This window comes from Isoptericola sp. Y581 (genome assembly GCF_059445475.1).
The window spans coordinates 286517-341155 of the sequence record NZ_JCAIUK010000006.1 but is presented as its reverse complement, the minus strand read 5'-3'; the positions used below and the strand labels follow the sequence as shown (position 1 = coordinate 341155).

General features: G+C 73.3%; 60 protein-coding genes and 2 tRNA genes (2 of these 62 only partly in view). 35 read left to right on the top strand and 27 right to left on the bottom strand.

Features of this window, described 5'->3' with window-relative positions:
* Both AC1C2W_RS13805 and AC1C2W_RS13800 read left to right on the top strand, forming a co-directional pair.
* Window positions 1–807, top strand: partial view of a branched-chain amino acid aminotransferase gene (locus tag AC1C2W_RS13805; protein WP_495389799.1) — the 3' portion only. It extends 357 nt beyond the left edge of the window; the window shows 807 of its 1164 coding nt (coding positions 358–1164); its start codon lies beyond the left edge, outside the window; its stop codon occupies window positions 805–807.
* Window positions 808–873: 66 nt separating this feature from the next.
* Window positions 874–2019 (top strand): winged helix DNA-binding domain-containing protein, encoded by a 1146-nt coding sequence (locus AC1C2W_RS13800; protein WP_495413398.1) that lies wholly within the window; start codon window positions 874–876, stop codon window positions 2017–2019.
* Window position 2020: 1 nt separating this feature from the next.
* Here AC1C2W_RS13800 and AC1C2W_RS13795 read toward each other — a convergent pair whose 3' ends face one another.
* The gene (locus AC1C2W_RS13795) at window positions 2021–2554 is read right to left on the bottom strand and encodes a DUF6069 family protein (RefSeq protein WP_495389797.1); all 534 of its coding nucleotides are present in this window, start codon (window positions 2552–2554) and stop codon (window positions 2021–2023) included.
* Window positions 2555–3002: 448 nt separating this feature from the next.
* On the opposite strand from AC1C2W_RS13795, the gene cimA reads away from it, so the two are divergent.
* On the top strand, window positions 3003–4652 hold the full coding sequence (gene cimA / locus AC1C2W_RS13790) for a citramalate synthase (RefSeq protein WP_495389796.1): 1650 nt from the start codon (window positions 3003–3005) through the stop codon (window positions 4650–4652).
* A gap of 4 nt (window positions 4653–4656) precedes the next feature.
* Here the strand turns inward: cimA and AC1C2W_RS13785 are convergent, their stop codons facing one another.
* Both AC1C2W_RS13785 and AC1C2W_RS13780 read right to left on the bottom strand, forming a co-directional pair.
* Complete coding sequence (locus AC1C2W_RS13785) at window positions 4657–5535, bottom strand: MurR/RpiR family transcriptional regulator (protein WP_495389795.1); 879 nt, start codon at window positions 5533–5535, stop codon at window positions 4657–4659.
* Window positions 5532–6593, bottom strand: coding sequence for an N-acetylglucosamine kinase (locus AC1C2W_RS13780; protein WP_495389794.1), 1062 nt, complete (start codon window positions 6591–6593; stop codon window positions 5532–5534). Before AC1C2W_RS13780 ends, AC1C2W_RS13785 begins: the two co-directional genes overlap by 4 nt.
* A 122-nt stretch (window positions 6594–6715) precedes the next feature.
* Between AC1C2W_RS13780 and lplB the strand changes: the two genes are divergently transcribed.
* The 7 genes from lplB to AC1C2W_RS13745 all read left to right on the top strand — a co-directional run bounded on the left by lplB (window position 6716) and on the right by AC1C2W_RS13745 (window position 15161).
* Window positions 6716–7792: a lipoate-protein ligase small subunit gene (gene lplB / locus AC1C2W_RS13775; RefSeq protein WP_495389793.1), complete on the top strand. Its 1077-nt coding sequence runs from the start codon at window positions 6716–6718 to the stop codon at window positions 7790–7792.
* Window positions 7793–8097: 305 nt separating this feature from the next.
* Window positions 8098–9405, top strand: a complete 1308-nt coding sequence (locus AC1C2W_RS13770) for a sugar ABC transporter substrate-binding protein (protein ID WP_495413397.1) — start codon at window positions 8098–8100, stop codon at window positions 9403–9405.
* 3 nt (window positions 9406–9408) lie between these two features.
* The gene (locus tag AC1C2W_RS13765) at window positions 9409–10380 is read left to right on the top strand and encodes a carbohydrate ABC transporter permease (protein ID WP_495389791.1); all 972 of its coding nucleotides are present in this window, start codon (window positions 9409–9411) and stop codon (window positions 10378–10380) included.
* 86 nt (window positions 10381–10466) lie between these two features.
* Window positions 10467–11267, top strand: a complete 801-nt coding sequence (locus AC1C2W_RS13760) for a carbohydrate ABC transporter permease (RefSeq protein WP_495389834.1) — start codon at window positions 10467–10469, stop codon at window positions 11265–11267.
* Window positions 11264–12928 carry a glycoside hydrolase family 3 N-terminal domain-containing protein gene (locus tag AC1C2W_RS13755; RefSeq protein ID WP_495413396.1) on the top strand — a complete coding sequence of 555 codons (1665 nt, stop codon included), beginning with the start codon at window positions 11264–11266 and terminating at the stop codon, window positions 12926–12928. The genes AC1C2W_RS13760 and AC1C2W_RS13755 overlap by 4 nt, the downstream gene beginning before the upstream one ends.
* On the top strand, window positions 12925–14217 hold the full coding sequence (locus tag AC1C2W_RS13750; RefSeq protein ID WP_495413395.1) for an anhydro-N-acetylmuramic acid kinase: 1293 nt from the start codon (window positions 12925–12927) through the stop codon (window positions 14215–14217). The genes AC1C2W_RS13755 and AC1C2W_RS13750 overlap by 4 nt, the downstream gene beginning before the upstream one ends.
* Window positions 14214–15161, top strand: a complete 948-nt coding sequence (locus AC1C2W_RS13745; RefSeq protein ID WP_495389788.1) for an N-acetylmuramic acid 6-phosphate etherase — start codon at window positions 14214–14216, stop codon at window positions 15159–15161. The genes AC1C2W_RS13750 and AC1C2W_RS13745 overlap by 4 nt, the downstream gene beginning before the upstream one ends.
* Before the next feature lie 123 nt (window positions 15162–15284).
* On the opposite strand, the gene AC1C2W_RS13740 is transcribed toward AC1C2W_RS13745, so the two are convergent.
* Window positions 15285–16043 carry a YggS family pyridoxal phosphate-dependent enzyme gene (locus tag AC1C2W_RS13740; protein WP_495413394.1) on the bottom strand — a complete coding sequence of 253 codons (759 nt, stop codon included), beginning with the start codon at window positions 16041–16043 and terminating at the stop codon, window positions 15285–15287.
* 131 nt (window positions 16044–16174) lie between these two features.
* On the opposite strand from AC1C2W_RS13740, the gene AC1C2W_RS13735 reads away from it, so the two are divergent.
* Window positions 16175–16588, top strand: a complete 414-nt coding sequence (locus tag AC1C2W_RS13735) for a YccF domain-containing protein (RefSeq protein WP_495413393.1) — start codon at window positions 16175–16177, stop codon at window positions 16586–16588.
* Between the two features lie 16 nt (window positions 16589–16604).
* On the opposite strand, the gene ybaK is transcribed toward AC1C2W_RS13735, so the two are convergent.
* Complete coding sequence (gene ybaK, locus AC1C2W_RS13730) at window positions 16605–17105, bottom strand: Cys-tRNA(Pro) deacylase (RefSeq protein ID WP_495389782.1); 501 nt, start codon at window positions 17103–17105, stop codon at window positions 16605–16607.
* Window positions 17106–17360: 255 nt separating this feature from the next.
* Between ybaK and AC1C2W_RS13725 the strand changes: the two genes are divergently transcribed.
* Window positions 17361–18116, top strand: coding sequence for a sulfite exporter TauE/SafE family protein (locus AC1C2W_RS13725; protein WP_495413392.1), 756 nt, complete (start codon window positions 17361–17363; stop codon window positions 18114–18116).
* Window positions 18117–18127: 11 nt separating this feature from the next.
* Here the strand turns inward: AC1C2W_RS13725 and AC1C2W_RS13720 are convergent, their stop codons facing one another.
* From AC1C2W_RS13720 to AC1C2W_RS13700, 5 genes are all read right to left on the bottom strand, one after another.
* Entirely contained in the window at window positions 18128–18616 is a 489-nt protein-coding gene (locus tag AC1C2W_RS13720; protein WP_495413391.1) for a hypothetical protein, read from the bottom strand.
* A 92-nt stretch (window positions 18617–18708) separates the two neighbouring features.
* On the bottom strand, window positions 18709–21498 hold the full coding sequence (locus AC1C2W_RS13715; RefSeq protein WP_495413390.1) for a DEAD/DEAH box helicase: 2790 nt from the start codon (window positions 21496–21498) through the stop codon (window positions 18709–18711).
* Between the two features lie 91 nt (window positions 21499–21589).
* Window positions 21590–22105 (bottom strand): lytic polysaccharide monooxygenase auxiliary activity family 9 protein, encoded by a 516-nt coding sequence (locus tag AC1C2W_RS13710; protein WP_495413389.1) that lies wholly within the window; start codon window positions 22103–22105, stop codon window positions 21590–21592.
* A gap of 160 nt (window positions 22106–22265) precedes the next feature.
* Window positions 22266–23048: a phosphotransferase gene (locus tag AC1C2W_RS13705; RefSeq protein ID WP_495413388.1), complete on the bottom strand. Its 783-nt coding sequence runs from the start codon at window positions 23046–23048 to the stop codon at window positions 22266–22268.
* Between the two features lie 52 nt (window positions 23049–23100).
* Entirely contained in the window at window positions 23101–24087 is a 987-nt protein-coding gene (locus tag AC1C2W_RS13700) for an EamA family transporter (RefSeq protein ID WP_495413387.1), read from the bottom strand.
* A 38-nt stretch (window positions 24088–24125) separates the two neighbouring features.
* Here AC1C2W_RS13700 and AC1C2W_RS13695 point away from each other — a divergent pair, with 38 nt between their 5' ends.
* Together AC1C2W_RS13695 and AC1C2W_RS13690 are read left to right on the top strand one after the other, a co-directional pair.
* Complete coding sequence (locus AC1C2W_RS13695) at window positions 24126–24662, top strand: CGNR zinc finger domain-containing protein (RefSeq protein ID WP_495389775.1); 537 nt, start codon at window positions 24126–24128, stop codon at window positions 24660–24662.
* A gap of 104 nt (window positions 24663–24766) precedes the next feature.
* Window positions 24767–25219: a peptidoglycan-binding domain-containing protein gene (locus AC1C2W_RS13690; RefSeq protein ID WP_495413386.1), complete on the top strand. Its 453-nt coding sequence runs from the start codon at window positions 24767–24769 to the stop codon at window positions 25217–25219.
* A gap of 249 nt (window positions 25220–25468) precedes the next feature.
* Here AC1C2W_RS13690 and AC1C2W_RS13685 read toward each other — a convergent pair whose 3' ends face one another.
* Window positions 25469–25855 (bottom strand): DapH/DapD/GlmU-related protein, encoded by a 387-nt coding sequence (locus AC1C2W_RS13685; RefSeq protein WP_495413385.1) that lies wholly within the window; start codon window positions 25853–25855, stop codon window positions 25469–25471.
* Window positions 25856–25943: 88 nt separating this feature from the next.
* Entirely contained in the window at window positions 25944–26870 is a 927-nt protein-coding gene (locus AC1C2W_RS13680) for a 3-methyladenine DNA glycosylase (protein ID WP_495413384.1), read from the bottom strand.
* A 64-nt stretch (window positions 26871–26934) separates the two neighbouring features.
* On the opposite strand from AC1C2W_RS13680, the gene AC1C2W_RS13675 reads away from it, so the two are divergent.
* Entirely contained in the window at window positions 26935–27801 is an 867-nt protein-coding gene (locus AC1C2W_RS13675) for a PhzF family phenazine biosynthesis protein (protein ID WP_495413383.1), read from the top strand.
* Here the strand turns inward: AC1C2W_RS13675 and AC1C2W_RS13670 are convergent.
* Complete coding sequence (locus AC1C2W_RS13670; RefSeq protein WP_495413382.1) at window positions 27791–28534, bottom strand: hypothetical protein; 744 nt, start codon at window positions 28532–28534, stop codon at window positions 27791–27793. The genes AC1C2W_RS13675 and AC1C2W_RS13670 overlap by 11 nt on opposite strands.
* Before the next feature lie 187 nt (window positions 28535–28721).
* Complete coding sequence (locus tag AC1C2W_RS13665; RefSeq protein WP_495413381.1) at window positions 28722–29666, bottom strand: GlxA family transcriptional regulator; 945 nt, start codon at window positions 29664–29666, stop codon at window positions 28722–28724.
* A 70-nt stretch (window positions 29667–29736) separates the two neighbouring features.
* Between AC1C2W_RS13665 and AC1C2W_RS13660 the strand changes: the two genes are divergently transcribed.
* Window positions 29737–30774 carry a saccharopine dehydrogenase family protein gene (locus tag AC1C2W_RS13660; protein WP_495413380.1) on the top strand — a complete coding sequence of 346 codons (1038 nt, stop codon included), beginning with the start codon at window positions 29737–29739 and terminating at the stop codon, window positions 30772–30774.
* Here AC1C2W_RS13660 and AC1C2W_RS13655 read toward each other — a convergent pair.
* The gene (locus AC1C2W_RS13655; RefSeq protein ID WP_495413379.1) at window positions 30740–31930 is read right to left on the bottom strand and encodes a heparan-alpha-glucosaminide N-acetyltransferase domain-containing protein; all 1191 of its coding nucleotides are present in this window, start codon (window positions 31928–31930) and stop codon (window positions 30740–30742) included. The two genes, AC1C2W_RS13660 and AC1C2W_RS13655, sit on opposite strands and share 35 nt — an antisense overlap.
* Before the next feature lie 90 nt (window positions 31931–32020).
* Here AC1C2W_RS13655 and AC1C2W_RS13650 point away from each other — a divergent pair, with 90 nt between their 5' ends.
* The 6 genes from AC1C2W_RS13650 to AC1C2W_RS13625 are packed head-to-tail and all read left to right on the top strand — an operon-like array spanning window position 32021 to window position 35716.
* The gene (locus tag AC1C2W_RS13650; RefSeq protein ID WP_495389766.1) at window positions 32021–32932 is read left to right on the top strand and encodes a methyltransferase domain-containing protein; all 912 of its coding nucleotides are present in this window, start codon (window positions 32021–32023) and stop codon (window positions 32930–32932) included.
* Window positions 32933–32955: 23 nt separating this feature from the next.
* A complete protein-coding gene (locus AC1C2W_RS13645) occupies window positions 32956–33210 on the top strand; it encodes a hypothetical protein (RefSeq protein WP_495413378.1) in 255 nt (84 codons plus the stop codon).
* Between the two features lie 7 nt (window positions 33211–33217).
* Complete coding sequence (locus AC1C2W_RS13640; RefSeq protein ID WP_495389764.1) at window positions 33218–33598, top strand: type II toxin-antitoxin system VapC family toxin; 381 nt, start codon at window positions 33218–33220, stop codon at window positions 33596–33598.
* Between the two features lie 21 nt (window positions 33599–33619).
* Window positions 33620–34402, top strand: a complete 783-nt coding sequence (locus AC1C2W_RS13635; protein WP_495389763.1) for a fumarylacetoacetate hydrolase family protein — start codon at window positions 33620–33622, stop codon at window positions 34400–34402.
* 1 nt (window position 34403) lies between these two features.
* On the top strand, window positions 34404–35003 hold the full coding sequence (locus tag AC1C2W_RS13630; protein WP_495413377.1) for an NUDIX hydrolase: 600 nt from the start codon (window positions 34404–34406) through the stop codon (window positions 35001–35003).
* A gap of 47 nt (window positions 35004–35050) precedes the next feature.
* The gene (locus tag AC1C2W_RS13625; RefSeq protein WP_495389761.1) at window positions 35051–35716 is read left to right on the top strand and encodes a nitroreductase; all 666 of its coding nucleotides are present in this window, start codon (window positions 35051–35053) and stop codon (window positions 35714–35716) included.
* 16 nt (window positions 35717–35732) lie between these two features.
* Here the strand turns inward: AC1C2W_RS13625 and AC1C2W_RS13620 are convergent, their stop codons facing one another.
* The gene (locus tag AC1C2W_RS13620) at window positions 35733–36458 is read right to left on the bottom strand and encodes a flavin reductase family protein (protein WP_495413376.1); all 726 of its coding nucleotides are present in this window, start codon (window positions 36456–36458) and stop codon (window positions 35733–35735) included.
* Between the two features lie 103 nt (window positions 36459–36561).
* Here AC1C2W_RS13620 and gltX point away from each other — a divergent pair, with 103 nt between their 5' ends.
* Complete coding sequence (gltX, locus tag AC1C2W_RS13615; RefSeq protein ID WP_495413375.1) at window positions 36562–37989, top strand: glutamate--tRNA ligase; 1428 nt, start codon at window positions 36562–36564, stop codon at window positions 37987–37989.
* A gap of 29 nt (window positions 37990–38018) precedes the next feature.
* Window positions 38019–38588, top strand: a complete 570-nt coding sequence (locus tag AC1C2W_RS13610; protein ID WP_495413374.1) for an HAD family hydrolase — start codon at window positions 38019–38021, stop codon at window positions 38586–38588.
* A gap of 87 nt (window positions 38589–38675) precedes the next feature.
* Here the strand turns inward: AC1C2W_RS13610 and AC1C2W_RS13605 are convergent, their stop codons facing one another.
* Window positions 38676–39794: a YeiH family protein gene (locus AC1C2W_RS13605; RefSeq protein WP_495413373.1), complete on the bottom strand. Its 1119-nt coding sequence runs from the start codon at window positions 39792–39794 to the stop codon at window positions 38676–38678.
* A 70-nt stretch (window positions 39795–39864) separates the two neighbouring features.
* Here AC1C2W_RS13605 and AC1C2W_RS13600 point away from each other — a divergent pair, with 70 nt between their 5' ends.
* On the top strand, window positions 39865–40773 hold the full coding sequence (locus AC1C2W_RS13600; protein WP_495413372.1) for a LysR substrate-binding domain-containing protein: 909 nt from the start codon (window positions 39865–39867) through the stop codon (window positions 40771–40773).
* A 47-nt stretch (window positions 40774–40820) separates the two neighbouring features.
* On the opposite strand, the gene AC1C2W_RS13595 is transcribed toward AC1C2W_RS13600, so the two are convergent.
* Complete coding sequence (locus AC1C2W_RS13595; RefSeq protein ID WP_495413371.1) at window positions 40821–41003, bottom strand: hypothetical protein; 183 nt, start codon at window positions 41001–41003, stop codon at window positions 40821–40823.
* Window positions 41004–41167: 164 nt separating this feature from the next.
* On the opposite strand from AC1C2W_RS13595, the gene AC1C2W_RS13590 reads away from it, so the two are divergent.
* Both AC1C2W_RS13590 and AC1C2W_RS13585 read left to right on the top strand, forming a co-directional pair.
* Window positions 41168–41239 (top strand) — tRNA-Gln (locus tag AC1C2W_RS13590).
* Window positions 41240–41341: 102 nt separating this feature from the next.
* Window positions 41342–41414, top strand: a tRNA-Glu gene (locus AC1C2W_RS13585).
* An 80-nt stretch (window positions 41415–41494) separates the two neighbouring features.
* On the opposite strand, the gene AC1C2W_RS13580 is transcribed toward AC1C2W_RS13585, so the two are convergent.
* From AC1C2W_RS13580 to AC1C2W_RS13570, 3 genes are all read right to left on the bottom strand, one after another.
* Window positions 41495–42289, bottom strand: a complete 795-nt coding sequence (locus tag AC1C2W_RS13580; protein WP_495413370.1) for a PH domain-containing protein — start codon at window positions 42287–42289, stop codon at window positions 41495–41497.
* Window positions 42290–42310: 21 nt separating this feature from the next.
* Complete coding sequence (locus AC1C2W_RS13575; protein ID WP_495389752.1) at window positions 42311–42478, bottom strand: hypothetical protein; 168 nt, start codon at window positions 42476–42478, stop codon at window positions 42311–42313.
* 152 nt (window positions 42479–42630) lie between these two features.
* Window positions 42631–43350, bottom strand: a complete 720-nt coding sequence (locus tag AC1C2W_RS13570) for an IclR family transcriptional regulator (RefSeq protein ID WP_495389751.1) — start codon at window positions 43348–43350, stop codon at window positions 42631–42633.
* 152 nt (window positions 43351–43502) lie between these two features.
* Here AC1C2W_RS13570 and leuC point away from each other — a divergent pair, with 152 nt between their 5' ends.
* Together leuC and leuD are read left to right on the top strand one after the other, a co-directional pair.
* Window positions 43503–44978, top strand: a complete 1476-nt coding sequence (leuC, locus tag AC1C2W_RS13565) for a 3-isopropylmalate dehydratase large subunit (RefSeq protein ID WP_495389833.1) — start codon at window positions 43503–43505, stop codon at window positions 44976–44978.
* A gap of 28 nt (window positions 44979–45006) precedes the next feature.
* Window positions 45007–45645 carry a 3-isopropylmalate dehydratase small subunit gene (gene leuD, locus AC1C2W_RS13560; RefSeq protein ID WP_495389750.1) on the top strand — a complete coding sequence of 213 codons (639 nt, stop codon included), beginning with the start codon at window positions 45007–45009 and terminating at the stop codon, window positions 45643–45645.
* Window positions 45646–45696: 51 nt separating this feature from the next.
* Here the strand turns inward: leuD and AC1C2W_RS13555 are convergent, their stop codons facing one another.
* Complete coding sequence (locus AC1C2W_RS13555) at window positions 45697–46401, bottom strand: SDR family oxidoreductase (protein WP_495413369.1); 705 nt, start codon at window positions 46399–46401, stop codon at window positions 45697–45699.
* Between the two features lie 78 nt (window positions 46402–46479).
* Between AC1C2W_RS13555 and AC1C2W_RS13550 the strand changes: the two genes are divergently transcribed.
* Window positions 46480–46857, top strand: coding sequence for a winged helix-turn-helix transcriptional regulator (locus tag AC1C2W_RS13550; RefSeq protein WP_495413368.1), 378 nt, complete (start codon window positions 46480–46482; stop codon window positions 46855–46857).
* A 63-nt stretch (window positions 46858–46920) separates the two neighbouring features.
* On the opposite strand, the gene AC1C2W_RS13545 is transcribed toward AC1C2W_RS13550, so the two are convergent.
* Both AC1C2W_RS13545 and AC1C2W_RS13540 read right to left on the bottom strand, forming a co-directional pair.
* A complete protein-coding gene (locus AC1C2W_RS13545; RefSeq protein WP_495413367.1) occupies window positions 46921–47796 on the bottom strand; it encodes an LLM class flavin-dependent oxidoreductase in 876 nt (291 codons plus the stop codon).
* 87 nt (window positions 47797–47883) lie between these two features.
* Window positions 47884–48324 (bottom strand): Lrp/AsnC family transcriptional regulator, encoded by a 441-nt coding sequence (locus AC1C2W_RS13540; protein ID WP_495389746.1) that lies wholly within the window; start codon window positions 48322–48324, stop codon window positions 47884–47886.
* Between the two features lie 64 nt (window positions 48325–48388).
* On the opposite strand from AC1C2W_RS13540, the gene AC1C2W_RS13535 reads away from it, so the two are divergent.
* The 3 genes from AC1C2W_RS13535 (at window position 48389) to lpdA (ending at window position 51264) form a co-directional block, all read left to right on the top strand.
* The gene (locus tag AC1C2W_RS13535; protein WP_495413366.1) at window positions 48389–49306 is read left to right on the top strand and encodes an SMP-30/gluconolactonase/LRE family protein; all 918 of its coding nucleotides are present in this window, start codon (window positions 48389–48391) and stop codon (window positions 49304–49306) included.
* Between the two features lie 25 nt (window positions 49307–49331).
* The gene (gene rnhA, locus AC1C2W_RS13530) at window positions 49332–49778 is read left to right on the top strand and encodes a ribonuclease HI (protein ID WP_495389744.1); all 447 of its coding nucleotides are present in this window, start codon (window positions 49332–49334) and stop codon (window positions 49776–49778) included.
* Window positions 49779–49860: 82 nt separating this feature from the next.
* A complete protein-coding gene (lpdA, locus tag AC1C2W_RS13525; protein ID WP_495413365.1) occupies window positions 49861–51264 on the top strand; it encodes a dihydrolipoyl dehydrogenase in 1404 nt (467 codons plus the stop codon).
* A gap of 328 nt (window positions 51265–51592) precedes the next feature.
* Here the strand turns inward: lpdA and AC1C2W_RS13520 are convergent, their stop codons facing one another.
* Both AC1C2W_RS13520 and AC1C2W_RS13515 read right to left on the bottom strand, forming a co-directional pair.
* The gene (locus AC1C2W_RS13520; protein ID WP_495413364.1) at window positions 51593–51895 is read right to left on the bottom strand and encodes a zeta toxin family protein; all 303 of its coding nucleotides are present in this window, start codon (window positions 51893–51895) and stop codon (window positions 51593–51595) included.
* Between the two features lie 66 nt (window positions 51896–51961).
* Window positions 51962–52138 carry a hypothetical protein gene (locus AC1C2W_RS13515; RefSeq protein WP_495413363.1) on the bottom strand — a complete coding sequence of 59 codons (177 nt, stop codon included), beginning with the start codon at window positions 52136–52138 and terminating at the stop codon, window positions 51962–51964.
* A gap of 583 nt (window positions 52139–52721) precedes the next feature.
* Between AC1C2W_RS13515 and AC1C2W_RS13510 the strand changes: the two genes are divergently transcribed.
* Window positions 52722–54350 (top strand): sodium:solute symporter family transporter, encoded by a 1629-nt coding sequence (locus AC1C2W_RS13510; protein ID WP_495413404.1) that lies wholly within the window; start codon window positions 52722–52724, stop codon window positions 54348–54350.
* Complete coding sequence (locus AC1C2W_RS13505) at window positions 54347–54475, top strand: putative transporter small subunit (RefSeq protein ID WP_495413362.1); 129 nt, start codon at window positions 54347–54349, stop codon at window positions 54473–54475. The genes AC1C2W_RS13510 and AC1C2W_RS13505 overlap by 4 nt, the downstream gene beginning before the upstream one ends.
* A gap of 125 nt (window positions 54476–54600) precedes the next feature.
* Here the strand turns inward: AC1C2W_RS13505 and AC1C2W_RS13500 are convergent, their stop codons facing one another.
* Window positions 54601–54639, bottom strand: the 3' end of a protein-coding gene (locus AC1C2W_RS13500) for a polysaccharide lyase family 8 super-sandwich domain-containing protein (protein ID WP_495413361.1). 2535 nt of this gene lie beyond the right edge of the window; the window shows 39 of its 2574 coding nt (coding positions 2536–2574); the start codon falls outside the window, past its right edge — the gene reads right to left on this strand; its stop codon occupies window positions 54601–54603.

The window sequence follows — 54639 nt, the reverse complement described above, 5'->3', positions numbered from 1 at the left end:
GCCAACGCCGCGCGGTTCGCCCGGTCGGCGCACCGGCTCGCCCTGCCCGGTCTCTCGGTGGACGACTTCGTCGGCTCCGTCGCGGCGCTCGTGCGCACGGACGTCGCCTGGGTGCCGGACGGTGAGGACTCGAGCCTGTACCTGCGCCCGTTCATGTTCGCCTCCGAGTCGTTCCTCGGAGTCCGCCCGGCGACCGAGGTCGAGTACCTCGTCATCGCCTCGCCCGTCGGCCCGTACTTCGCCGGCGGCGTCAAACCCGTGTCGATCTGGGTGGCAGAGGACTACCACCGGTCCGGTCCGGGCGGCACCGGCGACGCCAAGTGCGGCGGCAACTACGCCGCGAGCCTCCTGCCGCAGGTGGTCGCGCAGGAGCAGGGTTGCGACCAGGTGTGCTTCCTCGACGCCCTGACGAACACCTACCTCGAAGAGCTCGGCGGCATGAACGTCTTCGTGGTCATGGCCGACGGCTCGGTGCACACGCCGGAGCTGACGGGTTCCATCCTCGAGGGCGTCACGCGCTCGTCGATCCTGCAGCTCGTCGCCGACCGCGGCCACGCGGTGGTGGAGCGCCGCATCCCCCTCGCCGAGGTCGTCGCGGGCCTCGCGGACGGGTCCGTGCGTGAGATCTTCGCGTGCGGCACCGCGGCCGTCATCACCCCGGTGGGCCGGCTGGCCGGCGACACGTTCGACCGCGAGGTCGGCGGCGGCACGCCCGGCGAGCTCACGATGGCGGTCCGCGAGGAGCTCACCGACATCCAGTACGGTCGGTCCGAGGACCGGCACGGATGGATGCGCCGGCTCGCCTGACGCGTCGCCGCGGGAGGTGGCGGGCAGGTGCGGTCGGTCACGACCAGGGACGGAGGCCCCTTCTCGATGCCCACCCCGATCACGGCCGACGAGGTCAACCGCACCACGCTCGCCCGCCAGCAGCTGCTCGCCCGCTCCGACGACGACGTCCCCACCGTCGTCGGGCGGGTGGGCGGGCTGCAGGCCCAGCACGCCAACATGCCGTACGTCGCGCTCTGGTCGCGCCGGGCACGGCAGACGATCGCCGGGCTCGAAGAGGCGCTGACCTCCGGCTCGGTGGTGAAGGCGACCGTGATGCGGTCGACGCTGCACCTGGTGTCGAGCGCGGACTGGCCCCTCCTCGACGCGGTCTCGGCCGAGCAGCGGCTCGCCGCGTGGCGGGCGAGCGCCAGGCGTGCCGGCGTCGACCTCGTGGGTCTCAACGCCGTCGTGCGCGCGTACTGCGCCGAGCCGCGCACGCTCGACGAGGTGGAGGCGTTCGCCGCCGAGCGGTACCCGGGCGTCGACGCCGTCGCCGCGATCCCGGGCGGCGTGAGCCGCGCCTGGTGGCGGCTAGCGAGCGCGGGCGGCGGCCTCGTGCACGTGCCGCCGAGCGGCCTGTGGGGCTCGCACGTGGCCGTGCGCTACATGGACGGCGCCCGCTGGCTGGCCGACGTGCTGCCGCACCCGCTGCCCACGTTCGCCCCGGACGAGGCGCGCGCCCGGGCGGTCGCGACCTACCTGGGCGCGTTCGGCCCGGCGTCCCTCGCGGACATCGCGCGCGGGCTCGGCGTGCGGGGCGTCGGCGCGATGAAGCGCGCGCTCGCGCTCCTCGAGCTGCGCGCCTACGAGGCGCCCGACGGGCGTGCGCTGCTCGACCTGGCCGACGCCGAGGTCGTGCCCGGGGACGTGCCGTCCCCGGTGCGTTTCCTGTCCCGCTGGGACCACCTGCTGGTGGCGCACGACGTGCGCGACCGCGTCGTCGACCCCGCCCACGCCGCGACGGTCTACCGCCGCAACGCGGACGTGCTGCCCACCGTGCTGGTCGACGGGCGCGTGGCCGGCACCTGGTCCGCCGAGCGCGACGGCGACCAGGCCACCCTGCGGGTGGTCGCGCTCGTGGACGTCGACGACGCCGCCCGCGCCGAGGCCGAGGCGGAGGGCGAGGCGCTGCTGGCCTACCTCGAGCCCGATGCACAAGAGCGCGTCGTGGCCTGGTCGGACCCGTCGTAGGTCAGCTGCGGACCAGGGTGCGGCCCAGCACCTGCGTCAGCATCGACCAGACGGCGATGCCGAGCAGCACCCAGACGGCCGCGGTGGCCGCGGCCGTGGCGAGCGCCGGCGAGCCCGTGAACGGCAGGGCCGCCAGGATCACCGTCGCCAGCGTCACGACCCAGCCGAAGAACATGCGGGGACGGGGCGCCGACAGCACCAGCAGGTGCAGCACAGCGGCCCCGAGCAACGCGAAGATGGCACCCGCCAGTGCCCACGACGTCTCCGGCGACCCGAGGCCGACCAGGTCCGGGGGCGCCTGCAGGTCCAGACCCAGCACGCCGTCGAGGATGACCTCGGCCGCCAGGCCGAGCAGCGCGCATACCAGTACGGTGGCGCCCGCGCCCGCCCAGAACCGCGGCGCGTCGAGCCTCGGCCGGACCGCGCGCGGGGGCACGGGGCCCTCCGGCCGCGGACCGGACCCGGCACCCGGCAGCACGCCGGGCGGCCGCTCCGGCTGGTCCGGCGGTGGGACCGGGCGCTGATCGTGGCTCATGCGATCTCCTCGCTCGCGGTACAGCAGGGTCTCGGTGCTCCTGGGTCTCGGTGCTCCTGGGTCTTGGTGCTCCTGGTTCTCGGTGCTCCTGCCCCCCCAGCCGAGCACGGAATCGTCCGCCGCGCCCTGTGGCGCTCCGGGTCGGCGTCTGCGGTCCGCTCCGCCCGGTCCGCCCGGTCCGCCCGGGACCGCCCGGTCCGCCCGGGACCGCCCGGTCCGCCCGGTGGGACCTCCGTGACGTCCCCCGCCGGGTGTGGCACCATGTGGCCCATGACACGCCTCGCGCACCAGCGTCGCTCGCTCATCATTCTGTAGCGCGTCCGGCCCACCCCACCGGACGCGCAGACCTTCCGTACCCCCGGAGGGTCTTTTTTGTTGACCTGATCGCCCAGATTTCCTCGATGCCCGGCCGCCCCGGCCGCCGCGTCACCGACGTGGGGAGTCCCGCATGACCGCCACCCCGTTCCACGTGTACGACACCACCCTGCGCGACGGCGCGCAGCAGGAGGGCATGAACCTCTCGGTGGCGGACAAGCTGGCCATCGCGCCGCTGCTGGACGAGCTCGGTGTGGGCTTCATCGAGGGCGGCTGGCCGGGCGCCGTGCCCAAGGACACCGAGTTCTTCCGCCGTGCGGCCAAGGAGCTCGACCTCAGGCACGCCGTCCTCGCGGCCTTCGGCGCCACGCGCAAGGCCGGGACCCGCGCCTGGGACGACCCGCAGGTGCGGGCCCTCCTCGACGCCGAGGCCACGGTCGTGACGCTCGTGGCCAAGTCCGACGTCCGCCACGTCGAGCGGGCGCTACGCACCACGGGCGACGAGGGCCTCGCGATGATCAGCGACACGGTCGCCTTCCTGGTGGGCGAGGGGCGGCGCGTCGTGGTGGACGCCGAGCACTTCTTCGACGGATACCGGACCGACCCGGCGTACTCGCGCGCCGCGGTGGAGGCCGCGTTCGCCGCGGGCGCGGAGGTCGTGGCGCTGTGCGACACCAACGGCGGCATGCTGCCGCACTGGGTCACGGACGTCGTGACCGAGCTGCGCGAGTCCCTGGGGATGCCGCACGTGCTGGACGCCGCCGCCGGCGACCCCCTGCTCGGCGTGCACGCGCACAACGACTCCGGCTGCGCCGTCGCGAACACCCTGGCGGCGGTGGCCGCCGGGTGCGGGCATGTGCAGGGCACCGTGAACGGGTACGGCGAGCGCACCGGCAACGTCGACCTCGTCACCGTCGTCGCGAACCTGGAGCTCAAGCACGGCCTGCGCACCCTGGCGGGCGAGGGCCTCGAGGAGGCCACCCGCATCGCGCACGCCGTCGCCGAGATCACCAACATCTCGCCGTACGCGCGTCAGCCGTACGTGGGTGCCAGCGCCTTCGCGCACAAGGCCGGCCTGCACGCCAGCGCCATCAAGGTGGACCCGGACCTGTACCAGCACATCGACCCGACCGCCGTGGGCAACGACATGCGCATGCTCGTGTCGGACATGGCGGGCCGGGCGTCGATCGAGCTCAAGGGACGCGAGCTGGGCTACGACCTCAGCGGGCAGGGCGAGCTGCTCACCCGCGTCACGACGCGGGTCAAGGACGCCGAGGCGCGGGGGTACACGTTCGACGCGGCGGACGCGTCGTTCGAGCTGCTGCTGCGCGAGGAGCTCACGGGCGCACGCCAGTCGTACTTCCGGGTCGAGAGCTGGCGCACCATCGTCGAGACGGTCGCTGGCAGCGCGGAGCACGACGCCGCGAGCCGGGACGCCGACGCCGTGGCGGAGGCCACGGTCAAGCTGCATGCCGGCGGCGAGCGCATCGTGGCGACGGGGGAGGGCAACGGCCCCGTCAACGGCCTCGACCAGGCGCTGCGCAGCGCGCTGGCGCGTGCGTACCCCCAGATCGAGAAGTTCGAGCTCATCGACTTCAAGGTGCGCATCCTCGACGCCCAGCAGGGCACGGACGCGACCACTCGCGTGCTGGTGGAGACCACGGACGGCCAGCACTCGTGGTCGACGGTCGGCGTCGGCCCGAACGTCATCGAGGCGGCCTGGGAGTCGCTGATCGACGCGTACGTGTACGGCCTGCTGCACGCTGGCATCGAGCCGCGCTGACGGCTCAGCGGGTCTTGGTCGGCAGACGGTGCGCCTGCACGGCGTCGTACGTGACCTTGAGTGCCGCGGTGGTCGCGTCGTAGCGGCGCTGGGCCACGCGCACGAAGAGGAAGTCGACCACCGCGAGCTGGGCGATGCGGCTCGACATGGCGCCGGACCGGAACTGTGTCTCGCGGGCCGTCGTCGAGAGGACGACGTCCGCGAGCTCGGCCAGCGGCGAGGCGGGGAAGTTGGTCACGGCAACGGTGGTGGCGCCGGCGTCCCGGGCCAGGGAGAGGGCCTGGTGCGCCTCGATCGTGGCGCCCGTGTGCGAGACGGCGACGGCGACGCAGCCCTCGCCGAGCAGGGCCGCGGACTGGAGCTGGCCGTGCACGTCCACGGGAGCGAAGCAGGCGATGCCGATGCGGGCGAGCTTCTGCGCGAGGTCCTGCGCGGTCAGGCCGCTGGACCCGACGCCGTACACGTCGACGCGGGGCGCCGCGGCCACGGCCTCGACCGCCCGCTCGAGCGCGTCGAGGTCGAGCATGCGCGCGGTCTCCTCGATCGTCCGCGCCTCGTGGAAGGCGATCTTGGACACGACGTCGGTCGCGGTGTCGGTCCGGTTGATCTCGCCCTCGGCGATGCCGGAGCGCTCGAGCTCGACGGCGCGGCGGCTCGTCGCCTGTGCGAGGTCGATGCGGAACTCGGGGTAGCCGGCGTACCCGACCGCGCGGCAGAACCGTACGACCGTCGCCTGCGACGTCCCGGCGCGCGCGGCGAGCTCGGTGATGGTGGCACCCACCACGCCGGGCGGGTCGTCGAGCACCACCTCGGCGATCCGGGCCTCGGCGGGGCGCAGCGTGGGCAGCGTCTGGCGGAGCCGGACGAGAACGTCACCGTTCATGCGGGGTGGTCTCCTTCCCGCCGGGCGCCGGCGGTCGGTGGGACGGACGGTAGGTCGGACGGCCGGACGGTGAGCCAGGGCTGATACGGCTCGACGAACCCGCCGTCGGGCAGCGACCTGGCCAGGCGCAGCGCCCCGTCGAGCGGGCTGCCGTCGGCCAGGACGAGGCGGACGTCGGGCCGCAGCGCGGCCAGGCGCGCCTTGAGCGGGGTGGTGACGGCGTCGCCGATGCCCGCGATGCCGCCGGTCACGGCGGCGAGCGGGGGGATACCGGGCCGCAGCGCGGCGGCGATGCTCGCGGCGAGGTGGGTGCCGGCGTCGTGCAGGACGGCGTTCGCGACCAGGTCGCCGGCCCGGGCGGCGTCGGCGACGGCGGGGGTGAACGACGCGAGGACGTGGGCGCGGTCGGCGCGGCCGTAGAGCGCGGCCGGCCAGCCCTCGACCGGCCCGAAGCGTTCCAGCGCCGCGGCCAGGAGGGTGGGGGAGGTGGTGCCCGGGCGGCCGTCGTGCGCGGCGATCGCCGCCTGCAGCCCGCGCGCGCCGATCCACGAGCCGGAGCCCAGGTCGCCCAGCAGGTGCCCCCAGCCGTCCACGCGGTGCCAGCGCCGGTGCAGGTCGGTGGCGAGCACGATGGCGCCGGTCCCTACGGCCGCCACGGCCCCGGGGCGCCCGCCCAGCGCGCCCAGGTGCGCGGCGAGCGCGTCCGAGGCGACGGCGGTGCGGTCGGCGCCGAGGCCCTCGGCGAGCGCGGCGTGCACGACGTCGGGGTCGCGGACGAGCGAGGGGAGGCCGGTGACGGACGCGGCGGCCGCCGCGACCCGGAGCCCGGGGCGTTGCCGCGCCAGGTCGGCGACGAGCTCGGCGACGACGTCGGCCGCGTCGCTCCCGTCCGCCGTGATGCGCACGGGGCGCCCGGTGAGGGTGAGCGGGGCGCCGTCGGTGGTGGCATGCGGCAGGTGGGGCTGCTGCGGCACGGCCACGAGCCTGGCGCCGCTGCCGCCGACATCGACGGCGACGACGTGCGGGATGGCGGCGTCCTGGGCGTCCCGGCTGGTCACGCGTCCCAGTGTGGCAGTCATTTTCTAAGATCGGGCACCTTACGAAAGGAATCTCGCCCGCTGGCATCGCGGTGTGACCGACGCCGCGTCCGGAGGGGCCTCGCCGCGGCTACCGTGGAGAGGTGCATGGTGAGTACAAGGTTCCCGGTGGCAAGCTCGTGACGGTCGACCTCGAGGCGCGCGACGGGCTGCTGACCGACGTCCGGCTCAGTGGCGACTTCTTTCTGGAGCCCGACGAGGCGCTCGAGGTGATCGACTCGGCCCTGGTCGGGCTGCCGCGGGAGGCGTCCACGAGCGAGCTCGCACGGGCCGTCGACGACGGGCTGCGCATCGCCGAGCAGGACCGCCGACTGGCCGGGCCCGTGACGATGATGGGCTTCGACGCGTGGGCGGTGGCCGTCGCGGTGCGCCGGGCGCTGGGCATGGCCACGTCGTGGGACGACCACACGTTCGAGGTGCTGCGCCCCGGCCCGCTGCCGCCGGCGACGCTCGCGGCCCTCGATCAGGTGCTCACCGAGGAGCTGGCGGCGGGACGCCGCGGCCCCACGCTGCGGTTCTGGGACTGGACCGAGCGGGCCGTCTTCATCGGCTCGTTCCAGTCGCTGAAGAACGAGGTTGACCCGGTGGGGGTGCGGGAGCACGAGGTGACCGTGGTGCGCCGGATCTCCGGCGGCGGCGCGATGTTCATGGAGGCGGGCAACTGCGTGACGTTCTCCCTGGTGGTGCCCGCCTCCCTGGTCGACGGCCTGTCCTTCGAGCAGTCCTACGCGTTCCTGGACTCGTGGGTGCTCGGCGCCCTGCAGGACGTGGGCGTCGAGGCTAGCTTCTCGGGCCTGAACGACGTCGCTTCGCCGGCCGGCAAGCTCGCCGGGTCCGCGCAGAAACGGTTCGCGGGCGGCGCGGTGCTGCACCACATGACGATGGCGTACGACATCGACAACGCGAAGATGCTCGAGGTGCTGCGGATCGGCCGGGAGAAGCTGTCCGACAAGGGCACGACCAGCGCGAACAAGCGGGTGGACCCGCTGCGCTCGCAGACCGGCATGTCGCGCGACGCGATCATCGACGCCTTCGAGGCGCACTTCAAGGCGCAGTACCGCACCACCGACTCGCAGCTGCGACCCGAGGAGCTCGAGCGCGCCGAGGATCTCGTGCGGACCAAGTTCGGCAACGCGGCCTGGATCAACCGCGTTCCCTGACCCGCGCTAGCCGCCAGAACCGCCCGGGCCCGAGGTCACCGTCCTGTCACGAATGTGTGCGGGGGCTTTCGTGATCGCCTCGGGGTCAGTAATCTCCCTCATAGGGCGACTCCCCGGAACTTCCTTTCAGTCCGGGCGTTGCCGCACGCACACCAGCGATCACTACGACAGCGAGACGACGACGTCACGCCGGACGACGGGGACGTCGGGACGACACGACCGCGAGGACGCCGGCGCACGACCGTGAGAATGGCGGTGCCGCGTACGAGGGGGCGGCCCCGGGGGGCCGCCAGGGGAGGATGACGATGCGGCGAGACATGTGGACCCGGACGACCGTGGGGGTGACGACGGCGGCGCTCGTGGCGCTCGGCGTCGCTGCCTGTGGCGGCGGCTCGGACGACGACGGGGGCGACGGCGCCAGCGGCGAGGGCAAGACCCTCGACGTGTGGATCATGCAGGGCACGAACCCCAGCGCGGACGCCTTCTTCGACGAGGTCGGCACGGCCTTCAAGGACCAGACCGGGGCCGACCTCAACGTCGAGTTCGTCGAGTGGGCGGACGCGCACGACCGGTTCGTCACCGCGATCGCGGGCGGCACCACGCCCGACGTGGCGGAGACCGGCACCACCTGGACGCCCGAGTTCGCCGACGCCGGGGCGCTCGCGCCCCTGGACGACTACGTCGCGGACGCCGGGCTGGGCGACGACCTGGTGGACGGCCTGGTCGAGGCGGGCACCTACGACGGGCAGCTCTACGGCATGCCGTGGTACGCGGGGGTGCGCTCCCTCGTGTACAACACGGAGATCTTCGAGGAGGCCGGAGTGGAGCCGCCCACCACGTGGGCGGAGCTCGAGTCGGCCGCCAAGGCCGTCAAGGCGAAGTACCCGGACAAGCTCGCCGTGGCGGTGCCCGGCGACGCCGAGTTCACGGTGTACCCGTGGATGTGGGGCGCCGGGGGCGAGGTCGCGACGCTCGACGGCGACACCTGGACGTCGGGCCTCGACAGCCCGGAGGCGCAGGAGGGGCTGAGCTTCTGGACGGGCCTGGCCAAGGACGGCTACTCCTCGGCCGGGGCCACCACCTGGAAGGAGACCGACGTGCTCGACGCGTTCGCGCAGGGCGACGTCGGCATGGCGATCATGGGCTCCTGGACGCCGGGCGCGATCGTCGAGGCCAACGCGGACATGGAGGGCAAGTTCGCGGCCGTGCCGATCCCGGGCAAGGACGGCGGCATGTCGCCGTCGGTGCTGGGCGGCTCGCACCTGAGCATGTTCTCCACGGCCGAGGAGCCGGACCTCGCCTTCGAGTTCGTCGAGCTCATGACGACCGGTGAGTTCGCCACGAAGTGGGGCGAGCAGGCCGGCTACTTCCCCGGCCAGAAGTCGTTGCTCGACGAGACGCTGCAGAGCACCGACCCGCTGGTCGCGCCGTTCGCGCAGCAGTTCGTCGAGGGCGGCGCGTCCGTGCCGGTTTCACCCCACTTCGGCGCCGTCCAGGCCAAGGCGACGACGGGAACGATGATGCAGTCGATCCTCTCCGGCGAGGAGGACGTGGCGACCGCCAGCAAGAAGGCGGCCGAGGAGATGACCTCGCTGCTCAACGGCGGAAGCTGACGGATGGCGAGCACTCTCCCCGTTGCGGCACCCGCCGCCCCCGGGCACCAGCCCGAGGGCGGCGGGCGCCGTCCGGTCGGCAAGTCCGTCATCGCCCGTATCCGGCCATGGATGCTGCTCGCGCCGGCGCTGCTGGTGCTGGCGGTGCTTCTCCTGTGGCCGCTGGTCAAGGTCACCCTGTTCTCCCTGCAGGACTACGGGCTGCGCGAGATCGTCTCCGGCGAGCCGAACTGGATCGGCCTGGCCAACTACGTCGAGGTCTTCACCTCCGCCCAGCTGTGGCAGGTCGTGCTGCCCAACACCGTGCTGTTCGCGATCGCCTCCGTCGGCTGCACCGTCGTCTTCGGCACCGCGGTCGCGGTGCTCCTGGCCTCGCTGGGCCGGGTGTGGCGCACGATCGTCTCGAGCGCGATCATGGCCGCCTGGGCCATGCCCGCCGTCACCGGCACCTACGTGTGGGTATGGATCTTCGACGCCGACCGGGGCGTGTTCAACCACGTGCTGCAGGTGCTCGGGCTGCAGGACCAGCCCGTCAACTGGTTCACCGACCGGTGGTCGTTCTACGCGATCGTGCTGCTCAACGTGGTGCACCACGGCTTCCCGTTCGTGGCGATCACCGTGCTGGCCGGCCTGCTGGGCGTGCCGAAGGAGCTGCTCGAGGCGGCGGAGATCGACGGGGCCGGCTCGTGGCGCCGCTTCTTCTCTGTGATCGTGCCGCAGCTGAAGCAGATCTTCGCCGTCGTGATCATCCTGTCGACCATCTGGGACTTCAAGGTCTTCGCGCAGGTCTACCTCATGCCGGGCGGGGCGGGCACCAACCGCGAGGTGCTCAACCTCGGCGTGTGGTCGTACGTCGAGTCGTTCGGGCAGAACCGGTACGGCTTCGGTTCGGCGATCGCCGTGCTGCTCACCCTGCTGCTGCTCGGCATCACCGTCGCGTACGTGCGGACGATCCTGAAGGAGGAGGAGCTGTGAGCGTCGCGACGAGACCGCCCCGGCAGGACGCCGGCCGCGCGCCCGCCGTCCGGCGCGGGTCCCGACGACCGCCGCGCGCGGTCCAGATGGGCAAGGGCGTGGCGGTGACGCTCCTGCTCGTGTTCACGCTCTTCCCGGCGTACTGGATGCTCGTGAGCGCGTTCGACGCGAAGGCCGGCCGCGGCGCGTCCTTCGTGCCGGCGGAGCCGACCCTCGACCACTTCCGGTTCGTGCTGACCGACGGCGGGTTCGACGTCTTCCTGCGCAACTCGCTGGTGGTGGCGCTCGCCACGGTGGTCGCGTCGTCGGTGCTGGCGCTGCTCGCGTCGGTGGCCGTCGCGCGGTTCCGGTTCAAGCTCCGCACCCAGGTGCTGATGCTGGTGCTCATCGTGCAGATGGTGCCCCTGGAGGCGCTGGTCATCCCGCTGTTCGTGCAGGTGCGCGACCTGCAGCTGCTGGGCAGCCTCGTGGGCCTCGTCGTCGTGTACGTGGCGCTCGCGCTGCCGTTCGGCATCTGGATGCTGCGCGGGTTCGTCGCGGCCGTGCCGGTCGAGCTCGAGGAGGCCGCCTATCTGGACGGCGCCACCTGGGGCCGGATGTTCCGCTCGATCCTGCTCCCGCTCGTGGCGCCGGGGCTGGTGGCCACGAGCATCTTCAGCTTCATCACGGCGTGGAACGAGTTCGTCTTCGCGATGACGCTGCTCGGGGGCGAGACCCAGAACTACACCGTGGCCATCGGGCTGCGGTCGTTCTTCGGCCAGCACTCCAACGACTGGGGCGCGATCATGGCCGCATCCACGATCATCACGTTGCCGGTGATGATCTTCTTCATCATCGTCCAGCGGCGCCTCGCGTCCGGGCTGACCGCCGGGGCGGTGAAGGGGTGAGCGCGTCCGACGAGGTCGAGCGGGCGGTGCACGGCGTGCTGCTGCCCGGCTTCACGGGGACCACCCCGCCGCCGTGGCTCGCCGGCGCCGTGCGCGACGGGCTGGCCGGGGTCGTGCTCTTCGCCGGCAACACGCCCGACCTGGCGACGACGGCCGCCCTCACGGCGCAGCTGCACGCGCTCTCGCCCGACCTGCTGGTCGCGACGGACGAGGAGGGCGGGGACGTCTCGCGGCTCGAGGCCGCCGCGGGGTCGTCCCTGCCCGGCGCCGCCGCGCTCGGCGTCGTCGACGACGAGCGCCTGACGGGCGACGCCGGCGAGGCGCTGGGCCGGCTCCTCACCGCGGCGGGCGTCGACCTCGACCTGGCCCCGGTGCTCGACGTCGACACGCCGGAGAACCCGGTGATCGGCGTGCGCGCCTTCGGCGGCGACCCGAGCGCGGTGGCCCGGCACGGCGTCGCGTTCGCGCGCGGGCTGCACCGCGGCGGCGCCGGGACGTGCGCCAAGCACTTCCCCGGGCACGGGTCCACGACCACTGACTCGCACCTCGAGCTGCCCGTCGTCGACGCCGACCTCGACACCCTGCGTCGCCGCGACCTCGTGCCGTTCGTCGCCGGCTTCGCGCCGAACGACGGCGGGGACGGAGGCGCGGGGCCCGCCCTCGACACGCTCATGACGGCGCACGTGGTGGTGCCCGCCCTGGGCCCCGCGCCCGCCTCCCTCGAGCCGGCGGTGGCCGCCCTCGCCCGCGAGCTCGGCTTCGCCGGGCCCGTCATCACGGACGCCCTGGACATGCGCGCCGTCTCCGACGGCGCGGACGTGGGCGAGGCGGCGGTGCGCGCCGTCGAGGGCGGGGCCGACCTGCTGTGCCTCGGCACGACGTCGGACCGCGACGACGCGTCGCTGTTCCGCTCCGCGGTCGCGGCCCTCGTCGCCGCCGTCGCCGACGGGCGCGTGAGCCTCGAGCGGCTCGCCGCCTCCCGGCGGCGCACGGACGAGCTCGTGCGCCGGCTCCGCGCCCGGCGCGAGCGGACCGGGGTGACGCCGGGGCCGGAGTCCGCGCGGCGCGCGCAGGAGGCGCTCGCCGCGGTGGGGGAACGCGTCGCCCGGCAGGCCGTGCGCGCGGTGGGCGGGGCGGGCACGGTGGCGATCGCCGGCGCGCGCCATGTCGTCGAGCCTCCTGTCGTCGAGCCTCCTGTCGTCGAGCCTCAGGTCGTGGACCTGCGGCTGCGGCTCGACCACGCCGCCGGCCGCACCGCCCAGCACGTGCAGCACGCCGTCGCCGAGCGGTGGCCCGGCGCCGTGCTGCACCCGGCGCTCGACGACGCGGGCTTCGCCGCGCTGCTCACGGAGCTGCAGGAGGGCGCGCACGGCGTGCTCGTCGGCGGCGCGGCCGCGGCCTCGCCGGTGGTCGTCGTGACGCGCGAGCCGGTGCCCGGCGGCGCCGAATACTCCCGGCTCGCCGAGCTGCAGAAGGTGCGGCCCGACCTGGTGGTGGTGCACACCGGCGTGCCGGACGCCGGAGCGCGCTGGCTGGCCACACTGCCCGGCGGCGCGCCCGCGGCCGTTCTCGCCTGCGGCACCGGCCGCGCGAACGCCGAGGCGGCCGCGGCCCTGCTCGCGGGGTCCGGCGGCGCCGTCGACGGGGAGGCGGGGCGATGATCGTCATCGGCATCTCGTCCGGTACCAGCGTCGACGCCATCGACGCGGCGGCCGCCGACCTCGACCTGCGGGCGGACGGCACCCTGCACCTGCGCCCGCTCGGCCACACGGAGTACCCGTGGCCCGACCAGCTGCGCCGGCGGATCCTCGCCGCGCTGCCGCCCGCCGCCGTCGACATGGGCGAGGTCTGCCAGCTCGACACGCTCGTCGGGCAGGAGCTCGGCGCCGCGGCCCGGCGCGCCGTCGACGACCTGGCCGGGGGAGACGCCGACCTCGTCGCGTCGCACGGCCAGACGCTGCACCACTGGGTGGTGGCCGGGCGCACGCGCGGCACGCTGCAGCTCGGCAACCCGGCGTGGGTGGCGGAGCGGTCCCGCCGCCCGGTGGTGAGCGACTTCCGCGTGGCCGACGTCGCGGCCGGCGGTCAGGGGGCCCCGCTCGTCAGCATCCTCGACGCGCTGTGGCTGGGTCACGACCCGGCGGACGGGGCGCGGCACACGGCGGCGCTCAACGTGGGCGGCATCGCCAACGTGACGATCGTCGGCGCGCACGACACACCCGTGCTCGCCTGGGACACCGGCCCCGGCAACTGCCTGATCGACCACGCGGTGCAGCGCCTCACCGGGCGGCCCTTCGACGCCGACGGCGCGCTCGCGGCGCAGGGCCGGGTACACGGCGCGGCGCTGGAGGCGCTCCTCGCCGACCCGTACTACGACCTGCCCGTACCGCGGTCCACGGGCCGCGAGCTCTATGACGGCGAGTACGTCACGACACGGCTCGCCGCCGCGGGCGTGCGGGCCGACGACCTGAGCACGGCCGACCTCGTCGCCACGCTGACCGAGCTCACGGCGGCCACCGTCGCGAGGTCGCTCGCGGAGCAGGTCCCCGCCGGCGGCGTGGACCGGGTCGTGATCTCCGGCGGCGGCGCGCGCAACCCCGTGCTGCGCGAGCGGCTGCAGGCTCTGCTGCCGGCCACGACGGCGCTCGTCACCGCCGACGAGCTGGGCCTGCCCGCGGACGGCAAGGAGGCCTACCTGTTCGCGCTGCTGGGCTTCCTCGGCGTCCACGGCGTGCCGGGTACGGCCGCCGGGCCGCACCGGCGGCAGGCCACCGGCGCGCGGCGGCCCGTGGTTCTCGGGTCGTTGACCCCGCCCACGGCGCTGCCCGCGCCCGCCGTCCGGGCACCCGTGCGTCGCCTCGTGCTGACGACCTCGCCGAGCCACCTCACGACACCGAGCCACACGACGACGCCGAGCCCCCTGACCTCTCCGAGAGGAAGCAACCGATGACCGATGACGGCCTGCCCGGGGACGGCGACTTGCTCGCCGTGGCCCGTATGACCTCGCCCACGGAGGAACGCAACCCGCGCACCACGGACATCGACCTGCTGCCCGCGGCCGACGTCGTGCGGCTCATCCTCGACGAGGACGCGGGCGTCGCGAGCGTCGTGCGCGCCGAACGGTTCCGGGTCACGCAGGCGGTGGAGCTCGCGGTGGCGGCGATCCGCGCCGGCGGGCGGGTGCACTATGCGGGGGCGGGCACGTCCGGGCGGCTCGGGGTGCTCGACGCCGTCGAGCTGATGCCCACCTACGGCGTCGGGCCCGAGTGGTTCGACGCCCACCTGGCCGGCGGCTCCGACGCAATGACCCTCTCCGTCGAGGGTGCCGAGGACGACGTCGAGGCGGGGCGGCGCGACCTGGACCACGTGGGGCGCCGCGACCTGGTCGTCGGGCTCGCGGCGAGCGGCCGCACCCCGTACGTCGGCGGGGCGCTGGATCTCGCGCGGGAGCGCGGCGCCCGCACCGCCCTGGTGAGCGCCAACCCGACGGCGTCCCTCGCGGACGGCGTCGACGTCGCGATCCTGCTGGACACCGGGCCCGAGGCCGTCACCGGGTCCACGCGCATGAAGGCCGCCAGCGCGCAGAAGATCGTGCTCAACACGTTCTCGACGGCCACCATGGTGCAGCTCGGCAAGACGTACTCCAACCTCATGGTCGACGTCCGTGCCACCAACGCGAAGCTGCGCGCGCGCCTCGTGCGGCTGCTCAGCCAGGCGTCCGGCCTGACGCCCGAGGTCTGCGCGCCCGTCCTCGCCGACGCGGGCGGCGAGGTGCAGGTGGCGCTCGTCATGCTCCTGGCGGGGGTCGACGAGCCCGCCGCCCGGGGCACGCTCACCGAGGCCGGCGGCGTCCGCGGCGCCCTCGCGCTCCTGGGCGGCGCCCCGCCGAGGTAGTCCCGAATTTCGCGAGGTAGTTCGAAATCTCGCGAGGTAGTTCAACGCCGGGCGAGGTATTTGCGCTCGTCGCGAGCGCGGAACTACCTCGCGAGATTTCGAACTACCTCGCGGAATTCGGGACTACCTCGCGGCGGGGCGGGCGCCGAAGACGGCGGTGCCGACGCGGACGATCGTCGCGCCCTCGGCGACGGCGAGCTCGAGGTCGCCGGTCATGCCCATGGAGAGCTCGTGGGCCGTGGCGGTGCCGGGGGCGCCGCTCGCGAGGACGTCGTCGCGGATTCGGCGCAGGCGGGCGAAGCCGGCCCGGACGAGCGCGTCGTCGTCCGAGCGGGCGCCGATGGTCATGAACCCCGTGAGGCGCAGGCCGGGGAGGGCGGCGATCTCGGTGGCGAGTGCCGCGGCGTCGTCGGGGCCCACCCCGGTCTTGGTGTCCTCGCCGGACACGTTGACCTGCACCATGACGTCGAGCGTGCGGCCGTCGCGCTCGCACCGGGTGGACAGCGCCCGGGCGAGGGCGGCGGAGTCCACGGAGTCGACGGCGGTGGCCGCGGTGAGCACCTGGTTGACCTTGTTCTTCTGCAGGTGGCCGATGAGGTGTGCCTCGACCCGCCCGGCGACGACGAGCCCGGCCAGCGCCGGCGCCTTGGCGACGAGCTCCTGCACGCGGTTCTCGCCGATCAGCACCGGCCGGTCGTCGCCGGTCTCGGCGGCGTGGTCGAGGGCTGCGTGCACGCCGGCGAGCAGCGTCTCGGCGTCCTGGGTCTTGGTGGCCAGCTGCACGCGGACCTCGCGGGGGTCACGACCGGCGTCGCGGGCGGCCGCGGCCACGCGGGCGTGGACGGCGGCGAGACGCGCGGGGATCCCGGGACAGCTGGGCATGCGGCCCATCCTACGGAGCGAGGAGCGGCTCCCTGGCACGCGGACGGCACCCGGCTGGCACCCGGATCTCAGGGTCCGGTCGGGGGAGTCCCGGGTGGTGCGGGCGGCGGGCGAGCAGCGAGGATGGTGGCGTGAAAGCACTGCTCAACATCATCTGGCTCGTGTTCGGCGGCTTCTGGCTCGCACTCGGCTATGCCGCGGCGGGAATCCTGTGCTGCATCACGATCGTCGCCATCCCGTGGGGCATCGCGTCGTTCCGCATCGCGGGCTACGCGCTGTGGCCGTTCGGCCGCACCGTGGTCGACAAGCCGGGGGCCGGCGGGTGGTCGGTGCTGGGCAACATCATCTGGATCGTCTTCGCGGGGATCTGGCTCACCATCGGGCACATCACCACCGCGATCGCGCAGGCGATCACGATCATCGGCATCCCGCTCGCGATCGCGAACCTCAAGATGATCCCGATCTCGCTGCTGCCGCTGGGCAAGGACATCGTGCCGAGCGACGCCCGCTTCCCGACCTACCAGCACTACCCGGCACAGCGGTAGGGAGGCCGGCGGGCGGTCAGCCGCGGGCGATCGGCGCCAGCACTCCGTCGGTGAGCCGCAGCAGGTCCGCGGGCGCGAGGGAGACGTCGAGGCCGCGGCGCCCGCCCGAGACGTACACGACGTCGTGGCCGGAGGCGGACTCGTCGAGCACGGTGGCGTGCCGCCTCTTCTGGCCGAGCGGCGAGATGCCGCCCACCACGTAGCCGGTGGCACGCTGCGCCGCGGCGGGATCCGTCATCGCGGCACGCTTACCGCCGACCGCGCGGGCGAGCGCCTTGAGGTCGAGCGTGCGCTCCACGGGCACGATGCCGACTACGAGGGTGCCGTCGACGTCGGCCAGCAGGGTCTTGAGGACGATCGCGGGGTCGAGGCCGAGCGCCTGTGCGGCCTCGAGCCCGTAGCTGAGGTCCGAGGTGGGGTCGTGGTCGTAGGCGTGCACGGTGTAGTCCACCCCAGCCATCTCCAGGGCGGTCACCGCCGGGGTGCCGTGCGAGGCCTGCCTGCCCTTCTTCGCCACGCCGGCGATTCTGCCGTGCCCTCGTGGCCCGCGCGCACCGTCCGGCGAGGGCGTGCTCGAGGCGAGGGAACTTCTTCCGCCACGACTCGCGCCCCAGCTCGACGCTCCCGGCGGGGTGCGGCCCCTCGCGGATGACGACCTGGGTGTCGCCGGGCACCGGCGCGAGGTCGACCCGCAGGTTCGACGGCCACGGCTCGTCCTGGTCGGGCGGCACGCGCACTCATCGGTGCGGCCGCGACCGCGTACCGTGGTGAGGTGCTCGCCCTCCTCGTCCTCGCGATCCTCGTGGGCGGGTCGCTCCAGCGGGTCACGGGTATGGGCTTCGGGCTCGTCGCGGGGCCGTTCATCGTGCTCATCGTGGGCCCGCTGGAGGGCGTGCTGTTCGTCAACCTCTCGGGCGCGATCGCGTCCACGCTCATCCTGGGCCGGGTGGCGCGTGACGTGGACTGGCGCCGGTATGCGTGGCTCGCCGGGACGTCGGTGGTGGTGATGGTGCCCGCCGCGCTGCTGCTGAGGGACGCAGGGCGCGCGGCGCTCGAGGTCACCGTCGGGGCCGTCGTCGTCGTCGCGATGACGCTTGCCGTCGTCACGACCCGCCTCCGTCGCGACGGCCGGCACCCGGTGCGCGCGGAGGCGCGCGGGCCTCTGGTCGTCACGGGGATCGCGAGCGGGGTCGGGAGCGTGGCGGCCGGCATCGGGGGCCCGCCGGTCGCGATCTACTCCGTGCTCACCGGCTGGGACCCGCGCCGGTTCGCCGCCACGGCCCAGCCCTTCTTCGCCACCAACGCCGCGGCCGCCCTCGTCGCCAAGCTGGTGCTCACGGACGCGTCGTTCCCGCCCTTCGCCGTCTGGCAGTGGGCGGTCGTGCTCGGCGCGATCGTCGCGGGCCTCGTCATCGGTGACCTGCTGGCGCCGCGCGTCCCCGCCGCCACCGTCCGCCGCGGACTGATCGTCCTCGCGTACGTCGGCGGCGTCGCGACCCTCGTCCAGGGGCTGGTCCACCTGGGCTGAGCGGGCCGCCGTCAGGCGCGGTGGGCCCCGGGATCGCCGCCCTCGCCGCCCTCGCGCGGCGTGTCCGCGGGTGCGTCCGCCCCGCGCCGCGGGGTGCTTTGCTGGCCGGCGTCCGGCTGGTCGGGGGTCGCCGTCCCCTCGGGGTCCAGCTCGTCCGCGCGGCGCAGCCGCTCGTCGATCTCGGCCCGGTGCTCGTCGAGGCTGGCTTCCCGGCCCCGCGCCTGCTCCTGCAGCCGCGCGGCCTCGGCCGCCTTCCGGTCGGCCTCCGCCTGCGACGTCTGCGCCTCCGCGTCGAGGGTCGAGGCCGAGGCCTCACGCTCCTGCACGGCGATGCGATCGTGCTCCGCCGTGCGGCGCAGCTCCGCCGCCTCCTTGCGCTGGGCCGTGCGCCGCCGCTCGGCCGTCGCGCGGGACCGGCGCACCAGCGACCACGCGAGCAGCACGAGGAGCAGCACCACGACGATGGCGACGATGATCCAGACGGTGGTCGAGTTGTCCATGCCGGGCTCCTGCCGTCGAGGCGCGTCGGGGTCGACGCCCTCACTCGATCAGACGGCGGGCGCGCCCTGCCCGCAACCGGGCGGCGACCGGCTCAGAACCGCCCGACGTCGACGACCGTGAGCGCGACCGAGCCGGCCTCGTCGCTGGCGGCGAGGTCGACGAGCGCCGTGATCGCCCAGTCGTGGTCGCCGTCCGCGTCGTCCAGCACCTGGCGCACCCACCAGGTCCCCGCGGGCACCTCGGCGTGCTCGACGCCGTCGGGCGTGGTGGCCGTGGCGCCGCCGGGCAGCTCGGCCCCGGGTTCGACGATCGTCAGGAGCGCCGCGGATCGGGCCGCCGGGCCGATCCCGATCGCGTCGTCGCCCTGCGCGTCGAACAGGGGGTCCAGGGCGGCGGCCCAGGCGTCGCCGTCCCAGCCGTGGCTGCCGTCGAGCGCCCCGAGCGCGTGGTAGTCCTCGCGGGCGGCCAGCTCGACCCGGCGGAACGTCGCGTTGCGCACCAGCCGGCGGAACGCGCGCGGGTTGCCGGTGACCGGGCGTGCGGGCGCCTCGGCCCCGACCTCCGCCAGCTCGCCCTCGATCATCGTGTCCGCGTCGTCGTCCACCGGGTTCTGCAGCCGCTCCCACTCGTCGAGCAGGGACGAGTCGACGCCGCGCACCAGCTCGCCGAGCCACTCGACCACCTCGTGCACCTCCTCGGTGCGGTGCTCCTCGGGCACCACCTGGCGCAGCGCGCGGTACGCGTCGGCGAGGTAGCGCAGCACCACGCCCTCCGTGCGCTCCAGGCCGTAGATGCTGACGAGCTCGGTGAACGTCATCGCCTGCTCGAGCATGTCGCGCACCACGGACTTGGGCGCCAGCTCGGCGTCGGCCACCCACGGGTTGGACCGCTTGTAGGTGGCGAACGCGGGCTCGAGCAGGTCGGCCAGCGGGCGCGGCCAGGTGACGTCCTCGAGCGCCTCCATGCGCTCCTCGTACTCCATGCCCTCGGCCTTCATCGCCGCGACGGCCTCGCCCTTCGCCTTGTTCTGCTGGGCGTAGAGGATCTGGCGCGGGTCGTCGAGCGTGGCCTCGATGACGGACACGACGTCGAGCACATGCGTGGGGCTCTCGACGTCGAGCAGGTCCATCGCGGCGAGGGCGAACGGCGACAGGGGCGCGTTGAGCGCGAAGTCGCGCGGGAGGTCGACGACGAGGCGCACGCTGGGGCGGTACCCGGCGGGACGCGTCGGGTCGGGCACGCGGACCTTCTCCACGACGCCGGCGATGCGCAGGGACCGGTAGATGCGGAAGGTCTGGCGCACGTGCGCCGACCGCTGCGCGTCGGTGTCGTGGTTCGCGGTGAGCAGGTGCCGCATGGCCTCGACCGGGTCGGTCGAGGCCCCGCTTGTCGAGCCTGCGCCGTCCTGAGCCTGTCGAAGGGTCGAAGCCCGCGCGAGCACGTTGAGCACCATGGCGTGGTTGACGTGGAACTGGCTGGACAGGGGCTCGGGCTCCGCGTCGCGCAGCCGCTCGAAGGTGGCGTCGGTCCAGTTGACGGACCCCGAGGGCGCCTTCTTGCGCACCACCTTCTTGATCTTCTTGGGGTCGTCGCCTGCCTTGGCGAGTATCTTGCGGTTCTCGATGACGTGCTCGGGCGCCATGACGATCACCTCGCCCACGGTGTCGAAGCCGGCGCGGCCGGCCCGGCCGGAGATCTGGTGGAACTCGCGGGCGGTGAGGTGGCGCATGCGCTCGCCGTCGAACTTCACCAGCGACGTCATGAGCACCGTGCGGATGGGCACGTTGATGCCCACGCCGAGGGTGTCCGTGCCGCAGACCACCTTGAGCAGGCCGCGCTGGGTGAGCCGCTCCACGAGCCGCCGGTACTTGGGCAGCATGCCCGCGTGGTGCACGCCGATACCCGCACGCAGGAACTTGCTCAGCGTCTTGCCGAACCCGGTGCCGAACCGGAACGCGCCGATCTCGGCGGCGATGGTGGCCTTCTCCTCCTTGGAGGCGACGGTCGTGGACAGCAGCGCCTGCGCGCGCTCGACGGCATCCTTCTGCGTGAAGTGCACGACGTAGACCGGGGCGCGGTGGGTCGTGACCAGCTCGGCGATGACGTCGGTGAGCGGCTCGACGACGTAGGAGAACGTGAGGGGCACGGGGCGCTCGGCGCCCGCGACCTCCGCGACGGGGCGGCCGCTGCTCTCCGCGAGGTCCGCCCGCAGGCGCGTGGTGTCGCCGAGGGTGCCGGACATCAGCAGGAACTGCGTGTGCGGCAGCTCCAGCAGCGGCACCTGCCACGCCCAGCCGCGCTGCCGGTCGCCGTAGAAGTGGAACTCGTCCATGACGACCTGGGCGATCGCGTCGTCGGCCAGCGCGCCGTCGGCGCCGGGGGCGGCGTCGGGCCCGCGGCGCAGCGCGAGGTTGGCCAGGATCTCCGCGGTGCAGCAGATGATCGGGGCGTCGGCGTTGACCGCGGAGTCGCCGGTCATCATCCCGACGTTGCGAGATCCGAAGGCGGCGACGAGGTCGAAGAACTTCTCGCTCACCAGCGCCTTCAGCGGCGCGGTGTAGTAGGTGCGCCCGCCGAGCCCTGAGCGGCGCGCGGCGAGGGCGGCGAACTGGGCGCCCATCGCGACCATCGACTTGCCGGAGCCGGTCGGGGTCGCCAGCACGACGTGCGAGCCCGTCATCAGCTCGAGCAGCGCCTCCTCCTGGTGCGGGTACAGCGGGCGACCCGTGCCCGTCGCCCACTCGCCGAAGCCCTCGAAGAGGACGTCGGGATCCGGGGTACCTCCCGTCGGCGCGGGCAGGTACGGCAGGAGCGTGCCGGCGGGGCGCGGGGCCGGGGCGGCGTCGGAGGGGGGCGAGGTGGTCGAGGTCGGGGAAGTCATGGTCGGGCCATTCTTCCAGGCCACGCCAACCGGTGGATCGGGGACGACGGCTCGGGACGACGGGCCGTCCCGAGCCGTCGACCTGATCGGGCTAGCTGACGGTCACGTCCACGCAGGCGTAGAACGCGTTGGCCGTGTCGGCGACGTTCCACCGGGCCAAGATGGTGTGGTTGCCGGCGGGCAGGTTGTCGACCGTGTGCTCGACGATCTCCTCGGGCTGCGCGCCGCCGTCGTCGAACGTGCGGTGCAGCACCCCGTCGACGAAGTACTCCCAGGTGGACGTGGCGTGCTGCACGGTGAGCTGCCACCGGAACGTCTCGCTCGACCCGACCTCGGTGCGGGGCCAGGCCAGGCTGTCGTCGTCGAGGATCCCGAAGCGCGAGTTGCCGCCCGAGCACTCCATGGAGCCCTTGGCTCCCTCGACGCTGTGCGGCTCGTACTTGATGTCACCGCAGTCGAAGGGGGTGGTTCCCTTCGCGCAGTGGTCCTGCCGGCTGGGTGGGTTGGTGACCCAACCGTGCGCGGACGCCGTCGGCGCCACTGCCACCGGCGCGAGGACCGCCACGGCACCCACGGCCGCGGCGAGGAGGGTTGAACGCAGTCGCATCGTTGCTCTCCCGTTCGTGAGGAAGCTGGACAAATTCGACGCTAGAACGTCGTCCAGCCCTGCACATCAGGGGAACCGCGTCATCTCGCCGTGATCTCGGCGACCGCGCGTACGGGTTCTCCCGTACGCGGGGACCGGGCAGGGGCGCTCAGTAGGGCGCTCAGCCCAGGTCCCACAGCCGCCGGTAGAAGGCGATGCGCTCGGCGTCGGGGGCGATCCCGTACGCGTCGAAGAACGCCGGCTCGTAGCCGTCGCCGTAGTTCCACTCCAGGCTGTAGCTAGCGACGGCGAGGTCGGCCCAGCGGTCGGCGACGCCGAGGGCGTCGAGGTCGACGTGCGCGGTCCAGCGGCCGCCGTCGTCCAGCAGCGTGTTGGGGGCGCACGGGTCGCCGTGGCACACGACGATCCGGTCGTCGTCGGGCACGTCGCCGACCTGCGCGCGGGCGGCGGGCTTCATGCGGGCGACGCGGTCGGCGACGCCCCACGAGAACGGGCAGTCGTCGACCGGGAGCGTGTCGTGCAGGGCGCGCAGGCCGGCGCCGATCGCCCGGGCGGCCGTCTCGGGGTGGGCGAGCCACCGCAGGTCGACGGCCGAGCGGCCCGCGATGCCGGCCGTGACGAGCCAGCGCCCGGCGGCGTCCTCGCCGGTCTCGAGCACGCGGGGGACGGGGGTGTAGGGGCCGGCCCAGGCAAGGCGCTCGACCTCGGCGTCGAGGTCGAGCTCGGGGGTGCCGGCCGGCACCCACTTGACGTAGCGCTCGGTGCTTCCCGAACTGACTCCCGACCTGGCGTCGGATCCGTCGTCGTGCCGGGTCAGGCGGAACGTGAGGCCCCCGAGCTCGTTGTGCCAGACGGGCACGATCTCGTCCCCGGCGGCGAGGAGGCGCACCCGCTCGGGCACGACGACGGGCTCGGTCGGCGCGGAGGCCAGGACGTGGGACATGGCCGCATCCTCGCACCGGGGGCGCCCGGGGCCCACAGAATTCGCGGAGGGTTCAGGCGGACGGGCGCGCGGCGTCGACTGCCGCCGCGGCGTCCGGCGCCCTGCGCCGCGTGGCGGTCTCGCCCTGCTGGACGACGACCACGCCGGCCAGCACGAGCAGCCCGCCGGCGAGCTGGACGGGTCGCGGCAGCTCGTCGAGCAGGAGCCAGGCGAAGACCACGGCGCTGAGCACCTCGAGCAGCCCCACGAACGACGCCGGCCGCGCGCCGAGCCGCCGCCCGGCACCCACCCCCGTGACGTAGGCGACGCCCGCGGTCACCACCCCGAGCGTCCCGAGCACTGCCCAGACGGGCACGACCGCGCCAGCCAGCGCCACCGGGTCCGCCGTGGCGGTGACGGGCATGACGCCGACCGCGGCGAGCAGCCCCAGCACGACGGCGCCCACGACGAGCCCGCCCGCCGCGAGGCTCAGCGGGGGCAGACCGGTGCCCGCGCGGGCGTTGAGGAGGAAGTAGGCCGAGACCCCGACCATCGCGCCGAGCGCCCAGGCCACGCCGACGGGGTCGAGCCGCGTGCCGGTGAGGTCGAGGACCAGCACGAGGCCGGCGGCGGCGAGCGCGATGCCGGCGAGCGTCGTGCGGCCGGGGCGCTGCCCGTGCCGCAGCCACAGCCAGGCGACCACGGCAGCGGGCGAGGAGTACTCGATCAGCAGCGCCGGGCCCACCTGCATGTGCTGCACGGCGGCGAAGTAGCAGAACTGCGTGGCCGCGACCCCGAGCGCGCCGTACGCGAGCAGCAGCCGCATGTTGCGTCGCACGGGGCGCCAGTCGCCGCGCAGGGCAGCGACGCCGAACGGGAGCACGACGAGCGCGCCGATCGCGACGCGCACGAGGACGACGGCGCCCGGGCTCCACCCGGTCCCGAAGAGCCCGGCGGCGAGCGGCCCCGACAGGCTGAAGCTCACTGCGGACGCGACCGCGAGGGCGAGGCCGGAGCCCCACCGGGGCGGTGCGGTCACGTCATGCGCCACAGTGCTCATGACCCATGACGCTAGACATCGTGGGATAACGTGTCAACGTGGTCTTCGCACATGACACGGTGATCTCGCTGCGGGCTGCCGTCGACCTCGTCAACGCGGAGGAGCCGCCGCGCACGCTCACGACGGTGGCCGACCTCGACGCGTTCTTCACGCGGCAGGGCTACACGGGCCGGCACGACGGCACCGAGGCCGAGCTGGCCCGGGTGCGGGCGCTGGCGCCGCGCCTGCGACGGCTGCTGCTCGCAGGCCGCGACGACGCGGCCGCGATGGTCAACGACCTGCTCGAGCGTTCCGGGGCGCGGCCCCGGCTCGTGCGGCACACGGGGCAGGACTGGCACGTGCACGCGGTCGCCGCCGACGCGCCGCTCGACGACCGCATCGCCGTCGAGACCGCCATGGCGATGATCGACGTCGTCCGCGCCGGCGAGCACTCCCGCCTCACGGTCTGCGCCGACGCGGACTGCGACGGCCTCGTGCTCGACCTGTCGCGTAACCGGTCGCGGCGGTACTGCTCCACCGCCTGCACCAACCGCAACGCGCAGGCCGCGCTGCGGGCGCGCCGCGCCGGGGCCTGACCCCGTCGACGTATCTGGGCGGGTCGCGTCCGCTCCCTCCGGGCGAGGATGTCGGGCCCCCCGGGCGACGATCCGCCCCGCCCGGCCCCGCGAAGGAGACGACGATGTCCGTCACGACCGACCGAGCTCTCGACCCGTGGCCGATCGTCCGCCCGGGTGACAAGTTCCACCCCGTCGGCACGCTGCAGCACCTGCTCAACGAGCACGGCCACGACCTGGAGGTCGACCAGTCCTTCGGCTCGCTCACCGAGGCGGCCGTGCGCGCCTCGCAGCGCGACTTCGGCCTCGAGGTGGACGGCGTCGTCGGCCCGCTCACCTGGGGCGCGATCATCGTCACCGTGCGGCAGGGCAGCCGCGGCCACGCCGTGCGGGGTGCGCAGTCCGAGCTCGACACCCGAGGCGCGTTCGATCTCCTGGTGGACGGCGTCTTCGGTGCGAAGACCGAGACCGCGGTGCGGAAGTTCCAGTCCGCGCTGGCCGCGTTCGGCGTCGACGTGGACGGCGTCGTCGGGCCGGTGACCTGGCGCGCGATGGTCAGCGGGATGGCCTCCCACTGACGGTCTTCCTCTGACGGCCTTCCCCTGCGGGGGCGTCGGTCCTTGGAGTCCTCGCGGTGACGATGCCCGGCTCCTGGGAGGGCGCCGGGGCCGCGAACCTGCGCGGGGAGCTCGATCCGTGCGGGGCTCGTCGGTGACCACGCCTTCGGCGTGTTCAACGTGCTGGGGAACGTCGCGATGTTCGTCCCGTTGGGGTGGCTCGTAGCGCTGGCTGTCGCGCGACGCCGGATAGTGGCCGCCGCGGAGATCCTAGGTTCGCCGGACGACCGTGGCAGGGCTCCCGGCGGCGACGACCCGCTCCGGAAGGTCCTTGAGCACGACGCTCCCGGCGCCGACGACGGTGTCCCTGCCGATGCGGACCCCTGGCCCGACGATGACGCCCGCCCCGAGCCAGGCGTTCTCGCCGACCTCGATCCCGAGCGCGCGCTCCCAACCTGCGCGTCGCATCTCGTGGTCCTCGACCGGGTGCAACGCTGTCATGAGCTGCTCACGCAAGATCTCGTCGCGCTGTGCCCGGTCCGCCGGCGCGGCCAGCCGCAGCCCGTCAAGTGTCCGAGCGCACCGGTCTCGAAGTCGGGCGAGCTCCGGACCGTCCTGATACCAGTCACCGCTCGTCATCGCCGCCACCGTCGTCACGCCCCCATCGTGCCGGAGCTGCGGACCGCGCGCGGTCACCGCCGTCGTACGACGTCGTCAACCGACAGGGGGAAGGCGGCGAACGACGTCACTCCCTGGGCAGGAGTGAGTCGCAGACCTCGACGAGTCGGGCGCGCAGCTCCTGGCCACGCGCGGTGAACCCGCGCTGGCGGCGCACGTACTCGGCCTTGCCCTCCGGCGTCTCGATCGGCACGGCCTCGATGCCGTACGCCGAGACGTCGTAGGGCGCGGCGGCCATGTCGGTGTACCGGATGTCGCGGGCGAGCTCGAACGCGTCGAGCAGCAGCTCGCCGGGCACGGCCGGCCCCAGCTTGGTGGCCCACTTGTAGAGGTCCATGCCCGCGTGCAGGCAGCCCGGCTGCTCCATCGCGGGCTGGCGCTCGCGGGTGGGCCGCAGCTGGTTGCGCTCGCGCGACTCGGGCGTGAAGAAGCGGTACGCGTCGAAGTGCGAGCACGCGATGCGGTGCGACTCGACGACCGCGTCGGTGCGGTCGTGCCCGAGCCGCAGGGGGAGCGGGTGCCGGTGGTCGCGCCCCGCCTCACGGTCGCGGTAGACCATCGCCCACTCGTGCAGGCCGAAGCAGCCGAACGTGCCGGGGCGCGCGGCCGTGGCCCCGACCAGCGCGCGCACGTAGCGGACGGTGTCGCCGCGGTCGGCGAGGAAGGCGTCGACGTCGAGCGTCGCGCCGGCGCCGCCGCCCGGCAGCGCGACCTCGCGGTACCAGCGCCGGACGGCGTGCTCGTCGGCGCCCTCGAGCACCGCGCCCGGGCCGGGGTGCCACCGGCGCAGGTGGCTCGCCCGCGTGGGGTAGTAGGTGAACAGGAAGTCCTCGATGGCGTGCTTCTCGCCGCGGTCGCGGGCGTCGCGCCACACGGCGGTCAGGGCGTCCGCCCGCTCGGCGTGCGCGGCGGCGCGCGGCCCCCACTCGGCGGCGGGCACGACCGTGCCGGCGGCCGGCGCGGCCGCGGGGTCGTCGAGGGTGAGGGGGCGCACCCCACCAGGGTACGAGCGCGGGACGGTCGCCCCGGCGGCCCGCGCGGCCACTACGGTGTGGCGCGTGCCGCACACGCATCCCTTCCGCCATCCGTTCCGTCAGGTCGACGTCTTCGCCACCGGCCCGCTCACGGGCAACCCCGTGGCCGTGGTGCACGACGCCGACGACCTCGCCGACGAGCAGATGGCCGCCTTCGCGCGCTGGACCAACCTGTCGGAGACGACGTTCCTGCTCGCCCCGACGGACACGCCCGACGGACGCGCCGCCGACTACCGCGTGCGGATCTGGACGCCGGGCGGTGAGCTGCCGTTCGCGGGCCACCCGACGCTCGGCACGGCCCACGCCTGGCTCGAGGCCGGCGGCGTGCCGCGCAGCGCCGGGCAGGTGGTGCAGGAGTGCGGGGTCGGGCTCGTGACCGTCCGGCGCGACGGTGACCGGCTCGCCTTCGCGGCGCCCCCGCTGCTCCGGTCCGGCCCGGTCACTCCGGAGGACCTCGCACGGATCGCCAGGGCGCTTCGGGTCACCACGGCCGACGTCGTGGCCGCCGAGTGGATCGACAACGGCCCGGGATGGGTCGGGGTACGGCTGCGTGACGCCGACGCGGTGCTCGCCATCGAGCCGGACCCGAGCGCGCTCGGCGACCTCAAAATCGGCGTCGTCGGGTCGTGGCCGCAGGGCGCGGACGTCGCCGTCGAGGTCCGGGCGTTCTACGGCGAACGGGGATGCGTCGTCGAGGACCCGGTGACTGGCAGCCTCAATGCCGGGCTGGGCCAGTGGCTCGCGGGGGACGTGCTGCCCGCGTCGTACGTCGCCTCGCAGGGCACCGCGCTCGGCCGCCGCGGGCGGGTGTACGTGCGCCGGGACGACGACGGCGCGGTGTGGGTCGCAGGCGCCGCGGTCACGGCCATCGCGGGCACCGTCACCCTGTAGTCGCGATCCAGACGCGCAGCGACCCGACCGCCTCGAAGCCGTGCGGCAGCGCGGCTTCGAGGTCCTCGCCGCTCTCGTAGCCCACCACCGGGACGCCGGGGAACGCGCGGGACACGGCGTCCAGCACTCCGGGCCAGGCAGTCCCGCCTGCCCCGGGGACGGCGAAGACGTTCGAGAGCCCGACGACGCCGCCCGTGCACGTCGCGACCGCCCCTGCGACGACCTCGCCCGTCCCGGTGCGGCCGGCGAGGACCGTCGTGCCCGGATCTGCCAGGAGCCCCGGGCGGAAGGTCCCGGCGTACCCCGCGCCGTCGTCCCAGGCGCCCGCCCACGCGTGCAGCGTGGCGGCGTCACGAACATCGGCCCAGGTGATGTCGGGCGTCACGGCCTCGGGCGCGGTCGCGGCCGGCCGATGGATCCAGCTCGCCTCGAACGCGACCTCGAACGCGACCTCGAACCGGGTGCCCGGCGCGGTCGGGGTGAGGTCGAGGTCGGCGAAGCTGTCCTTGACGGAGGCGCCTGGCGACCGGGTGTCGATCCGGGCGAGCAGTGCGCCCGCGTCGGCCCCCGGCACGAGGGTGACGGCGTCCGGGTACAGACCCGGCGTGCGGGTGGGGCTCGCCCACGCCTGAGGCCCCGCCTTCCCGGCGCACCCGTGCGTGCGGCTCACGGTGGCGCACCACGCGGCGTTGTTCCGCGCGGCGGCCAGGACCAGGTCTTCAGTAGTCGTCACGCCCGCGATCATGCCGACCGACGACCTGTCCCGTCCACGGGGCGTCCAGGCGGCGGTCAGCGTTCCCGGGCGGCCCGCGGGCCCTGCCCGACGGCGACGTGGTGGACGGCATCGAGGCGTACGCCGCGGCTTCGACGCGGTGACCCGGCGCGGCCGATCGCCCGGGGAGCCTGGCCCTGCCGATGGATCAGGCGCCCCGGAACGTCGCCCGGTAGGCCGTGGGGGTGACGCCCACCGCGCGGTGGAAGTGGCGCCGGAGCGTGGCGGCGGTACCCAGGCCGGAGCTGACAGCGACCTGCTCCACGGAGGCGTCAGTGCGCTCGAGGAGCTCCTGGGCCCGCGCGAGGCGCTGCTGGTGCAGCCAGTCCAGCGGCCCGGTCCCGAGCTCCGCGTGCATCCGGCGGGCGAGCTGGCGGGTGCTGAGCCCGGCGCGCCCGGCGAGGTCGCGCACGGTCAGCGGGCGGTCGAGCCGGGCGCGGGCCCACCCGAGGGCCGGCTCGAGCCCGGCGCCTGCCCGCGGCTCCGCCGGCGCGGTGATGAACTGCGCCTGGCCGCCGCTGCGGTGGGACGGGACGACGAGCCGCCGCGCGAGTCCGTTGGCGGCCGTGGCGCCGAGGTCGCGGCGCACGAGGTGCAGGCAGAGGTCGAGCGCGGCGGTCTTGCCGGCGGAGGTGAGCACGTCGCCGTCGTCCGTGTAGAGGACGTCCGCGCGCACGTCGACCCGCGGGTAGCGGCGGGCGAGGTCGTCGGCGTGCATCCAGTGCGTGGTCGCGGTGCGGCCGTCCAGGAGCCCGGCGGCCGCCAGCACGAAGGCGCCGGTGCACAACGACGCGATCGCGACGCCCCGGCCGTGCGCCTCGCGGAGCGCGTCGACCAGGCGCTGGTCCGGGTCGGCGTCGGGGTCGTCGGTGGAGGGGACGACGACGCGGTCGACGCGGGACAGCTCGGAGTACGGGGCGCTCGGCGCGCCCGGCAGCCACGGGTGGGTCTCGCCATCGGGGGTGCAGACCACGAAGTCGTACCAGGCGCCGCGTGGCGCGAGCTCGGGGCGGTCGACCCCGAGGATCTCCGCCGCGATCGCCACCTCGTACAGCATCGCGGAGCCGTGCAGGGCGAGGGCGATTCGGGGCATGTCCGAAACCGTACGCACGATGTCGTTCAGGACGCTCGTCGCCGGCCGGCGCGGCGACCAGGATCGAGCCATGCAGGCAACTCAGCGAGTGATGGTCTACGGCGCGGCGGGGCACACGGGGGGCTTCGTCGTCGACGAGCTGGTGGCGCGCGGGCTGACGCCCGTGCTCGCCGGGCGCAGCGGCGCCCGGCTCGCGGCCGCCGCGGCCCGCCACCCCGACCTCGAGCGGCGGGTGGTCGGCGTGGACGACCCCGAGCTCCTGCAGCGCGCTCTCGAGGGCGTGGGGGTGGTGGTGAACTGCGCCGGACCGTTCCTGGACACCGCCCTGCCGCTGGCTCGCGCGGCCGTGGCCGCCGGGGCGCACTACCTGGACGTCACCGCCGAGCAGCCGTCGGTCCAGCAGGTCTACAGGGAGCTCGACGCCCCCGCCCGCGCCGCCGGCGTGGCCGTCGTGCCCGCCATGGCCTTCTACGGCGGGCTGGCCGACCTGCTCGTCACCGCCGCGCTCGACGGCGAGCCCGGCGCGGACGCCGTCGAGGTCGCCGTCGGGCTCGACCACTGGTGGCCCACCGCCGGGACCCGCGTCACGGGGGAGCGGAACACCGCGACCCGGCTGGTGGTCCGCGACGGCGCCCTGGTGCCGCTCGCGAGCCCGGCGCCGACCGGCATCTGGTCGTTCCCGGCGCCCCTGGGGCAGCAGCCGGTCGTGCAGCTGCCGTTCTCGGAGGTCGTGACCATCACGCGTCACCTCGAGGTCGGGGAGCTCACCTCGTACCTGAGCTCTGCCTCCCTCGACGAGCTGCGGGACGAGTCGACACCGTCGCCGTCCGCGGCCGACGAGGACGGCCGGTCGACGCAGCGGTTCGTCGTGGACGTCGCCGTGCGACGCGGCACCGCCACGCGCCGCCTCAGCGCTGCGGGCCGGGACATCTACGCCGTCTCCGCCCCGGTCGTCGTGGAGGGCGTGGTGCGGCTCCTGGACGGGCGGTTCCGCGCCTCCGGCGCCGTCGCGCCGGGAGAGACCTTCGACGCGGCCGACGTGCTCGCCGCTCTGGCGGAGCACGCCGCCGGGTTCACGATCGATCGGGAGGCGGAGCGGGCGGCGTGAGGTCGGCGGCGCGGTCGGCGACCCGCCCCATCAGCCGTTCGAGCGGCCCCCGACCGAGCAGGAACCGCCACGCCGTCGCCGCGACCAGCGTGACCGCCACCAGGACGACCAGCGGGCCGTTGCTCGTGGCCCCCAGCAGGTCCCACCGCCAGATCGCGACGATCTGCAGCGAGTAGACGGTCAGTGCCATCGACCCCACCGCGGCGAGCGGCGCGAGCACCCACCGGCCGACCCGCCCGACGTGCAGGCACAGCCCCACCACGGCGACCGCGAACCCGCCCGAGGCGAGCGCCTCGAAGGTCGTGTCGTCGTGCGGGCCTGCCAGGAGCAGGCCCGCCGCATCCGGCCAGGCGTCGTCCCAGGCGAAGGCAGCCCCGGTGACGGACGATGCGGCGTCGCGCTGCGCCACGATCGCCTCCTGGCCGCCGGCGGCCCCGACGAGCCACCCCGAGAGCAGCGAGAACACCGACCAGGCGGCAAGCCCGCCGACGAGCAGCCCGGTGCGCAGCCGCTGCGAGCGCAGGTCGCACCGGCCGATCGCCATCCCGGCCAGCGCGTATGCCATCCAGACGATCGCCGGGTAGTGCCCGGTCAGCACGAAGTCCGTCACGGCGCCCGACCCGTCGCGCGGCAGGCGCAGGCCAGCCCGCGCGAGCACCTCCGGCCCCCAGTACGCGAGCACCGGGCCGACGAGGGCGACGGCCACGGCCAGCACCGCGAGCCGGCGCGGGCCCCACCGCAGGAAGGGCAGTGCGAGCACGAAGTAGCACGCGTAGAAGCCGAGGATCAGCAGCACGCGGGTGCCCAGCAGGTCGAGCAGCGCGACCAGCGCGAGCAGCAGCACGGCGCGCACGAGCAGGCGGGTGCGGGCCCGGCGCAGCGGGTCACCGTCCAGGGGCTGCGGGCCGCCCGAGACGATGGCCACGGAGATGCCCGCCACGAGGGCGAACAGGATGGACGAGCGGCCGTGCGACAGGTCGAGCAGCCACCACGCCGGGCCGGCCTCCGGCGTCGTCAGCCCGACGTGCGCGGTGAACATGCCCAGCACCGCGATCCCGCGGGCCACGTCGATGCCGGGCACCCGCCCGGGGCCGCCGCCCAGCCGGTTCAGCCCCGCGCGCAGGCGCGGCGTCGTCGTGCCGGTGGCCGCGCCCATGGCGTGATGATGCCACCGCGCGTGGCGCGCGTCGTCCCGCAGCGTGAGAACCCCGCGGCCAGGAGGCCAGGTGGTCACTACGGTAGGACCATGAGCGACCTGCGCACGGAGCCCGGCCCCGAGGAGACCCCTGAACCGGCCGGTGCCGACCTCAACGACGCGATCGAGGCGCCGAGCACACACCACACCGTGCCGAGCAAGGAGTCCGAGTCGTACACGCACGGGCACCACGAGTCCGTGCTGCGCTCGCACCGCAGCCGCACCGCCCAGAACTCGGCGGGCTTCCTGGTGCCCCACCTGCGCGACGACATGTCCCTGCTGGACGTCGGCTGCGGGCCGGGCACGGTGACCGCCGACCTGGGCCGGATCATCGCCGGCGGCGAGGTGGTGGGAGTCGACGCGAGCTCCAAGGTGCTCGAGGCGGCCCGCGAGCACGCCGGGGCCCTCGGCTACGGCAACGTGCGGTTCGAGCAGGCGAACGCCTACGAGCTGCCGTTCGCCGACGACGCGTTCGACGTGGTGTACGCCCACCAGCTGTTGCAGCACCTGTCCGACCCGGTCGCGGCGCTGCGCGAGATGAAGCGCGTCGCCAAGCCGGGTGGGCTCGTCGCGGTGCGCGACGCCGACTACGCGGCGATGGCCTGGTACCCCGAGTCCCCGGGCCTCACCGAGTGGAACGAGCTGTACCACGAGGTCACGCACGCCTACGGCTTCGAGCCCGATGCTGGCCGGCGCCTCATGTCGTGGGTGCAGCAGGCCGGGCTGGACGGGATCGTGCCGTCCGCGTCGTCCTGGTGCTACGCGACGCCGACCGACCGGCAGTGGTGGGGCGAGCTGTGGGCGGAGCGCTGCGTCGAGTCCAACTTCGCCGGCCAGGCCAAGGACGCCGGCCTGGCGGACGACGTCGCGCTCGAGCAGATCGCGCAGGACTGGCAGGCCTGGGCGCAGGCGCCCGACGGCTGGTTCGCCATCCTGCACGGCGAGGTGCTCGCCCGCGCTTGAGGGGTGCGATGTAGGCTTACATCATGAGCCACCGCACGCAGATCACGCTCGAGGACGCGCAGTACGCGCGGCTCCTCGCGGAGTCGCGGGCGTCCGGGCTCGGTCTCGCCGAGCTGGTGCGGCGGGCGGTCGACAAGGTCTACGGAGCGGCCGACACCGACGAGTTCCTGCGTGCGCTCGAGGAGAGCTTCGGCACATGGGACGGCGAGAACGTCGACGGCGCGAGGTACGTCGACGTCGCGCGAGGTGCTCGCCACGACCGGATCGCCGACTGGTGACGGCGGCGTGACCGTTCTCGTCGACACCTCGGTGTTCATCGACCATCTTCGCGGCAGGGTCGAGGCGCGTGACGTTCTCGCGACGGCACGCCGTGACGGCCATCAGATCGTGGCGTCGGTCCTGACACGGGCGGAGCTGCTGGGTGGGATGCGTTCGCCGGAGAAGGCACGGACGCGCGCCCTGTTCCTCGCCGTGGGCTGGATCGACGTCGACCGGGAGATCGCCGACCGCGCCGGCGAGCTGGCGCGGCGGTACCGGCGGTCGCACTCCGGGATCGACCTGGTCGACTACGTCATCGCGGCCACAGCCGAGCTGGCCGCCGCGGAACTGCTCACCTGCAACGTCAAGCACTTCCCCATGGTCGCGGGGCTTGCGGCACCGTACTGAGCGGGTCGGTACCCTGGGCGCGTGCGCATCGCGAGATTCACCACCGGAGACGACCCCCGCTTCGCCATCGTCCAGCACGAGGGCGACCGCACCTTCCTCGCCGTCCTGGGCGGTGACCCGCTCTCGATGACGGCGCTGCCGACGGGCGAGCGGATCGAGCTGGGCGACGGCGTCCGGCTGCTGGCCCCGGTGATCCCGCGGTCCAAGATCGTGGCGGTCGGCAAGAACTACGCCGACCACGCCAAGGAGATGGGCGGCGAGGTGCCGGCCACGCCGCTGCTGTTCTTCAAGCCGAACACCGCCGTCGTCGGGCCCGACGACCCGGTCGTGCTGCCCGAGTTCACGCGCGAGGTCAGCTACGAGGCCGAGCTCGCCGTCGTGATCTCCAAGGTGTGCAAGGACGTGGAGCCGGAGAGCTGGCGCTCCTACGTGCTCGGCTACACCGTGGCCAACGACGTCACCGCGCGCGACGCGCAGCGCACCGACGGGCAGTGGGCGCGAGCCAAGGGCTTCGACACCTCCTGCCCGCTGGGCCCGTGGATCGACACCGACCTGAACCCCGATGACGTCGGCGTGCGTTCGCGCGTCAACGGCGAGCTCAAGCAGGACGGCCGCACGTCGGACATGGTCTTCGACGTGCCGTTCCTCGTGTCGTACATCAGCAAGGCGATGACGCTGCTCCCCGGGGACGTCATCCTCACCGGCACGCCGGCGGGGGTGGGCCGGATCGACCACGGCGACCGCGTCGAGTGCGAGGTCGAGGGCATCGGCGTCCTGTCCAACCCCGTCTTCCGTCGCGACTGAGGTGCCGGGCTTGACCGCCGACGCCCTGGCGGTGCTCCGGCAGATGCCGGCGGCGGACGCGGGGCAGCGCGCGCTGCGCGACCGGTTCGTCGCGCACCTTCGTGCGCACCCGGACGGCGTGCTGCGGACCTGCCGGCCGGACCACCTCACGGCGTCCACGATCGTGCTCTCGGCGGACGGCACACAGGTGCTGCTGACCCTGCACGCCAAGGCGCGCCGGTGGTTCCAGCTCGGCGGGCACCTCGAGCCCGGGGACCGCACGCTGCTCGGTGCCGCCCGGCGCGAGGCGGCCGAGGAGTCCGGGCTCGACCTGGACCTCGACCTGGCCTTCGACGCCTTCGACGCCTTCGACGCCTTCGACGCCTTCGACCCCGTGCCGGTGCACCTCGACGAGCACGCCGTGCCGTTCTGCGGGCCGGACGGGCAGGCGCACCACCTGGACGTGCGGTTCGTCGCCGTCGCGCCCGACGGCGCCCGGCACGCCGTCAGTGACGAGTCCCTCGACGTGCGCTGGTGGCCGGTGAACGACCTGCCGAACCCCGATCTCGCGACCGTGGTCGCGCTCGCGGTGGCACGCGTCCGGGCGACCGTCCGGCGATGACCCTGCTCGCGGCTGCGGTCCCCGACCAGGACTGAGAGGACGAACGCGTGGACGTGTACGAAGCCGTGGACAGCCGGCGGGCGGTGCGGGCGTTCAGCCCGGAGCCGGTGCCCCGCGAGGTGCTCCAGCGGGTGCTGACCGCGGCGACCCGGGCGCCGTCGAGCGGGAACCTCCAGCCGTGGCACGTCTACGTCGTGACCGGAGGGCCCCTCGCCGAGCTGAAGCGGCGCGCGACCGCCCGGGCGCTCGCGGGCGACCAGGGCGACGCGCGGGAGTACCCGATGTACCCGGACGGACTGGCCGCTCCGTACGCGGACCGGTTCGCCGCCGCGGCTGCCCAGCGGTACGCGGCACTGGGCATCGAGCGCGACGACCCGGACCGGCCCCGGAAGATCGCCGCCCTGAACTCGGGAGCGTTCGGGGCGCCGGCCGTGCTCTTCTGCTACCTCGACCGGTCGATGGGCCCGGGGCAGTGGGCCGACGCGGGGATGTACCTGCAGACCGTCATGCTGCTGCTCCGGGCGGAGGGGGTGCATAGCTGCCCCCAGGTGATGTGGACCATGTACCGCCGGACCGTGGCCGAGGTCGTCGGCGCCGACGACCGGCACGTCCTGCTCTGCGGCGTCTCGGTGGGGTTCGAGCAGGACGGCGTGCCCCCGCTGCGCACCGGGCGCGCGGGCCTCACCGAGACCGTGACCTTCGTCGGGGCGTGACCGCCCGGCCGGCGAGTCAGCGCGGCGTCGTGGTCCGGGGCTCGCGGTAGCGCTCCTCGTCGATGCCGGCCAGGCGGGAGGGGTGCACCTGGTCGCCCAGGCCGTAGAACCGCTGGAAGCTCATGACGAGCGGCCGCCACAGGTCCGGGTCGATCCGGTCCGTGTGGCCCGCGAGCCGGATCGCGGGGTCGACCCAGACGCGGGTCACCTCGGCCTCGACGGCGAGCAGCCGGGCGGCGTCCGCGGCGTCTCCCGGCCGCGCGTCGAGGGGGTGGACCGCGCGGACCACCGCCTCCAGGTGCACCGGGCACTCGGCGATGCGCTGGGGGCGCACGGTCGCCGCGTCGAGCGGGGTCAGGCCCGCGGCGCCGAACTTGTCGGGCTCGTGGACGTAGCCCGCCCGCGCCTTCCACGGCGAGATGTCGGCCCGCCCGGTCGTCAGGGCCAGCCGGTCGACGTGGGTGGCCACGGCGGGCGACGCGAGGTTCATCACCAGCTCCGGGTGCCGGCGCAGGTTGAGCGCCGTCTGGCTGCGCGCGCCGACGCCGAGCACGGCGCTGCGGCCCAGCCAGAAGACGGACGACATCGGCATGAGGTTCGTCGTGCCGTCCTCGTTCGTGGAGCTCAGCAGCACGACGGGCGTGCCGAAGTAGAGGATCGCCGGGTCGATGGTGACGTGCTGGGTGACATGCTCGGCGACGTGCCGGGTGGCGGGCTCGATGACGTGCGTGGTGCTGGTCATGCACACGACGCTAGGGCGGGGCCCGCGCGTCGTCCGGCGGGAATCGGACCTGGCGTCGGGGCCCTGATGCGGGCCGTTGGCGCGGGCGAACTACGCTGGGCCCGTGATCCCCGCTGCAGGCTCTTCCGCCGTCCGTGTCCGCTTCGCCCCGTCGCCGACGGGCATGTTCCACGTGGGCGGTGCCCGCTCGGCGCTGTTCAACTGGGCGGTGGCCAAGCACCAGGGCGGCACGTTCGTGCTCCGCATCGAGGACACCGACGCAGCTCGCAACAAGCCGGAGTGGGTCGACGGCATCCTCAGCGCGCTCGCCGCCCTCGGCATGCACGCCGAGGACCCGACCTTCGAGGGCCCGTACTTCCAGTCGCAGAACGTGGCGAAGCACCGCGAGGCGTCGGCGCGCCTGTTCGAGGCGGGCCGCGCGTACTACTGCGACTGCACGCGGGACGACGTCGCTGCACGGACCGGGAACGCGCAGTCCGGGTACGACGGTTTCTGCCGCGACCGCGGCCTGGCCTACGAGCCCGGCCGGGCGCTGCGCTTCCGCACGCCCGACGAGGGCGAGACCCAGGTCGTGGACCTCATCCGCGGCAACCCGACGTTCCCGAACTCCGCGATGGAGGACTTCGTCGTCGCGCGCGGCGACGGCTCGCCCGTCTTCCTGCTCGCCAACGTCGTCGACGACCTGGACGAGGGCATCACGCACGTCATCCGCGGCGAGGAGCACCTGCCGAACACTCCCAAGCAGCAGCTGCTGTGGGAGGCGCTCGGCGCGCAGGCGCCCACGTGGGCGCACCTGCCCGTCATCGTCAACGAGAAGCGCCAGAAGCTCTCCAAGCGCCGCGACAAGGTCGCGCTCGAGGACTACCTCGCGGAGGGCTACCTGCCCGAGGCGATGGTCAACTACCTCATGCTGCTCGGCTGGGCGCCCGGCAACGACGAGGAGATCCTCCCGTTCGACGAGCTCGTCGAGCGGTTCCGCATCGAGGACGTGAACAGCGCCTCCGCATTCTTCGACGTCAAGAAGCTCGCGTCGTTCAACGGCGAGTACATCCGGGCGATGTCGGTCGAGGACTTCATTGCCGCCGTCGACCCGTGGCTGCACGCCCCGAAGGCGCCGTGGAGCGAGGAGCAGTACGACGCCGCGGCGTTCGCGAAGGTGGCGCCGCTGGCGCAGTCGCGCGTCGTGCTGCTCGCGGACATCACCGACAACGTCGACTTCCTCTTCCTCGACGCTCCCGTCGACGACGAGCGGTCGTGGTCCAAAGCCATGAAGCCCGGAGCCGCCGAGCTGCTCGTCGACGTGCGCGCGGCGCTCGCGACGCTCGAGCCGTGGGAGGCGGAGCCGCTCAAGGACGCCGTCGCCGCGGTGGGGGAGCAGCACGCCCTCAAGCTGGGCAAGGCGCAGGCCCCGGTCCGGGTCGCGGTCACGGGCCGCACGATCGGGCTGCCGCTCTTCGAGTCGCTCGAGGTGCTCGGGCGCGAGCGCACGCTGGCGCGCGTGGACGCCGCCCTGGCGCGCCTCGATGGTTGAGCGCACCCCGGCGGTTGAGCACGCCTCGGTTGGTTGAGCCTGTCGAAACCCGGGTCGACGGCGTCCTGCTCGACGTCGACGACACGCTGGTCGACTCCAAGGGCACGATCGCGAAGGCGCTCTCGACGGTCGCCGTGGAGTACCTGCCGCACGTGCCCGTGGACCGCTATCCCGAGCTGCTCGCGCACTGGCGCACGGACCCCGCCGGCCACTCCAAGCGCTCCACGCGCGGCGAGACCGACGCACTCACGCAGCGCCGGCTGCGGGCCGACCTGCTGCACCGGACCTTCGGGGGCGAGCCCGTCACCGAGGCGTCGTTCGCCGCCTGGGACGCGCTGTTCTGGGGCACGTTCGAGCGGTCGTGGGCGGCGTTCGACGACGCCCGCCCGGCCCTCGACGCGCTGCGCGCCGCCGGCGTCGCGGTGGGGGTGGTGACCAACGCGGCCACGGAGCTGCAGGAGCGCACGCTGCGCGCGTCGGGGCTCGCCGGCCTTCCGGTGCTCCTCGGCGTCGACACGCTGGGCTACGGCAAGCCGCACCCGGGCTCGCGACCCTGCCGGCGGCCCTCGGCCTCTGACCTGTCAGGGCCAGGAGCATGAATAGCGTGCCCTGACCCTGACAAGTCATGGCGCGCGCGAGTTGTCAGGGCCAGGAGCATGAATACGGTGTCTTGGTCCTGACAGGTGTCAGGGGTTGAGGACGAGCACCGCGGTCAGCGCGATCCCCGTGACGACGACGGCCCCGGCGGCGCCCAGCAGCAGCGGCCGGCGCGCGGTCCGGGCGAGGCGCGGCACGTCCACCCCGGTCCCGAGGGCGAACATCGCGGCCACGAAGAGGACCGTCGTGACCTGCGTGGCGGCGTCGACCACGCCTTCGGGCAGCAGACCGGTGCTGCGCACCAGCAGTGCGGCGAGGAAGCCCAGCACGAAGCCGGGCACGGGCGCCGGGCGGCGGGCGGCGGGCGCGTCCTCGGTGCCGTGGCTCGCCCTGGCCGCGGTGAGGGCGGAGCGCCGGGCCAGCACCGCGCCGGTCCCGGCGACGATGGGCGCAAGCAGCACGACGCGCGCCAGCTTGGTGACCGTCGCGGTGGCGAGCGCGGCGGCCGACACGGTGCCCGCCGCCGCGACGACCTGCGCCACCTCCTGCACGCTCGCCCCGATCCACAGCCCGGCCTGGTGGTCCGTGAGGTTCAGGCCGTCGGCGAGCAGCGGCAGCGCGACGATCGCGAGCGTCCCGTAGACGGTGACGAGGGCGAGCGCCGCGGCGACGTCGTCGCGGAGCCGTGCGGGCGCGGCCGTCCCCGTGCGCGGGTCGCGCTCGAGCACGCTCGTCATCGCCGAGACGGCGGCGGCCCCGCAGATCGAGAATCCGGTGGCGACGAGCAGCGCCGTGTCGCGGGGCACCCGCAGCACCCGCCCGAGCGCGAGGATCGCCGTGAAGGTCCCGGCCACCGTCACGACCACCACCGCGATCCCGCGCCAGCCGAGCGCGAGGACGTCGGGGACCGAGAGCTGCAGCCCGAGCAGCACGACGCCGGCCCGTAGCACCGTGCGTGCGGTCCACTCCGTGCCGGGAGCGACGCGCGCGGAGAAACGCGCCGCCGGACCGTCGCGGGGGACGACCCGGCCCAGCACCGAGCCGAGCACGGCGCCCGCCAGGAGGGCCAGGACCAGCGGGGAGACGGCGCCCCCGGTCGCCGGGGCGAGCAGCCGGCTGGCGGCCAGCAGCAGCCCGGTCGCGGCGGCGGCGAGCGCGACGCCGGGCACGAGGCGCGCGGTGGTGGTCGCGGGGGGAGTGGTCGTCACGCCTTCAGGCTCTCTGGCGGCGACAGGCGCCCGGAAGCGTCAGGTGCCGATCCATCCATAGACTCGCACTATGGCTGAACGTCCTCCCCTCGCGGCCCTCGAGCTGCTGGTCGCCCTCGACGCGCACGGCTCGATCAGCGCGGCCGCCCGCGTCGCGGGGGTCTCGCAGCCGACCGCGTCCGCCGGGCTGCACCGGCTCGAGCGCCGGCTCGGCCTGGAGCTCCTCGAGCGCGGCCCGCGCGGCACCGGGCTCACCGCCGTCGGGAGCCGGGTGGCCGAGGCGGCGCGCGACGTCGTGCACGCCGTGGACCGGTTCGAGGCCGCGGCGGCCGCGCTGCGCTCGGCGCCGGTGGCCGGCCTGCGCGTGGCGGCAAGCCTCACAGTCGCCGAGTACCTGGCGCCCCGCTGGCTGGCGGCGTTCGCGCGCAGCGAGCGGGAGCAGGGCGGCGCGGCCCCGGACGTGGAGCTCGTCGTGCGCAACTCCCGCGAGGTGATGGAGCTGGTGCTCGGCGGGGACGCGGTGCTCGGGTTCGTGGAGAGCCCCACGGTGCGGCGAGGGCTGCGCTCGCGGACCGTCGCGCAGGACGAGCTCGTGGCCGTCGTGGCGCCGGGGCACCCCTGGGCGCGACGGCGGTCGGTGAGCCCGGCGGAGCTCGTCACAGGCCGCCTCGTGCTGCGCGAGCCCGGCTCCGGCACCCGCGACGTGCTCGAGGAGGCGCTCGGCCAGGCGGGCGTGCGGCTGCCCGCCCGGGTCACTGCCCTGGGATCCACCGTCGCCGTCAAGACGGCTGTGCGGCACGGCGACGGCGTCACCGTGCTCTCCGCCCTGACCGTCGCGGACGACGTCGCCGCGGGGCACCTCGTGACCGTGCCGATCGCGCAGCTCGACCTGTCGCGCCGGCTGCGGGCGGTGTGGCGCGACGGGGCCGCGCTGCCCGCTCCCGCGCGCCGCCTCGCGGCGGTGGCCGGCGCGCGCTGACGGTGCTCGCTGAGGGTGCTCGCTGACGGTGCGCCGCGGGCGGGCCGTCAGCGGCGCGTCGCGCGGATGGCGTGCGTCACGTAGGGCAGGTCCACGTCGACGCGGCCGGCGAGCTGCGGGTGGGTGGCCACCAGGGCGTCGAAAGACGCCGCGCGGTCCGCCGACGAGTGCGGATCGGGGCCGGCGGCGGACAGCTCGGGCGAGGGCTGCGGGGTGGCGCTGGGCGGCATGCAGGAGGCTCCCATGCCACCGGCGGCGGGTGCGGCGCCGGGCGTGACGCACGGCACCCGCGCCCGTTTTGGCCAGCGGCGCCGCGTCCGGTAATGTCTTCCGACGTTGGGCCTGACGCGGGCGCGTCGCTGAATGTCGTATTTGCCCGGAAGGTTTGACCCATTGGGGTATGGTGTAATTGGCAGCACGAGTGGTTCTGGTCCACTTAGTCTAGGTTCGAGTCCTGGTACCCCAGCGCAGAGCTCGTCGCGCGTCACCCTCGGAGACGGGGGCCGGCGCGTTGGAGTTCTCACCGGCACGGCGGACCATGACGATTCATGGGGACGTCGAGTCATAGGCCCCCATCGTCTAGCGGCCTAGGACGCCGCCCTCTCACGGCGGTAACGCGGGTTCAAATCCCGCTGGGGGTACACAGAGCAGAGGCCCGGTCCACGTGGACCGGGCCTTCGTCGTTCCCTGGGTCGCCGCGGGGCGAGGCCCGGAGGCGCGCTCAGAGGAACGGGTCGGGCACGTTGCCGCCGTCGCTGCGGGGCGGCTTGTACGACGCGCCGGGGCCGGTCGGCTCCCACGCGGCGGGCGTCGCCCCGAACGAAGGTGTCGCTTCCAGGGGGCGCGGCGCCGGCGGTGCCGGCTGCGACGGCTGCACCGCGATGGGCTGCGTCGTGGGCCGCGGGCCCTCCGGGTCCGTGCGGCCCGGGACGACGGTCGGCCCGGAGGTCGCCGGGGGGCGCGCCCCCGCCGAGGGACCGGCGCCGATGTCGTCCTCGGGCATGAAGATCGTGTCGCAGAGCGTGCGGTACGTGGCGTCGGGGTGCGGCACGTACTTGATGGTGCGCAGCGCCTGGTCCTGGCCGGCGGACTCCATGTCGAAGCGGCCGTAGCCGATCATCTGACCCAATGGGCTGCGGGAGAACCCCATGTCCGTGACCTTCTTGAGCGGCATCATCGCCACCCGGTGCACGACCAGCCCGTACAGCAGCAGCAGGCGCCTGTCCGTGGCGACGAACCACTCGTAGCGCCACTCCAGCCAGAGCCACGCCAGGCGGGCGGCGACGACGAACCATGCCACCCACAGCCACTGGACGGTGCCGCGCACCTCGACCGGGGTCGTCATGACGATCGTGCCGATCAGCAGGAACGCCGCGCCGGTGGTGGCGATGGGTTCGAGCAGCCGGGCCCAGTGGCGGCGCGTCGCGACCACCACCACCTCGTTCGGCAGGACGTACCGGCGGAGGTGGCGGTGCGTGCGGATCGTCTCGCTGGGGCGGGACCTGTCGGTGACCACGTCGTGTTCCGGTGCCGTGGGTCAGTCGGTCAGGCTCGAGAAGAACTGCCCGAAGCCCGAGAACGCGCTGGAGATGAACTCCCAGATCGAGGTGACGATGTTCGCCGCACGGTCAGGGCTTGTCACGATCGCGTAGATCAGGAAGATCACGACGATCCAGATCAGCAGGGTCTTGGCCTTCGCGGGCATCAGGTCCTCACGCCTCTCGGGTCGCAGGGCAGAGTTGCCCCGTCAGCCAGGAGCGTACTGACCTGGGCCGACGCCGGACAGCACCGGGCCCGGCGCGCCGTGTCGGGCGACGCCGGGCCTGTAGTCGGCGAGGTGCCGACGGTGTGCTCGGGTCACTCACCTGCGCGGCGCAGCACCTCGGTGAGCCGGTTGGCGGCCGAGATGACGGCCGCGGAATGTAGGCGGCCCGGCTGCCGGGTGAGGCGCTCGACGGGGCCCGACACGGAGACGGACGCCACGATCCGGCCGGAGGGCCCGCGGACGGGCGCCGACACGGACGCGACGCCCAGCTCGCGCTCGGAGACCGACTGCGCCCAGCCGCGCCTGCGGACGCCGGACAGGATGGTCGCGGTGAACACGGCCTCCCGCAGCCCGCGGTGCAGGCGGTCGGGCTCCTCCCACGCCAGCAGGATCTGCGCCGCGGAGCCCGCGTGCATCGTGAGCGTGGCGCCGACGGGGATCGAGTCGCGCAGGCCCACCGGTCGCTCGGCGGCGGCCACGCAGACGCGATGGTCCCCCTGGCGGCGGTAGAGCTGGGCGCTCTCGCCGGTGTGGTCGCGCAGCGCGGTGAGCACGGGGTTGGCCGCGGCGAGAAGCCGGTCCTCGCCGGCAGCAGTCGCGAGCTCGTTGAGGCGCGGTCCGAGCACGAACCTGCCCTGCATGTCGCGCCCGACGAGCCGGTGGTGCTCGAGCGCGACGGCCAGTCGGTGGGCCGTGGGCCGGGCGAGTCCGGTCGAGGAGACCAGCTGCGCGAGGGTGGCGGGACCTGCCTCGAGCGCGCCCAGTACGGACGCGGCCTTGTCGAGTACGCCGACTCCGCTAGTATCGTCCATAGGACGATATTGACGTCTCAGCCACTGAGATTGCAAGTCGAAGACTGCATCTCACGGGATGGAACTGTCTCACGGCCGGACCGGTGGCGGTCTCGACAGGGACGCACGCAACGCACGAAGGCCGCGGGGACGCGGCGGACGAGGAGCACATGATGGCCGGCACGCTGGCAGAGAAGGTCTGGGAGGCGCACCTGGTGCGCCGTGGCAGCGACGGGGCTCCGGACCTCCTCTACATCGATCTGCACCTCGTGCACGAGGTGACGAGCCCGCAGGCGTTCGAGGGCCTGCGCCTCGCCGGTCGCCCGGTCCGTCGCCCGGATCTCACGATCGCGACCGAGGACCACAACACGCCCACGCTCGACATCGACCTGCCGATCGCGGACCTCACGAGCCGCACGCAGATCGACACGCTGCGCAACAACGCCAAGGAGTTCGGCGTCCGGATCCACTCCCTGGGCGACGCCGACCAGGGCATCGTGCACCAGGTGGGCCCGCAGCTCGGCCTGACCATGCCCGGCCTCACCGTGGTGTGCGGCGACTCGCACACGTCCACGCACGGCGCCTTCGGGGCGCTGGCCTTCGGCATCGGCACCTCCGAGGTCGAGCACGTGCTCGCCACGCAGACGCTGCCGCTCTCACCGTTCAAGACGATGGCGATCACCGTCAACGGCGAGCTGCCGCCGGGCGCTACCAGCAAGGACATCATCCTGGCGATCATCGCCAAGATCGGCACCGGCGGCGGTCAGGGCTACGTGCTCGAGTACCGCGGCGAGGCCATCCGCACGCTCTCGATGGAGGCGCGGATGACCATCTGCAACATGTCCATCGAGGCCGGCGCCCGAGCGGGCATGATCGCGCCCGACGAGACGACGTTCGACTACCTCAAGGGCCGCCCGCACGCGCCCGAGGGCGAGGACTGGGACGCCGCGGTGGAGTACTGGTCGACGCTGCGCAGCGACGACGACGCCCAGTTCGACGCGGAGGTCGTGCTCGAGGCGGCCGACCTCGAGCCCTTCGTCACCTGGGGCACCAACCCGGGCCAGGGCCTGCCGCTGTCGGCGTCGGTGCCCGTCCCGTCCGAGATCGCGGACGCGGACGAGCGCGTCGCCGCCGAGCGCGCGCTGGAGTACATGGGCCTGGAGGCGGGCCTCCCGCTGCGCGACGTGAAGGTCGACACGGTCTTCATCGGCTCGTGCACCAACGGCCGCATCGAGGACCTGCGCTCGGTGGCCAAGGTGGTCCAGGGCCGGGAGAAGGCTGAGGACGTGCGCGTGCTCGTCGTCCCGGCCTCGGCGCGCGTGCGGCTGCAGGCCGAGGCCGAGGGCCTCGACGTGATCTTCAAGGAATTCGGCGCCGAGTGGCGCAACGCCGGGTGCTCGATGTGCCTGGGCATGAACCCCGACCAGCTCGCCCCCGGTGAGCGGGCGGCGTCCACGTCGAACCGCAACTTCGAGGGCCGGCAGGGCAAGGGCGGGCGCACGCACCTGGTCTCGCCGCTCGTCGCCGCGGCCACCGCTATCCGAGGCACCCTGTCGTCGGTGTCCGACCTCGAGCTCGACACCGACGTCGACCTCACGACGTTCGACGGCAGCCCCCTGACGCCGCTGTCCGCCCCGTCGTTCGTCTGAGCACCCCGAGTTTTCGAGGAGAACCCCCATGGACAAGTTCACCACCCACACCGGCGTCGGGGTGCCGCTGCGCCGCAGCAACGTCGATACCGACCAGATCATCCCCGCCGTCTACCTCAAGCGCGTGACGCGTACGGGCTTCGAGGACGCCCTGTTCGCGGCGTGGCGCGGCGACCCGTCCTTCGTGCTCAACCAGGACGCGTACAAGGCCGGTTCCGTGCTCGTCGCGGGCCAGGACTTCGGCACCGGGTCCTCGCGCGAGCACGCCGTCTGGGCGCTCAAGGACTACGGCTTCCGGGTCGTGCTCGCCCCGCGCTTCGCGGACATCTTCCGCGGTAACTCGGGCAAGCAGGGCCTGGTGGCCGGCATCGTCGCGCAGGAGGACATCGAGATCCTCTGGAAGATCCTCGAGACGAAGCCGGGCACCGAGGTGACCGTGGACCTCGAGGCGCGCACGGCGCACGCCGACGACGTCACCGTGCCGTTCCAGATCGACGACTACACGCGCTGGCGTCTCCTGGAGGGCCTCGACGACATCGGCCTCACTCTGACGAACGAGGCTGACATCACCGCGTTCGAGACGCAGCGGGCGTCGTGGCGGCCCAAGACCCTGCCGGCCAAGCACCTGCCGAACGTCCCGATCGAGCCCGCGCGCTCCGGGGGCTGACCCCCCCTCGATGCCGTCCGGCGCGTTTCGCCTCGCGACGACCGGTCCCAATCAGCCGGTCTTGTGGCGGGCCCCGCCCTCGAGGTGGATCGTCTCGCCGGAGACGAAGCCCGCCCGCAGCAGCCACATCACCGTGTCGACGACGTCGTCGGGCTCGCCGTGCCGGCCGACCAGCGTTCCGGCGGCACTCTTGCTCAGCAAGGCGGCCTTGCCCGCGCCCAGCCGGTCCCAGGCGCCCGAGTCGACGACGCCGGGCGAGACGGCGTTGACCCGCACCGGGGCGAGGTCGGCGGCGAGGTGCCGGGCGAGGTACTCGACCGCCCCGTTGGTCGTCCCCTTGACCAGCGAGCCCGGCCCCGGCCGCCAGCCGACGACCCCGGAGAACAGCACGATCGACCCGTTCGGCCGCAGCACCGGCGCGAAGTGCTTGGCAACCAGCATCGGCCCGATCACCTTTGCCGAGAACGCAGCCACCAGGCTGTCGTGATCCAGCTCGACAGCCCGCACGTCGTGCGGCGCCGAACCGGTCGACACGATGTGGTCGATCCCGTCCGCGAGCCGTGCCGCCGCAGCGGCGATCGTCGCCTCGTCCTGCAGGTCGATGCGCACCGCGGTCGCGTCGATCTCGGCCGCCAGCGCCTCGGCGGCAGCCAGATCACGTGCGCCGATCACCACGTCGTACCCGTCCTTCACCGCACGCCGTGCGACTGCGGCCCCTAACGCCCGTGCACCGCCGATGACCAGGATCCGTTCCATGCCCGTCACTCCCTCTCGTAGGATCGGGATCACGGTATGGAATTGATACCGGTACCTTCAACGGAACTGGGAGCACCCATGGGCAAGGCGTACAACGTGATGGCGGCGACCTGCCCGAGCCGGACCGTGCTCCACCGGATCGGCGCGCGCTGGACCGTGTTCGTCGTCAACGCCCTGGCGGACGGCCCACGCCGCTTCACCGACCTCAAGGCGCACATCCAGGGGATCACCCCGAAGGTCCTGACCGAGACCCTCCGCTCCCTCGAGGTCGACGGCCTGATCAGCCGGCACGAGTTCGCCGAGAACCCGCCCCGGGTCGAGTACGCCCTGACGCCGCTGGGGGGCTCCCTCCTCGTCCCGCTCCGCGCCGTGCGGGACTGGGCCGAGCAGCACGTCCCCGACATCGAGGCCGCCCGCGCCCGGCACGCGGACCAGGCGTACACCGACACGGTGTGAGCGGGACTCTGCGGCACGCTTCGCCCGCTCAGGCGCGTGCCCCAGGCACCCCTTGCGCGCCCGCTACAAGGCCGGTGGGCCCTGCCTTACCCGCTCGAGCAGGCGCTCGGGCGTCGCCTCGGCCGGGTCCCACCACGAGTCGATCCACCAGGTGGCGCCGGCATCCGCCATCGCGCGGGCCTGGTCGTGCGCCTCGTCGGGGTCGGACGAGAGCAACCCGGAGGCCACGACGTCGAACGGCCCCGCGTCCTGGCCGGCGACGGACGCGCGCTGCTCGGCGATCCAGGCCGTCAGCTCGCGGACGGCGTCCGGCCCGGCCTCGGCCTCCTCCGGCGTCTCGCCGCGCGCCTGCACGACGATGCCGTCCCAGCGCAGCGTGCGGCGCAGGTTCTTGATCGGGGGGCGCTTCGCGTCCCAGACCCCGACCGGCCACACGGGGATGCGGCCGTGCACCGGGGGAGTAGCGAACTGGAACGGCCCGTTGCGCACGTGCTCGCCGTCGGCCTCGAACTCCTCTCCCGACCACGACCGCTCCAGCCACCCGAGCGTCTCGTCGAGGATCCCGGCACGCTCGCGCAGGGCTGTCTTCTGCCCCGGGACGGACGTGAACCCGCGGTCGTCGAGCACGCCGACGCCCACGGGCAGCACCAGGCGGCCGCCCGAGAGGTGGTCGACCGTCAGGGCGCGCTGCGCCAGCTCCCACGCCCGGTGCCGCGGCACGGCGAAGACCATGGCGCCGAGCGTGATCCGTTCGGTCACCGTGGCGGCACCCGCGAGCACGGCGAACGGGTCCCACGCGGTGAGCGCGTCGCCGCCCCAGTCGCCCATGCTGATCGCGTCCCAGGAGAAGAACCCGTCCCAGCCGTGCTCCTCGCACTCGCGCGCGAGGCGCACGTGCTGCGCCGGGGTACCGAAGCTGCTGACGAATCCGAACTTCATACCGTTCCTCCGGGTGACCCAGGTGGTTGGCCGACGTCACCGATCACGCTACGCCGAGCCCTCTGACACTCCTCGGATCGGGTGCGGTCAGATGTGGATGGGGCGCTCGAAGAACGTCTCCAGCACCACGATCGCGTCGGTCCCGGTGACGCCGTCGACGCCGAAGATCCGGCGCAGCGCCTGCTGCAGCTCTTCGGTGGACGCGGTGCGCACCTTCACGAGGACCGAGGCCGCTCCGGCGACGATGTGCGCCTCCTCGATCTCCGCGATCCGGGCCAGCGCCTCGCGCGTGGACGGTTCGCCCATCCAGGCGTTCGCGTCGACCATGACAAAGGCGAGCACGCCGCGGCCGACGGCACTGGGGTCGATCTCGATGGTCGTCCGGCGGATCACCCCGCGTTCTCGAGACTTGCGCACACGGTCGTGAGCCGCCCCGGCGGAGAGCCCCACGGCCTTGCCCAGCGCTGTGTACGGCATGCCCGCGTCCTGCTGCAGCAGCTTCAGGAGCTCCCGGTCGACGTCATCCATGGTAGGGACTATACCGATGGCACCGGCTGTACAGGAATCGGTCGCTGAGGCTAATCTCCGAACGGTGTCTACTTCTGAGGCGATTCCTACCGAGTTGGTCGCGCTGGACGAGCGGTTCGCTGGATGCGATGGCGACTTCGTCGTCAAGCGTCACTTCTCCGACGCGCGGAAGACCGAGGGCCCCGCGTACTTCGCGGGCGGGCAGTACCTCGTCTTCAGCGACATCCCGAACGACCGGCTGCTTCGCTATGACGAGACGACGGGCGCCGTTGGCGTCCTGCGGCACGGCTCCGGATACGCCAACGGGAACACCGTGGACCGCCAGGGACGCCTCGTCACCTGCGAGCAGGGCAACCGGCGCGTGACGCGTACCGAGCACGACGGCTCGGTGACGGTCCTCGCGGACAGCTACCGCGGCAAGCGGCTGAACAGCCCGAACGACGTCGTGGTGCGTGCGGACGGTTCGGTGTGGTTCACCGACCCCACCTACGGGATCACCGGGGACTACGAGGGCAATGCCGGTGAGTCGGACTTCGGCGGCGACTGCTACGTGTTCCGCATCGACCCCGTCGACGGGGAGGTCACCGTCGTCGCGGACGACTTCGTCCGGCCCAACGGGCTGGCGTTCTCGCCGGACGAGCAGCGGCTGTTCGTCGTCGACACCCGTCAGGACCCGAGCCACATCCGCGTCTTCGACGTCACGGACAACGGGCGCCTGACCGGCGGCGCGATCCACGCCACGTGCGACGCCGGCCGCTTCGACGGGATGCGCCTCGATACCGAGGGCCGGATCTGGGTCGCCGCCTGGGACGGCGTGCACTGCTTCGCTCCCGACGGCGACCTGATCGGCAAGCTGCTCCTGCCCGAGTCGGTAGCGAACCTCACCTTCGGCGGGCACAAGCGGAATCACCTCTACATCACGGCGGGCACCTCGCTGTACTCGCTGCGGGTCACCTTCAACGGTGCCGCGTACCCCCGCTGACCACCGGCGAAGCTAGGGTTGCGCCGTGACGCAGACGCAACCCGTGGTGGAGATGTGGACCGACGGGGCCTGCAAGGGCAACCCGGGCCTCGGCGGCTGGGGGGCGCTGCTGCGCTTCGGCGAGCACACCAAGGAGCTCTTCGGCGGCGAGACCGTCACGACGAACAACCGGATGGAGCTCACGGCCGTCGTCGAGGCGCTCCGGACCCTCACGCGGCCCAGCACGGTGGTGATCCACGTGGACTCGTCGTACGTGATGAACGGCATGAAGACGTGGATCGCGGGCTGGAAGCGCAACGGCTGGCAGACCTCGGCGAAGAAGCCCGTGAAGAACGTGGACCTGTGGCAGGCCCTCGACGCGGAGGTCGCCGAGCACGACGTCCGGTGGGTGTGGGTCAAGGGGCACGCCGGCGACCCGGGGAACGAGCGCGCGGACGAGCTGGCGAACCAGGGAGTGGACTCGGTGCGGTGAGGATGCCGCGGTGAAGCTGCTGCCGGTCAGGTGCGACGGACGTCACGCCGCGGCCGGTCGCGCGCGCGAATAGGCTGGACCCATGGCTTCCCACTACGACGTCGTCCTCCTCGGGGCTGGCCCCGGCGGCTATGTCGCCGCGATCCGTGCGGCCCAGCTCGGCAAGTCCGTCGCGATCATCGAGGAGAAGTACTGGGGTGGTGTCTGCCTCAACGTGGGCTGCATCCCCTCCAAGGCCCTCCTACGCAACGCGGAGCTCGCCCACATCTTCAACCACCAGGCCGACTTCTTCGGCATGTCCGGTGACGTGACGTTCGACTTCGGCAAGGCGTTCGACCGGTCCCGTGTGGTCGCGGACGGCCGCACCAAGGGCGTCCACTTCCTCATGAAGAAGAACAAGATCACCGAGTACGACGGCCGCGGTACGTTCCGCGACGCGAACACGATCGAGGTGACGCTCAACGCCGGCGGCACCGAGACCGTGACGTTCGACAACGCGATCATCGCGACGGGCTCCAAGGTCAAGCTGCTGCCCGGCGTCGAGCTCAGCGAGAACGTCGTGACCTACGAGAAGCAGATCATGACGCGCGAGCTGCCGAAGTCGATCGCCATCGTCGGCGCCGGCGCCATCGGCATGGAGTTCGCCTACGTCCTGAAGAACTACGGCGTGGACGTCACGATCATCGAGTTCCTCGACCGTGCGCTGCCGAACGAGGACGCGGACGTCTCCAAGGAGATCGCCAAGCAGTACAAGAAGCTGGGCGTCAAGCTCCTCACCTCCACCGCCGTCCAGACGATCAAGGACGACGGCTCGTCGGTCACCGTCTCCTACAAGGGTGTCAAGGACGACAAGCCCGGCGAGATCGTCGTCGACAAGGTCCTGTCCGCAGTCGGCTTCGCGCCCAACGTCGAGAACTTCGGCCTCGAGAACACCGGCGTGCAGCTCACCGAGCGCGGCGCCATCGGCATCGACGACCACATGCGCACCAACGTGCCGCACATCTACGCCATCGGCGACGTCACCGCCAAGCTCATGCTGGCGCACGTCGCGGAGGCGCAGGGCGTCGTCGCGGCCGAGACCATCGGCGGCGCCGAGACCATGACGCTGGGCGACTACCGGATGATGCCGCGCGCCACGTTCTGCTCCCCGCAGGTCGCGTCGTTCGGCCTCACCGAGGCCCAGGCCAAGGACGAGGGCTACGACGTCAAGGTCGCCTCGTTCCCCTTCATGGCCAACGGCAAGGCGCACGGCCTCGGCGACACCACCGGCTTCGTCAAGATCGTGGCCGACGCCAAGTACAACGAGCTGCTCGGTGCCCACATGATCGGCCCGGACGTCTCCGAGATGCTGCCCGAGCTCACGCTCGCGCAGAAGTGGGACCTCACCGCCGACGAGGTCGCGCGCAACGTGCACACGCACCCGACGCTGTCCGAGTCCGTCCAGGAGTCCATCCACGGCCTCGTGGGGCACATGATCAACCTGTAGTCACCGGGGCACATCGGTCATCGGTCGATCGCCTGGTCAGAGGCCCGGATCTGCGAGTTTCCGCAGGTCCGGGCCTCTTTTCTGCCCGGCTCGATCCCGCCGTTGCGTCGCTGGCGAGCGCGACGGCGGTCAAGCCGGCCGCGACGATGTGTCTGTCGAGCGCGCTGGTGCATCGGGCTGAGTGACGAGATCCCGCTTGCGCCCGACATCGCGTTGCCTCGCGGCCCCAGATTCCCCGCGGGCTTCAAGCACGTGACGTGGCATGCCTTCGGGCAGGCGACGTTCACCACCTCATTCAATTGCTCCGCGTGCGGACTCACAGCAGCACCTATTCGGCGATCGTGACGTGCTCGACGGCCGTCCCACCCGATCGGATCGTGGTCGCCCGTGCGCGGGCGTTGGCGCGGCAGACGCTGCGCTCTCGCCCCGCGGTGTAGGCGTGGTCGATCGTCTCGGGAAGGACGAGCCGCCCGCCCATCTCCGAGTCTTCGTTCCGGCCCTGCCACCATCGCTCCACGGCGCGCTTGCCGGCGGTCTCGCGGTCGGTCTCGACCGAGACGATGTGCAGTCGGTCGTAGTCGGCCTTGGCCAGCGACTGGAGCAGCCGGTCGCCGTAGGCGGGTGACGCCATCGTGTCCCCTCGATGACAACGTCCAGTCGGTCCAGGAGCGCTGCGCGCCGCACGGCGTTGCACACCTCAGTCGATGTCGACTGCAGCAGCGGGCTCAGTTCGCGGGGGCCGAACCACCCCGCCGTCCGGCAGTGGCCTGCCGAGGTGCTCCACCACGCTCAGCGGCGCGCGGCCCTCGCGGGCCAGCAGCAGCTGGCGCGCCAGTGTCGCCCGGTTCAGCTCGCGCCGGGTCAGGACCTGCACGCTGCGCTCCCCTCATCCGTCACGCTCACATCATCGCCTACAAGGGCCGGCACCGGTCATCAGAGTCTTCGTGCAGGCCAGGGCCTTCTCGCCGAGGGGGAGGCACGGGCTGCGCATGGCCCGTTTGTGGTATAACCATGACCGACGGACCTGGTCGCCGGCGCGTCGCGCCGCACCCGGAGGAATCCTGACGCCAACGTCGCGTCGGCGCGCCCCTGGCGCGAGCCCCCATGGTCCCGTCACCGCCTCGCCGGCCCGGTCGTGTGTCGGCGCACGAACGCCTCGGCCGCGTCGCATCGCCATGCGCCGCGGCCGGGGACGCTGACGAACGGAAGGAGCTCTGTGCTGTCGACGCTGTCGACCCAGCCGGCACGGTACGCACGACCCTGTGCGTGCCGCCCCGTCTGTCCCCGACGGGTCCCGCCCGCCTAGCTGCCGTTCCCGCTGCACCCGTCTCACCCGGACCTGCACCAGCTTTCCGGTTCCCTGACGAGAGAGTGAGAACGCCTTGAGCGACCTGCAACAACTTCCTGGATCCGTCGTGATCCTCATCTTCCTGCTGTTCTTCGGCGGCAGCTTCTACATGTCGGTCCGTATCAGCCGGAAGAAGGAGAACGCGGACGGCTACATGACCGGCGGCGGAAAGATCGGGTTCGGCATCTCCGCCGCGTCCATGACCGCCACCTGGATCTGGGCGTCGTCGATGTACGCCTCCGCCACCTCCGGCTACACCTACGGCGTCTCGGGCCCCATCCACTACGGGCTGTGGGGCGCGCTGATGATCCTGCTCATCTACCCGTTCGGGCGCAGGATCCGCGCGGTGGCGCCGCGCGCGCACACGATCGCCGAGGTGATGTTCGCCCGCCACGGGCGCTCGAGCCAGCTCATGCTCGCGGGGTCCAACGTGCTCGGCAGCGTCATCAGCCTCACGTCCAACCTGATCGCCGGCGGGGCCCTGGTCGGCATGCTCACGCCCTACACCTTCACGCAGGGGATCGTCGCCATCGCGGCCGGCGTGCTCCTGTACACGCTGTGGTCCGGCTTCCGGGCGTCGGTCCTCACCGACTTCGCGCAGGTGGTGGCCCTGCTGGGCGCCGTCGTGGTCATCATCCCGGTCGTGTTCTTCGCGGCCGGCGGGCCCGGCCTGTTCGAGACCGGGGCGGCGAACCTCACGCCCCAGCAGGGGGACTTCTTCTCGTCGGACGCGTTCTTCAACCAGGGGGCCCCGTACATCGCGGCCGTGCTGGCCTACGCCATCGGCAACCAGACCATCGCCCAGCGCCTCTTCGCGGTCCGTGAGGACCTCATCAAGAAGACCTTCGTCACGGCGACGTTCGGCTACGGCGCGACGATCATCGGTGTCGGGATGCTCGGCGTCATCGCCCTGTACGCGGGCGTCCAGCCGATCGACGGCGACGTCAACAACCTCATCCCGCAGATGGCCGCGACCTACCTGAACCCGGCGCTCCTGTGCCTGTTCTTCGTGATGATCATCGGCTCGCTCTCCTCGACGGCGGACTCCGACCTCACGGCGCTCTCGTCGATCATCATGGCGGACGTCTACGGCCAGAACGTCGCGGGCAAGAAGCGTGCCAACCCGCGCACGATGATCCTCATCGGCCGGATCACGATGGTCGTCGCGATCGCGGCGGGGATCGGGTTCGCCGGGGCCAAGTTCAACATCCTGGACCTGCTCGTGTTCGTCGGTGCGATGTGGGGTGCCCTCGTGTTCCCCGTCATCGCGAGCTTCTACTGGGACCGGGTCACGAACGCCGCCTTCAGCATCGCGGTCGTCGCGGGCCTCGCGACCTTCCTGCCGGTGCGTTTCGAGTGGGTCGACCTGTCCGGCGGGCTGGGCATCGCCTCGGACGTCCTGTCCACCCTCGGCGTCGGTGTCGTGCTCGGCCTGATGGCCTTCGGCTTCTTCGGCAAGCGGGTCGCGCTCGTTGTCGGGACGATCGCCACGGTGGCGGCCGCTCCCTTCGCGATCGGGTTCCTGCACACCTACCCGGTGCTGTCGGGGTCGCTCGTGGCCTATGCGGCCAGCACGCTGGTCTGCGTCGCCCTGACGATGCTGAGCAAGGATCGGTTCGACTTCGCCCTCATCAAGGAGCGCACCGGTGACTTCGACGAGGAGCCGGCGGCCGTGAGCCGTCCGGTCGACGAGCCGCGACGGGGCGAGCCTGTCGCGGCAGGAGAGGGGATCTCATGACGTTCCTGCTGACGTTGTACGTGCTCGTCTGGCCGGTCGTCGTGGCCGGCGTGCTCTTCGTGCTCGTCCGAGCGTTCTACCGCGAGCTGCGCGCCGCGAAGGCCGAGGGGCGCAGCATCATCTAGCGTCCCGACGGCGCGGACGCGCCTCGTGAAGCCGGCACGGGCCGCACCCCCAGGGGTGCGGCCCGTGCCGTGGGTGTTCGGCCCGCGGGCCGTGCGCACCGCTCGGGTGCGGGTGGCGAGAGTCGTCAGCGCCGGCGCAGCGTCGCGGTGAAGCTCGCGCCGTA

Coding starts and splice junctions, on each gene's coding strand:
- AC1C2W_RS13800 (WP_495413398.1), top strand. CDS start 874: ATGCCCACCCCGATCACGGCCGACGAGGTCAACCGCACCACGCTCGCC.
- AC1C2W_RS13645 (WP_495413378.1), top strand. CDS start 32,956: ATGAGCCACCGCACGCAGATCACGCTCGAGGACGCGCAGTACGCGCGG.
- AC1C2W_RS13550 (WP_495413368.1), top strand. CDS start 46,480: ATGGGCAAGGCGTACAACGTGATGGCGGCGACCTGCCCGAGCCGGACC.
- AC1C2W_RS13505 (WP_495413362.1), top strand. CDS start 54,347: ATGACGTTCCTGCTGACGTTGTACGTGCTCGTCTGGCCGGTCGTCGTG.
- AC1C2W_RS13760 (WP_495389834.1), top strand. CDS start 10,467: ATGGGCAAGGGCGTGGCGGTGACGCTCCTGCTCGTGTTCACGCTCTTC.
- AC1C2W_RS13660 (WP_495413380.1), top strand. CDS start 29,737: ATGCAGGCAACTCAGCGAGTGATGGTCTACGGCGCGGCGGGGCACACG.
- AC1C2W_RS13795 (WP_495389797.1), bottom strand. CDS start 2,554: ATGAGCCACGATCAGCGCCCGGTCCCACCGCCGGACCAGCCGGAGCGG.
- AC1C2W_RS13575 (WP_495389752.1), bottom strand. CDS start 42,478: ATGCCCGCGAAGGCCAAGACCCTGCTGATCTGGATCGTCGTGATCTTC.
- AC1C2W_RS13600 (WP_495413372.1), top strand. CDS start 39,865: ATGGCTGAACGTCCTCCCCTCGCGGCCCTCGAGCTGCTGGTCGCCCTC.
- lpdA (WP_495413365.1), top strand. CDS start 49,861: ATGGCTTCCCACTACGACGTCGTCCTCCTCGGGGCTGGCCCCGGCGGC.
- cimA (WP_495389796.1), top strand. CDS start 3,003: ATGACCGCCACCCCGTTCCACGTGTACGACACCACCCTGCGCGACGGC.
- AC1C2W_RS13540 (WP_495389746.1), bottom strand. CDS start 48,324: ATGGATGACGTCGACCGGGAGCTCCTGAAGCTGCTGCAGCAGGACGCG.
- AC1C2W_RS13620 (WP_495413376.1), bottom strand. CDS start 36,458: ATGACCAGCACCACGCACGTCATCGAGCCCGCCACCCGGCACGTCGCC.
- AC1C2W_RS13770 (WP_495413397.1), top strand. CDS start 8,098: ATGCGGCGAGACATGTGGACCCGGACGACCGTGGGGGTGACGACGGCG.
- AC1C2W_RS13545 (WP_495413367.1), bottom strand. CDS start 47,796: ATGAAGTTCGGATTCGTCAGCAGCTTCGGTACCCCGGCGCAGCACGTG.
- AC1C2W_RS13715 (WP_495413390.1), bottom strand. CDS start 21,498: ATGACTTCCCCGACCTCGACCACCTCGCCCCCCTCCGACGCCGCCCCG.
- AC1C2W_RS13710 (WP_495413389.1), bottom strand. CDS start 22,105: ATGCGACTGCGTTCAACCCTCCTCGCCGCGGCCGTGGGTGCCGTGGCG.
- AC1C2W_RS13595 (WP_495413371.1), bottom strand. CDS start 41,003: ATGCCGCCCAGCGCCACCCCGCAGCCCTCGCCCGAGCTGTCCGCCGCC.
- AC1C2W_RS13745 (WP_495389788.1), top strand. CDS start 14,214: ATGACCGATGACGGCCTGCCCGGGGACGGCGACTTGCTCGCCGTGGCC.
- AC1C2W_RS13720 (WP_495413391.1), bottom strand. CDS start 18,616: ATGGACAACTCGACCACCGTCTGGATCATCGTCGCCATCGTCGTGGTG.
- leuC (WP_495389833.1), top strand. CDS start 43,503: ATGGCCGGCACGCTGGCAGAGAAGGTCTGGGAGGCGCACCTGGTGCGC.
- AC1C2W_RS13570 (WP_495389751.1), bottom strand. CDS start 43,350: ATGGACGATACTAGCGGAGTCGGCGTACTCGACAAGGCCGCGTCCGTA.
- AC1C2W_RS13750 (WP_495413395.1), top strand. CDS start 12,925: ATGATCGTCATCGGCATCTCGTCCGGTACCAGCGTCGACGCCATCGAC.
- AC1C2W_RS13740 (WP_495413394.1), bottom strand. CDS start 16,043: ATGCCCAGCTGTCCCGGGATCCCCGCGCGTCTCGCCGCCGTCCACGCC.
- AC1C2W_RS13765 (WP_495389791.1), top strand. CDS start 9,409: ATGGCGAGCACTCTCCCCGTTGCGGCACCCGCCGCCCCCGGGCACCAG.
- AC1C2W_RS13555 (WP_495413369.1), bottom strand. CDS start 46,401: ATGGAACGGATCCTGGTCATCGGCGGTGCACGGGCGTTAGGGGCCGCA.
- AC1C2W_RS13665 (WP_495413381.1), bottom strand. CDS start 29,666: ATGCCCCGAATCGCCCTCGCCCTGCACGGCTCCGCGATGCTGTACGAG.
- AC1C2W_RS13690 (WP_495413386.1), top strand. CDS start 24,767: ATGTCCGTCACGACCGACCGAGCTCTCGACCCGTGGCCGATCGTCCGC.
- AC1C2W_RS13655 (WP_495413379.1), bottom strand. CDS start 31,930: ATGGGCGCGGCCACCGGCACGACGACGCCGCGCCTGCGCGCGGGGCTG.
- AC1C2W_RS13510 (WP_495413404.1), top strand. CDS start 52,722: ATGTCGGTCCGTATCAGCCGGAAGAAGGAGAACGCGGACGGCTACATG.
- AC1C2W_RS13785 (WP_495389795.1), bottom strand. CDS start 5,535: ATGAACGGTGACGTTCTCGTCCGGCTCCGCCAGACGCTGCCCACGCTG.
- AC1C2W_RS13700 (WP_495413387.1), bottom strand. CDS start 24,087: ATGAGCACTGTGGCGCATGACGTGACCGCACCGCCCCGGTGGGGCTCC.
- leuD (WP_495389750.1), top strand. CDS start 45,007: ATGGACAAGTTCACCACCCACACCGGCGTCGGGGTGCCGCTGCGCCGC.
- AC1C2W_RS13705 (WP_495413388.1), bottom strand. CDS start 23,048: ATGTCCCACGTCCTGGCCTCCGCGCCGACCGAGCCCGTCGTCGTGCCC.
- AC1C2W_RS13520 (WP_495413364.1), bottom strand. CDS start 51,895: ATGGCGTCACCCGCCTACGGCGACCGGCTGCTCCAGTCGCTGGCCAAG.
- AC1C2W_RS13650 (WP_495389766.1), top strand. CDS start 32,021: ATGAGCGACCTGCGCACGGAGCCCGGCCCCGAGGAGACCCCTGAACCG.